The sequence below is a fragment of the Sphingobacterium sp. xlx-130 genome, from assembly GCF_011007405.1.
Lineage (GTDB): Bacteria > Bacteroidota > Bacteroidia > Sphingobacteriales > Sphingobacteriaceae > Sphingobacterium > Sphingobacterium luzhongxinii.
Window position 1 is genome coordinate 1 of record NZ_WFKN01000013.1, and the last position, 57,671, is coordinate 57,671.

At 39.0% G+C, this 57,671-nt stretch carries 55 protein-coding genes and 1 rRNA gene (1 of these 56 running past the window's edge); 26 read left to right on the forward strand and 30 right to left on the reverse strand.

What is annotated here, in order from left to right:
* The 3 genes from rrf to putP all read left to right on the forward strand — a co-directional run.
* Positions 1 to 100 (forward strand): 5S ribosomal RNA (gene rrf, locus G7B18_RS17935); the annotation flags it as partial.
* A gap of 168 nt (positions 101 to 268) precedes the next feature.
* On the forward strand, positions 269 to 1,738 hold the full coding sequence (locus G7B18_RS17940) for a S10 family peptidase (protein ID WP_205600282.1): 1,470 nt from the start codon (positions 269 to 271) through the stop codon (positions 1,736 to 1,738).
* A 98-nt stretch (positions 1,739 to 1,836) separates the two neighbouring features.
* Positions 1,837 to 3,333: a sodium/proline symporter PutP gene (gene putP, locus G7B18_RS17945; protein ID WP_164112879.1), complete on the forward strand. Its 1,497-nt coding sequence runs from the start codon at positions 1,837 to 1,839 to the stop codon at positions 3,331 to 3,333.
* A 37-nt stretch (positions 3,334 to 3,370) separates the two neighbouring features.
* Here the strand turns inward: putP and G7B18_RS17950 are convergent, their stop codons facing one another.
* On the reverse strand, positions 3,371 to 5,230 hold the full coding sequence (locus G7B18_RS17950; protein ID WP_164112880.1) for a CocE/NonD family hydrolase: 1,860 nt from the start codon (positions 5,228 to 5,230) through the stop codon (positions 3,371 to 3,373).
* An 84-nt stretch (positions 5,231 to 5,314) separates the two neighbouring features.
* Here G7B18_RS17950 and G7B18_RS17955 point away from each other — a divergent pair, with 84 nt between their 5' ends.
* Entirely contained in the window at positions 5,315 to 5,815 is a 501-nt protein-coding gene (locus G7B18_RS17955; RefSeq protein WP_164112881.1) for a DinB family protein, read from the forward strand.
* A gap of 57 nt (positions 5,816 to 5,872) precedes the next feature.
* On the opposite strand, the gene sucD is transcribed toward G7B18_RS17955, so the two are convergent.
* Entirely contained in the window at positions 5,873 to 6,745 is an 873-nt protein-coding gene (sucD, locus tag G7B18_RS17960) for a succinate--CoA ligase subunit alpha (RefSeq protein ID WP_079645253.1), read from the reverse strand.
* A 63-nt stretch (positions 6,746 to 6,808) separates the two neighbouring features.
* Entirely contained in the window at positions 6,809 to 7,357 is a 549-nt protein-coding gene (locus G7B18_RS17965) for an RNA methyltransferase (protein ID WP_164112882.1), read from the reverse strand.
* A 174-nt stretch (positions 7,358 to 7,531) separates the two neighbouring features.
* Here G7B18_RS17965 and rpsT point away from each other — a divergent pair, with 174 nt between their 5' ends.
* Positions 7,532 to 7,786 carry a 30S ribosomal protein S20 gene (gene rpsT / locus G7B18_RS17970; protein ID WP_079645251.1) on the forward strand — a complete coding sequence of 85 codons (255 nt, stop codon included), beginning with the start codon at positions 7,532 to 7,534 and terminating at the stop codon, positions 7,784 to 7,786.
* Between the two features lie 5 nt (positions 7,787 to 7,791).
* Here the strand turns inward: rpsT and G7B18_RS17975 are convergent, their stop codons facing one another.
* Together G7B18_RS17975 and G7B18_RS17980 are read right to left on the reverse strand one after the other, a co-directional pair.
* On the reverse strand, positions 7,792 to 8,709 hold the full coding sequence (locus G7B18_RS17975) for a DUF1080 domain-containing protein (protein WP_164123679.1): 918 nt from the start codon (positions 8,707 to 8,709) through the stop codon (positions 7,792 to 7,794).
* 39 nt (positions 8,710 to 8,748) lie between these two features.
* On the reverse strand, positions 8,749 to 9,633 hold the full coding sequence (locus G7B18_RS17980) for a helix-turn-helix transcriptional regulator (protein WP_240452902.1): 885 nt from the start codon (positions 9,631 to 9,633) through the stop codon (positions 8,749 to 8,751).
* 267 nt (positions 9,634 to 9,900) lie between these two features.
* On the opposite strand from G7B18_RS17980, the gene G7B18_RS17985 reads away from it, so the two are divergent.
* Positions 9,901 to 11,391 (forward strand): succinate CoA transferase, encoded by a 1,491-nt coding sequence (locus G7B18_RS17985; protein WP_164112884.1) that lies wholly within the window; start codon positions 9,901 to 9,903, stop codon positions 11,389 to 11,391.
* A 21-nt stretch (positions 11,392 to 11,412) separates the two neighbouring features.
* Here the strand turns inward: G7B18_RS17985 and gldG are convergent, their stop codons facing one another.
* The 7 genes from gldG to G7B18_RS18020 all read right to left on the reverse strand — a co-directional run bounded on the left by gldG (position 11,413) and on the right by G7B18_RS18020 (position 18,547).
* A complete protein-coding gene (gldG, locus tag G7B18_RS17990; RefSeq protein ID WP_164112885.1) occupies positions 11,413 to 13,836 on the reverse strand; it encodes a gliding motility-associated ABC transporter substrate-binding protein GldG in 2,424 nt (807 codons plus the stop codon).
* A 98-nt stretch (positions 13,837 to 13,934) separates the two neighbouring features.
* Positions 13,935 to 14,516, reverse strand: a complete 582-nt coding sequence (locus G7B18_RS17995) for a hypothetical protein (protein WP_164112886.1) — start codon at positions 14,514 to 14,516, stop codon at positions 13,935 to 13,937.
* A gap of 66 nt (positions 14,517 to 14,582) precedes the next feature.
* Positions 14,583 to 15,293, reverse strand: coding sequence for an ATP-binding cassette domain-containing protein (locus G7B18_RS18000; RefSeq protein ID WP_164112887.1), 711 nt, complete (start codon positions 15,291 to 15,293; stop codon positions 14,583 to 14,585).
* Between the two features lie 3 nt (positions 15,294 to 15,296).
* A complete protein-coding gene (locus G7B18_RS18005) occupies positions 15,297 to 16,265 on the reverse strand; it encodes a glycerophosphodiester phosphodiesterase family protein (protein WP_164112888.1) in 969 nt (322 codons plus the stop codon).
* On the reverse strand, positions 16,262 to 16,789 hold the full coding sequence (locus G7B18_RS18010) for a shikimate kinase (RefSeq protein WP_164112889.1): 528 nt from the start codon (positions 16,787 to 16,789) through the stop codon (positions 16,262 to 16,264). The genes G7B18_RS18005 and G7B18_RS18010 overlap by 4 nt, the downstream gene beginning before the upstream one ends.
* The gene (locus G7B18_RS18015; protein ID WP_164112890.1) at positions 16,789 to 17,997 is read right to left on the reverse strand and encodes a BT_3928 family protein; all 1,209 of its coding nucleotides are present in this window, start codon (positions 17,995 to 17,997) and stop codon (positions 16,789 to 16,791) included. The genes G7B18_RS18010 and G7B18_RS18015 overlap by 1 nt, the downstream gene beginning before the upstream one ends.
* A 1-nt stretch (position 17,998) precedes the next feature.
* On the reverse strand, positions 17,999 to 18,547 hold the full coding sequence (locus G7B18_RS18020; protein ID WP_164112891.1) for a DUF1599 domain-containing protein: 549 nt from the start codon (positions 18,545 to 18,547) through the stop codon (positions 17,999 to 18,001).
* 168 nt (positions 18,548 to 18,715) lie between these two features.
* Here G7B18_RS18020 and G7B18_RS18025 point away from each other — a divergent pair, with 168 nt between their 5' ends.
* The 4 genes from G7B18_RS18025 to cysM are packed head-to-tail and all read left to right on the forward strand — an operon-like array spanning position 18,716 to position 21,602.
* Positions 18,716 to 19,513, forward strand: a complete 798-nt coding sequence (locus G7B18_RS18025; protein WP_164112892.1) for a HipA family kinase — start codon at positions 18,716 to 18,718, stop codon at positions 19,511 to 19,513.
* A complete protein-coding gene (locus G7B18_RS18030; protein ID WP_164112893.1) occupies positions 19,491 to 19,874 on the forward strand; it encodes a DUF3037 domain-containing protein in 384 nt (127 codons plus the stop codon). Before G7B18_RS18025 ends, G7B18_RS18030 begins: the two co-directional genes overlap by 23 nt.
* 31 nt (positions 19,875 to 19,905) lie before the next feature.
* Complete coding sequence (locus G7B18_RS18035) at positions 19,906 to 20,730, forward strand: serine O-acetyltransferase (RefSeq protein ID WP_164112894.1); 825 nt, start codon at positions 19,906 to 19,908, stop codon at positions 20,728 to 20,730.
* Positions 20,730 to 21,602 carry a cysteine synthase CysM gene (cysM, locus tag G7B18_RS18040; protein ID WP_164112895.1) on the forward strand — a complete coding sequence of 291 codons (873 nt, stop codon included), beginning with the start codon at positions 20,730 to 20,732 and terminating at the stop codon, positions 21,600 to 21,602. The genes G7B18_RS18035 and cysM overlap by 1 nt, the downstream gene beginning before the upstream one ends.
* A gap of 70 nt (positions 21,603 to 21,672) precedes the next feature.
* Here the strand turns inward: cysM and G7B18_RS18045 are convergent, their stop codons facing one another.
* The 8 genes from G7B18_RS18045 to G7B18_RS18080 form a co-directional block, all read right to left on the reverse strand.
* Positions 21,673 to 22,482 carry an META domain-containing protein gene (locus tag G7B18_RS18045; RefSeq protein WP_164112896.1) on the reverse strand — a complete coding sequence of 270 codons (810 nt, stop codon included), beginning with the start codon at positions 22,480 to 22,482 and terminating at the stop codon, positions 21,673 to 21,675.
* A 185-nt stretch (positions 22,483 to 22,667) separates the two neighbouring features.
* Complete coding sequence (locus G7B18_RS18050) at positions 22,668 to 23,849, reverse strand: aminopeptidase C (RefSeq protein WP_164112897.1); 1,182 nt, start codon at positions 23,847 to 23,849, stop codon at positions 22,668 to 22,670.
* An 81-nt stretch (positions 23,850 to 23,930) separates the two neighbouring features.
* On the reverse strand, positions 23,931 to 27,674 hold the full coding sequence (locus G7B18_RS18055; protein WP_164112898.1) for an ATP-binding protein: 3,744 nt from the start codon (positions 27,672 to 27,674) through the stop codon (positions 23,931 to 23,933).
* A 141-nt stretch (positions 27,675 to 27,815) separates the two neighbouring features.
* The gene (rpsA, locus tag G7B18_RS18060) at positions 27,816 to 29,750 is read right to left on the reverse strand and encodes a 30S ribosomal protein S1 (protein WP_164112899.1); all 1,935 of its coding nucleotides are present in this window, start codon (positions 29,748 to 29,750) and stop codon (positions 27,816 to 27,818) included.
* A 128-nt stretch (positions 29,751 to 29,878) separates the two neighbouring features.
* On the reverse strand, positions 29,879 to 30,850 hold the full coding sequence (locus G7B18_RS18065) for a YihY/virulence factor BrkB family protein (RefSeq protein WP_164112900.1): 972 nt from the start codon (positions 30,848 to 30,850) through the stop codon (positions 29,879 to 29,881).
* Between the two features lie 175 nt (positions 30,851 to 31,025).
* Positions 31,026 to 31,433: an acyl-CoA thioesterase gene (locus G7B18_RS18070; protein ID WP_164112901.1), complete on the reverse strand. Its 408-nt coding sequence runs from the start codon at positions 31,431 to 31,433 to the stop codon at positions 31,026 to 31,028.
* An 86-nt stretch (positions 31,434 to 31,519) separates the two neighbouring features.
* Entirely contained in the window at positions 31,520 to 32,560 is a 1,041-nt protein-coding gene (gene mltG, locus G7B18_RS18075) for an endolytic transglycosylase MltG (protein WP_164112902.1), read from the reverse strand.
* A 2-nt stretch (positions 32,561 to 32,562) separates the two neighbouring features.
* Complete coding sequence (locus tag G7B18_RS18080) at positions 32,563 to 33,315, reverse strand: PASTA domain-containing protein (RefSeq protein ID WP_164112903.1); 753 nt, start codon at positions 33,313 to 33,315, stop codon at positions 32,563 to 32,565.
* 206 nt (positions 33,316 to 33,521) lie between these two features.
* Here G7B18_RS18080 and G7B18_RS18085 point away from each other — a divergent pair, with 206 nt between their 5' ends.
* A complete protein-coding gene (locus tag G7B18_RS18085; RefSeq protein WP_164123681.1) occupies positions 33,522 to 34,523 on the forward strand; it encodes a D-alanine--D-alanine ligase family protein in 1,002 nt (333 codons plus the stop codon).
* A 56-nt stretch (positions 34,524 to 34,579) separates the two neighbouring features.
* Here the strand turns inward: G7B18_RS18085 and G7B18_RS18090 are convergent, their stop codons facing one another.
* From G7B18_RS18090 to G7B18_RS18115, 6 genes are all read right to left on the reverse strand, one after another.
* Positions 34,580 to 35,800, reverse strand: coding sequence for a serine hydrolase (locus G7B18_RS18090; RefSeq protein ID WP_164123683.1), 1,221 nt, complete (start codon positions 35,798 to 35,800; stop codon positions 34,580 to 34,582).
* A gap of 82 nt (positions 35,801 to 35,882) precedes the next feature.
* Positions 35,883 to 36,482: an alpha-ketoglutarate-dependent dioxygenase AlkB family protein gene (locus G7B18_RS18095; protein ID WP_164112906.1), complete on the reverse strand. Its 600-nt coding sequence runs from the start codon at positions 36,480 to 36,482 to the stop codon at positions 35,883 to 35,885.
* A 13-nt stretch (positions 36,483 to 36,495) separates the two neighbouring features.
* The gene (locus G7B18_RS18100) at positions 36,496 to 37,338 is read right to left on the reverse strand and encodes a bifunctional transcriptional activator/DNA repair enzyme AdaA (protein WP_205600283.1); all 843 of its coding nucleotides are present in this window, start codon (positions 37,336 to 37,338) and stop codon (positions 36,496 to 36,498) included.
* Positions 37,339 to 37,390: 52 nt separating this feature from the next.
* Positions 37,391 to 38,092, reverse strand: a complete 702-nt coding sequence (locus G7B18_RS18105; protein WP_164112908.1) for a class I SAM-dependent methyltransferase — start codon at positions 38,090 to 38,092, stop codon at positions 37,391 to 37,393.
* Positions 38,085 to 39,263: a nicotinate phosphoribosyltransferase gene (gene pncB, locus G7B18_RS18110; RefSeq protein ID WP_164123684.1), complete on the reverse strand. Its 1,179-nt coding sequence runs from the start codon at positions 39,261 to 39,263 to the stop codon at positions 38,085 to 38,087. The genes G7B18_RS18105 and pncB overlap by 8 nt, the downstream gene beginning before the upstream one ends.
* Before the next feature lie 294 nt (positions 39,264 to 39,557).
* Positions 39,558 to 40,922, reverse strand: coding sequence for a DUF6600 domain-containing protein (locus G7B18_RS18115; protein ID WP_164112910.1), 1,365 nt, complete (start codon positions 40,920 to 40,922; stop codon positions 39,558 to 39,560).
* Positions 40,923 to 41,161: 239 nt separating this feature from the next.
* On the opposite strand from G7B18_RS18115, the gene G7B18_RS18120 reads away from it, so the two are divergent.
* The 5 genes from G7B18_RS18120 (at position 41,162) to G7B18_RS18140 (ending at position 44,792) form a co-directional block, all read left to right on the forward strand.
* The gene (locus tag G7B18_RS18120) at positions 41,162 to 41,920 is read left to right on the forward strand and encodes an MlaE family ABC transporter permease (RefSeq protein ID WP_164112911.1); all 759 of its coding nucleotides are present in this window, start codon (positions 41,162 to 41,164) and stop codon (positions 41,918 to 41,920) included.
* A gap of 3 nt (positions 41,921 to 41,923) precedes the next feature.
* Positions 41,924 to 42,697, forward strand: a complete 774-nt coding sequence (locus tag G7B18_RS18125) for an ABC transporter ATP-binding protein (RefSeq protein ID WP_164112912.1) — start codon at positions 41,924 to 41,926, stop codon at positions 42,695 to 42,697.
* Positions 42,698 to 42,707: 10 nt separating this feature from the next.
* A complete protein-coding gene (locus G7B18_RS18130; RefSeq protein WP_164112913.1) occupies positions 42,708 to 43,703 on the forward strand; it encodes an MlaD family protein in 996 nt (331 codons plus the stop codon).
* 26 nt (positions 43,704 to 43,729) lie between these two features.
* Positions 43,730 to 44,428 carry an RluA family pseudouridine synthase gene (locus G7B18_RS18135; RefSeq protein ID WP_164112914.1) on the forward strand — a complete coding sequence of 233 codons (699 nt, stop codon included), beginning with the start codon at positions 43,730 to 43,732 and terminating at the stop codon, positions 44,426 to 44,428.
* Positions 44,429 to 44,516: 88 nt separating this feature from the next.
* Positions 44,517 to 44,792 (forward strand): DUF4366 domain-containing protein, encoded by a 276-nt coding sequence (locus tag G7B18_RS18140; protein ID WP_164112915.1) that lies wholly within the window; start codon positions 44,517 to 44,519, stop codon positions 44,790 to 44,792.
* 29 nt (positions 44,793 to 44,821) lie between these two features.
* On the opposite strand, the gene G7B18_RS18145 is transcribed toward G7B18_RS18140, so the two are convergent.
* Positions 44,822 to 45,106: a DUF4286 family protein gene (locus G7B18_RS18145; RefSeq protein ID WP_164112916.1), complete on the reverse strand. Its 285-nt coding sequence runs from the start codon at positions 45,104 to 45,106 to the stop codon at positions 44,822 to 44,824.
* A gap of 104 nt (positions 45,107 to 45,210) precedes the next feature.
* Between G7B18_RS18145 and G7B18_RS18150 the strand changes: the two genes are divergently transcribed.
* From G7B18_RS18150 to G7B18_RS18190, 9 genes are all read left to right on the forward strand, one after another.
* Entirely contained in the window at positions 45,211 to 47,091 is a 1,881-nt protein-coding gene (locus tag G7B18_RS18150) for a S9 family peptidase (RefSeq protein WP_164112917.1), read from the forward strand.
* A 3-nt stretch (positions 47,092 to 47,094) separates the two neighbouring features.
* A complete protein-coding gene (locus tag G7B18_RS18155; RefSeq protein ID WP_164112918.1) occupies positions 47,095 to 48,768 on the forward strand; it encodes a sensor histidine kinase in 1,674 nt (557 codons plus the stop codon).
* A gap of 3 nt (positions 48,769 to 48,771) precedes the next feature.
* Positions 48,772 to 49,467, forward strand: a complete 696-nt coding sequence (locus G7B18_RS18160; protein ID WP_164112919.1) for a response regulator transcription factor — start codon at positions 48,772 to 48,774, stop codon at positions 49,465 to 49,467.
* Between the two features lie 141 nt (positions 49,468 to 49,608).
* Entirely contained in the window at positions 49,609 to 50,082 is a 474-nt protein-coding gene (greA, locus tag G7B18_RS18165; protein ID WP_164112920.1) for a transcription elongation factor GreA, read from the forward strand.
* A 196-nt stretch (positions 50,083 to 50,278) separates the two neighbouring features.
* A complete protein-coding gene (locus G7B18_RS18170) occupies positions 50,279 to 50,692 on the forward strand; it encodes an HIT family protein (protein ID WP_164123686.1) in 414 nt (137 codons plus the stop codon).
* A gap of 33 nt (positions 50,693 to 50,725) precedes the next feature.
* Positions 50,726 to 51,376 (forward strand): DedA family protein, encoded by a 651-nt coding sequence (locus G7B18_RS18175; protein WP_164112922.1) that lies wholly within the window; start codon positions 50,726 to 50,728, stop codon positions 51,374 to 51,376.
* Positions 51,377 to 51,391: 15 nt separating this feature from the next.
* Positions 51,392 to 51,934: an inorganic diphosphatase gene (locus tag G7B18_RS18180; protein WP_079645170.1), complete on the forward strand. Its 543-nt coding sequence runs from the start codon at positions 51,392 to 51,394 to the stop codon at positions 51,932 to 51,934.
* Between the two features lie 6 nt (positions 51,935 to 51,940).
* The gene (locus tag G7B18_RS18185) at positions 51,941 to 53,254 is read left to right on the forward strand and encodes a hemolysin family protein (RefSeq protein WP_164112923.1); all 1,314 of its coding nucleotides are present in this window, start codon (positions 51,941 to 51,943) and stop codon (positions 53,252 to 53,254) included.
* Positions 53,254 to 53,967, forward strand: a complete 714-nt coding sequence (locus tag G7B18_RS18190) for a 16S rRNA (uracil(1498)-N(3))-methyltransferase (RefSeq protein ID WP_164112924.1) — start codon at positions 53,254 to 53,256, stop codon at positions 53,965 to 53,967. The genes G7B18_RS18185 and G7B18_RS18190 overlap by 1 nt, the downstream gene beginning before the upstream one ends.
* On the opposite strand, the gene G7B18_RS18195 is transcribed toward G7B18_RS18190, so the two are convergent.
* Genes G7B18_RS18195 through G7B18_RS18205 form a run of 3 tightly spaced genes read right to left on the reverse strand, consistent with a single transcriptional unit; the run spans position 53,964 to position 56,594 of the window.
* The gene (locus tag G7B18_RS18195; protein ID WP_164112925.1) at positions 53,964 to 54,446 is read right to left on the reverse strand and encodes a hypothetical protein; all 483 of its coding nucleotides are present in this window, start codon (positions 54,444 to 54,446) and stop codon (positions 53,964 to 53,966) included. The genes G7B18_RS18190 and G7B18_RS18195 overlap by 4 nt on opposite strands.
* 29 nt (positions 54,447 to 54,475) lie before the next feature.
* Positions 54,476 to 55,966, reverse strand: a complete 1,491-nt coding sequence (locus G7B18_RS18200) for an ABC transporter permease (RefSeq protein ID WP_164112926.1) — start codon at positions 55,964 to 55,966, stop codon at positions 54,476 to 54,478.
* Between the two features lies 1 nt (position 55,967).
* Complete coding sequence (locus G7B18_RS18205; protein ID WP_164112927.1) at positions 55,968 to 56,594, reverse strand: ABC transporter ATP-binding protein; 627 nt, start codon at positions 56,592 to 56,594, stop codon at positions 55,968 to 55,970.
* A gap of 289 nt (positions 56,595 to 56,883) precedes the next feature.
* Between G7B18_RS18205 and G7B18_RS18210 the strand changes: the two genes are divergently transcribed.
* Positions 56,884 to 57,671, forward strand: the beginning of a protein-coding gene (locus tag G7B18_RS18210) for a TonB-dependent receptor (protein WP_205600365.1). Its footprint extends 2,062 nt past the window's final position; only the first 788 of its 2,850 coding nucleotides appear in the window; its start codon is at positions 56,884 to 56,886; its stop codon lies beyond the right edge, outside the window.

Genomic DNA, 57,671 nt, shown 5'->3' on the forward strand with positions numbered 1-57,671 from the left:
ATCGGCGGTGTCTACCTCTTCCCATTCCGAACAGAGAAGTCAAGCCCGCCAGAGCCGATGGTATTGCCGTAACAGGTGGGAGAGTAGGTCGGTGCCTTTTTTTACACGAAGCCCCTTCAGGAAACTGATGGGGCTTTTTTGTTGTTGTAAAGTTGTTACTATCTAGAAGTATAAAGTACACGTATTTCTCTATCATAATTTGTATTTTCATATAAATTTGTGTGAATAACACGACATCAATTTTATGAATACATTAATAACCAAAAGTATGAGAGTAAGTTTATGTTTAGTTTTTTTTCTCTTTTCTAATTATTTAAAGGCACAGCGAGTCCCCCTAGCGGACAGTGTGATTACCACAAAGCATCAAATAACTGCAAATGGACAGAAGTTTGCTTATACAGCAAAGACCGGGACTCAACCAGTCTGGGATGGAAATGGAAAAGTATTAGCAACTGTTCATTTTACGTATTACACGAGGGATGATGTCTCTAATCGCAACAAAAGGCCTTTAATAATTTCTTTTAACGGTGGGCCTGGATCTGGCTCGGTTTGGATGCATTTGGCTTATACGGGACCTAGGTTATTAAATATTGATGATGAAGGCTATCCCTTGCAGCCTTATGGTGTTAAGGAAAATCCCTATACAATATTAGATGTCGCTGACATTGTGTATGTAGATCCTATTAACACGGGGTATTCACGAATTTTGGATGAAAAAGCAGATCGCACATTGTTTTTTGGCGTTAATGCAGATATTAAGTATTTAGCGGAATGGATAAATACGTTTGTGACAAGGAACAATCGGTGGAGCTCACCAAAGTATCTTATAGGGGAAAGCTATGGTACGACACGCGTATCTGGACTGGCGTTGGAATTGCAAAATGCACAATGGATGTATCTTAACGGTGTTATTTTGGTTTCTCCAACAGACCTAGGCATTAAACGTGAAGGTGCTGTGGATAAAGCCAATCGTCTACCTTATTTTTTAGCAACGTCATGGTATCACAAACGATTGTCCCCGGAATTACAAAGTAGAGATTTAGAGGAGTTACTTCCTGAAGTGGAAGCATTTACATTGAATGAGCTGCTTCCCGCTATAGCGCGAGGAAGTAGTTTGCCTGTCACAGAGAAGGCTACTATCGTGAAAAAGATGGCTAGATATTCGGGACTTACGGAGCTTTTGATAGAACAGAACAATTTAGACGTTTCTACTTCCCTCTATTGGAAAGAATTATTGCGGGATAAAGGAATGACTATAGGACGGTTAGATTCTAGATATCTGGGAATAGATCTTAGGGACGGTGGAGAACGACCGGATTACAATGCGGAGTTAACTTCTTGGTTGCACTCATTCACACCTGCCATAAATTATTATTATTTAAATGAGCTCAACTATAAAACTGACGTGAAGTATAATATGTTTGGACAGGTACATCCTTGGGATCGATCAAATGATAATACTGGTCTTAGTCTGAGACAGGCTATGGCTGCGAATCCGTTCTTACACGTTATGGTTCAGTCTGGGTATTACGATGGAGCCACAGATTATTTTAATGCGAAATATAACCTATGGCAGATGGATCCTTCGGGCAAACTTTCTGGAAGAATGAATTTCTTTGGTTATCGAAGTGGACATATGATGTATTTGAGGAAGGAAGACTTGATAAAGGCTAATAATGATATTCGAGAATTTATCAAAAGGTCTATTCCGGCAGTCGATCAAGCAGCTAAGTATTAAGGTTGTTGACCGAATTCCTAGACAATGCATTTTTATTGGATGAAATTTTGGACGTTAAGCCATTTTAATAGCATCTTTATACTTTATAAATTTTACATATGAATGTATATGAACTAATCTCAATCGGATTATACATGTTGCTGATGATTGGAATAGGTGTTTATTCGTGGAAGAAGTCTACGAGCAACTCTGAAGAATTTTTAATCGGAGGTCGAAAAATGGGAGCTGCAGTGACAGCACTTTCTGCCGGTGCGGCAGATATGAGCGGTTGGTTATTGATGGGCTTGCCGGGAGCCATGTATCTTTCTGGATTGTCAAGTGCCTGGATAGCCATTGGATTAACAATTGGTGCCTTTTTGAACTATGTGATTGTAGCTCCACGTCTACGAGTTTATACCGAGGTTGTTAATAATGCGATCACACTGCCAGTTTTTTTTGAAAACCGTTTTCGGGATAAAACACAGTTGTTGAAGATCTGTTCTTCCGTATTGATTTTGGTTTTTTTTACCTTGTATACGTCGGCAGGTATGGTTTCTGGCGGAAGGCTATTTGAATCGGCTTTTGGAATAGATTATTATACAGGACTTTTTTTGACAACCTTTGTCGTCGTACTTTACACCTTTTTAGGAGGCTTTTTAGCCGTGAGTTTAACGGATTTTGTCCAAGGAACTATTATGGTCACTGCCTTAGTAATTATTCCTATCGTCATTGTTATGCAAATTGGTGGTTTAGGTACGACGTTGGATATTATTAAACAAAAGAATATCAGTTATTTAGATCTTCTAAAGGGTACAACAGCAGTTTCTGTGGTGTCTTTATTAGCCTGGGGCCTAGGTTATTTCGGGCAACCACATATCCTTGTTCGTTTCATGGCTATCGCTAGTATTAAAGATATGACTAAAGCGAGGCGTATAGGTATTAGTTGGATGATTTTTACCGTTGGAGGAGCAATGTTGGTTGGACTTTTTGGGATAGCCTATTTGTATAAATTTGATCAGCTCAAAATGGCTAGTTTCGATGGATCGAAAGAAATGGCGGAGACAATTTTTATACACTTGTCTAGGGTACTGTTTCACCCCTTGATTGGAGGTTTTTTGCTTTCGGCAATATTGGCTGCAGTAATGAGTACAATATCTTCTCAGCTACTGGTTACCTCGAGTTCCATGACAGAAGATATCTACAAGGCATTTTTTAATAGAAAGGCTTCTCCTAAGAATATGTTGGTGATGAGCCGTCTTTCCGTGCTTATAGTCGCAGTTATTGCATTATTATTGTCGTTAAATCCGAAAGATAGTATCCTGAATCTTGTGGGCAACGCATGGGCGGGATTTGGTGCTGCTTTTGGCCCCTTGATCATTCTGTCTCTCCTGTGGAAGCGAACTACGGCGATGGGAGGCTTATTGGGGATGTTAGTTGGTGGAATAGTCGTCTTACTATGGGTATATGTGCCACACAATTTTAAAACAGTGTATGAAATTATACCAGGGTTTATCTTGAGTTTTTTAACAATAGTAGTGGTTTCTTTAGCTAGCAAACCCGTTAATAAGGAAATTCAGGATGAGTTTGACGAAGTTAATAAAATTGTTAATTCATAATGAATAGAAAGGGAGTATGTGCATGCTCCCTTTCTATTTATAGCACAGCGAAGTTTATTCTGCTGGGTGCTGATTTATCAAAGTATATGCGGTGTGAGTTTTTGATGTAGTCTTCAGCCTTTGCTTTGTATATATCCATAAATTGATTCGGATTTCTGTCTGTTAAAGGGAACCAACTGTGTTGTACTTGAACCATTATTTTATGACCTTTTTTAAAAGTATGAGCTACGTCAGGTAGATTTACTTTTACATTGGTGATTTCATTGGGTTTGAATGGTTCTGGTAAACTGAAACTATTTCGAAATTTACCACGCAATATTTCACCTCGAACCAACATTTGATAATTCTGCATAACTGTTTCTGTATTCAATGGAGAAATATCACTTGAGCTATCTGGATATACATCGATCACTTTTACAATAAAATCAGCATCTGTACCAGTCATGGATACATACAGATCCGCTTGTATAGGACCTACTACAGTCAAATCGTTTGCTAGAACTGCCGTCTCAAATACCATCACATCAGGTCTGTTCGCAGCGAAACGCTGATCTGCAATCATATATTCGCGCGTTCGGTTTGTAAATATTCCATCTTGAGAAGGGATGGGCTTTTTTGGATCACTCGTATATTCAACATATTTATTTTGCGTGTCGTTCGCCTTTTCTGTCAGTTGATTATCTTCATTGAGGTAGAGTGAAGTCATTTTAGCTTCTTTAGGTGGCCATTGTGAAAATTGATGCCATTTATTTGAACCTGTTACAAATATATTAGCTTCTGCAGGATCAAAGTTACCCTTTCCTTTAAGATAGTATTCAAAGAAAGGAAGTTCAAAGTTCTCTTGATAATACGTGCTAGTTTCTTGATTAAACTTAATGTCACCAAAGGAATCTCCCTTTGTACGTACCCATCCGCCATGGAACCAAGGCCCCATCACTAAAATGTTGTTGTTCTTGTTATTTTTCTTTTCAATCTGTTTATAAGTTTCAAAGGCACCATAAGTGTCTTCTGCATCAAAGAGTCCTCCAACTACCATGACGGCGGGTTTTACTGCATGAAGATGGTGTGTAATGGTACGATTGTTCCAGAAAGTATCTAGCGTGCTGTGCTTGGCAAGGTTATCCCAGAATTTCACAGTATGATTTAAATACTTCGTTTTTAATTCGCTTAGTGTGGGATTGTCTAAAAAGAATTTATACCAATCTTTTGAAGGTAGATTAAATCCTTTCGGACCTTGCTCGTTAGTGATAGGTGCAGGTCTGGGAGCGTCAAAGGTATACATGAACCGAAAGGCATCAATAAGAAATAACGCACCTCCATGATGAAAATCATCACCGATAAACCAATCGGTAACTGGTGCTTGCGGGGAGACTGCTTTTAGAGCCGGGTGTGAGCCAATAAGTGATACTGTAGAATAGAATCCTGGGTAAGAGATGCCATACATTCCTACTTTTCCGTTGTTATTCTTAACATTTTTTACGAGCCAATCTATGGTGTCATAGGTGTCTGTACTTTCGTCTATTTTATGCTTGTTTTCTTTTGTTCGTGTGGGTCTGATGTCTTCAAATGTACCTTCGCTCATCCATTTGCCCCGTACATCTTGATATACAAAAATATAAGAAGATACCGCCATTTTGTCGAAATTACCCAAGCTCTTTTTGTACTTATCAATTCCATAAGGAGCTACCGTGTACGGAGTCCTATTTAGTAATATAGGGTATTTTGTACTCTTGTTTTTAGGGACATAAATAGATGTGAATAGTTTGGTTCCATCTCGCATAGGGATATATTCTTCTATTTTGTCATAATGTGCCTTAATGTAAGTTTCATTAACCTCCTGCGCCCGAAGAAAGTTAATGAGTAAAAGGAGCAGGGGTAGGGTAAATAATTTTTTCATAAATAAAATGGTAATCAAATTACAATTGAATATAGCGAATTATACTAATTTTTCTAAATTAGGCTACACAAATTTTAAAAGGTCATGGGGTTAAAGCAAGGATTTTTAGTCGAGTTAGAACGAGAAACAGAGAATACAAGACGTATTATAGGTAGATTGAAAGATGAGCATTTGGATTGGAGGCCGCATACCAAATCAATGACAGTTGGAGAATTAGCAGCTCACGTTGTCGAATTGCATAACTGGGTATATGCCGCCTTAGGGATGGCCGAGTTTGATTTTAAAAAGCATTATATTCCACTTAAAGCGACAAGTATAAACGCAATAAAGGAAGTGCTTGATCAAGGGTATGATAAGAATGTTGCAATGATCACTTCGTTAACAGAGGAGGACTGGTCTTCAATGTGGCGTTTACGCGCAGGAGATTATGTTATAGCGGAGATGTCCAAAGAGGGGGCAATGCGCTTTATAATCCAAAATCATCTCATTCATCACAGAGGACAGCTATCTGTGTATTTACGGTTACTAGATATTCCTGTGCCAGGAATATATGGACCATCTGCCGACGATATGAATAAAGGCTAGCAAATAAAAAAGGCTTCATTTCCCATGAAGCCTTTTTATTATATAAATTGAGACGGCTTATTTAGCTAATTCTTCCGCAATAGCTTTACCGATTTCAGCTGGTGATTCTACAACGCGGATACCGCACTCACGCATGATTTTCATCTTAGCTTCTGCTGTATCATCTGCTCCACCAACAATCGCTCCTGCGTGTCCCATACGACGTCCTGGAGGCGCTGTTTGTCCAGCGATAAAGCCAACAACAGGTTTAGTTCCGTTTTCTTTGATCCAATGAGCTGCTTCAGCTTCCATTCCTCCACCGATTTCACCAATCATGATGATTGCTTCAGTTTCTGGATCGTTCATTAATAATTCAACAGCTTCTTTAGTAGTTGTTCCAATGATAGGGTCTCCACCGATCCCGATTGCTGTAGTAATTCCTAAGCCAGCTTTAACGGTTTGATCTACTGCTTCATATGTTAATGTTCCTGATTTAGAAACAACACCTACTTTACCTTTTTTGAAGATAAAGCCTGGCATGATACCTATTTTAGCCTCTTCAGCAGTGATGATTCCAGGACAGTTAGGGCCGATTAAACGAGAGTTTTTGTCACTCAGGTAAGATTTTACTTGAATCATATCTTTAGTAGGAATACCTTCCGTAATACACACGATTAAAGCGATTCCTGCCGCTGCCGCTTCCATAATAGCATCTGCTGCAAATGCTGGGGGTACAAAAATGATGGAAACATTAGCTCCGGTATTATCTACTGCATCTTGTACAGTGTTGAATACTGGACGATCCAAGTGGGACTGACCACCTTTACCTGGTGTTACACCACCTACAACCTGAGTACCATACTCAATCATTTGAGAAGCATGGTAAGTGCCTTCTGTTCCAGTAAAACCCTGAACGATAACTTTTGAATCTTTATTTACTAATACACTCATTGTTCTATTTTTTTGCAGAGCAAATCTACTATTTTGTAATGACTTCTGGAAATTATGCCGCCGCTAATCGGATTTTTTGTTAGAAAACTTCATCTTGGATAGCAAATCCCAAGATACGACTCCCACGGTAACGGAGACATTGAAAGAATGTTTAGTGCCAAATTGTGGTACTTCGATGCAGCCATCTACTAAGGGTAAAAGTTTTTCATCAACTCCGTTTACTTCGTTTCCAAATATTAATGCGTATTTGTCTTCAAGAGATGGGACAAAGTCCGGCAGAGATATCGAATTAGATACTTGCTCTATTGCATAAATTTTATAGCCTTCGTTTTTTAGTTCTTGGATGGCTTCTATATTATTGTCGTAATGTTTCCATTCTACAGATTGTGTAGCACCGAGAGCTGTTTTTTCTATTTCGCGATGTGGTGGTTGCGCTGTAATACCACAAAGTATAATTTTTGTTAGACCGAAACCGTCGGCCGTTCTAAATGTTGAACCCACATTGTGCATACTGCGAACATTGTCTAATACCAATACGATAGGGGTCTTTTCCTGTGCTTTAAATGAGGTTATATCAGTACGATTCAACTGATCCATTGAAAGTTTTTGCATGCACAAAATTAGCTAGTAAAAATGTAAAAAGGAAGATATGTGACAATTTGTATTTGTGCCGCTCGGGAAACACAAAATAAAACTTTAAAATAGATTTTGAATATTGGATAATACTGGTTATTTTTGCAATCCGAATTTAGTATAAAAAAGTATAATAAAATATAGCTAAGAGAAATGGCAAATCATAAATCAGCGATTAAAAGAATTAGAGCTAACGCTGCGAAGCGTCTAAGAAACCGTTACCAAGCAAAAACTACACGTAACGCGATTAAAAAATTACGTACTACAACTTCTGCTGAAGAGGCTAAAGCGTTATTACCACGCGTAGTTTCTATGTTAGATCGTTTGGCTAAGAAAAATGTTATCCACAAGAAAAAGGCTTCAAATAACAAATCTAAGTTGACAAAATTTGTTAACAAATTAGCATAGTCTTTTTATGAAAGAATATAAAAAAGGATGCCTGTGCATCCTTTTTTTTTATATGTAATAAAGGCAGTCAATAAACTGCCTTTATTATTGACGATAGCTTCCGTGATGTTTTTTAGTTGCTCTGGATTATTTTTGTAAGCTTCTAAGTCATAGAGTTCGACTTTTCTAAAGTCAATTGGATGACTTTCTGATTGCAAGTAAATAAACCCCGATTTAAGTAACTGTCCATCTTTCTTTTGTGTCTTGTCGTAGTTATTTACATTTCCTCCGCCTATTTGAGGCTTATAATATTCGAGGACAGTTTCCCCCTCAAGTACATGTCGTATCACGGAGTCGCCTAATACTATAAAGTCGGCTTTGACCCATTCATCTCCATGGTATGTTTTAGAACTGGAATTAACACAATGTGGTGTGAATAATTCGTTACGATATACGACATTTGTCCCAGGGGTACATAGATTAGAAGTGGTACGTACAGAGCTAGGGGTATTATCTCCACCCAATAATTGGGCCTCGATAGATATAGGGAAATCTTGGTCTTTTAACATTGTATTCGGAGATTGACTATGTAACATTGCTCCGCTATTGCGCCAAGCCCATCCTTCACCACCACTTGCCTGTTCATCCACAAATCGATATTCAAGACGGAGTACATAATAACCGTAGGGTTTATTGTAGCCTAAATGTCCGTACTGTTGGTTAAAACTTTCATACCCATCATAACGTACTTTTAATAAGCCGTCCTCTACTCGAAATGTATTTTTGTAGTTTTCGCCAACCTCATGCGATCGAATTTTAACGGTCCAGTCTTTTATGTCTTTGCCATTAAATAGCTGTATAGGCTTTGGAACTTTTGAGACTGTGTTGGATGTGCTCTTGACCGTGTTGCAGGACAACAGTGTCGCGGTAGTTACTACCGCCATAAAAAAAGGTTTTAGGTTCATTTGATTATTGTATCTTGATTAGAGTAACGTGTTTTGATGCTTGACATAGTCGCTTGGACGTATACCTATTACTTTGTTAAAAGTATTGCTGAATGTCGGTAGACTACTGTATCCCACTCGTAAAGCGGCTTCATTGACGCTTATTCTTTCGTCTAATAAGAGACGAAGAGCTGTAAGCATTCTGAGTATGGTATAGTACTGGATGAATGACATGTTTAGCTCTTTTTGAAAAAGACGGGCCAACGTACGCTCACTAACATCAAATTTCTGTGAGAGGTCTTTAAAGCTAATATTTTCAGATATATTCTTTTCTAAGAATGATACGATATCTTTTAGTTTGTCATGTTGAGGATAAGGTAGAGCTAACGGCAGCTCGCATTGGGACAATTCAGGTAAAATTAATTTGAATGCTTTTGCAATAGAATACTTCGGCTCTTCGACAGGGAAGATATTGCCGTTCCAACGATTTGTAAACATGATTAACTCGATAAGTAAATCATTAACAGGATAGATGTTTATTTTATCAAAGAAATCAGTATCTGTTTCATATTTTGGAAAATATAAGTTTCTCATAACGACATGAGAAGAGCTAGGATGAATGCTGTGTTTAATACCTGCTGGGATCCAGATGTAATGGCGAGCGGGTAAAAAATAAGACTTATCTGAAGTTTTCAGGAATACCACGCCACCTTCAGTATACAAAAATTGTCCCTTTTTATGTAAATGCTCTTCGATATGATTATTGCCCATCAATGCATGGTGACAATAAATACTATCTTCAAATGCGTCTACATCGGTCATGTAATACTTATTAACATACTCCTTTTCCATAGCTTGTTGTTTGAGCCCTAAATTTCTTGATTTTTGCTTACAATACCAAAAAGTAAGTGTTAGCTTACTCAAAAAATAAACGATGCCATGTAAAACAGTGTCTTAACCTTTGTCTGAATAAATTTTTAGCTATTTGATATTTAAGGGATTAAAGTGTTTCGTACTTCTCTTGTCTTTGTTTTTTATCCTTTTTATTGTTTGACTATCAGAACGTTGTGTTTTTTTTGATTAGAATCAATAATTTACTGGCAGAATATAATAATTTAGCTATATTATTAATTTATAATATTGTAAATTGTTTGATTAATAGAAAGATACAAATAGCCAGATTTTAAAATAATGAGCATTGAAAGAATACGTTTAAAAACTTTGCAAGATAAAGTTATGACTGCAGAACAGGCTGCCGCATTTATCCAAGATGGTATGGTAGTCGGCTCTAGTGGTTTTACAAAGGCAGGAGACAGTAAAGTTGTCTTACCTGCATTTGCAGAAAGGGCTAAGAGAGAGCATATAAAAATTACATTGATGACAGGGGCTTCTCTGGGACATGATACGGACGGCAAGTTGGCCGAAGCTGGTGCACTTAGTAAGCGTATGCCATTTCAGGTAGATCGCACGTTGCGGAATAAAATTAATGCAGGAGAGGTTTTATTTATTGATCAGCATTTGAGCGAAAGTGCTGAATTATTGCACAATAAAAATCTTCCTCCAGTAGATATTGCGATACTGGAAGTAGCATATATTGATCGAGACGGTAGCATCGTGCCGACTACCTCGGTAGGGAATTCTGTCACTTTTGCGGCTTTGGCCAAACAGGTAATTCTCGAGATCAATACCGCAGTTCCGGAAGAGGTATACGGCATACATGATATCTATCAGGCGGAGGATTATCCACATCGTAACGTTATTCCCATTGTGGCTCCTTGGAACAAAATAGGCAGAAAGACGATTCCGTTAAATCCAGAAAAGGTGATAGGTGTCGTATTTACAAATATTACGGATAGCCCCGCAGATATTGCAGCACCCGATCAGAAAACCACTTCTATAGCGAAGCATATCTTAGCATTTTTTGAAAATGAGGTTAAACTGGGACATTTGACAGATCGCTTACTTCCTATCCAAGCAGGAATAGGCAAAGTAGCTAATGCCGTGCTGATGGGCTTTAAAGACAGTAACTTTTATGACTTGACAATGTTCTCAGAAGTCTTGCAGGATAGTACTTTTGATCTTATTGATTCCGGAAAGCTTAGTTTTGCTTCTGCTTCTTCAATAACAGTGTCGGAGGATTGCTATCACCGTGTTTTTGATAATTTGCAGCGTTATAGAGATAAATTTGTCCTACGGCCTCAAAATATATCCAATACACCAGGTTTAATAAGACGTCTCGGTGTAATTGCGATTAATACGGCAATAGAGTTTGATATTTATGGAAATGTCAATTCGACACACATTTCCGGAACAAAGATCATGAATGGTATAGGTGGTTCCGGAGATTTTGCCCGGAATGCTTACCTAAGTATTTTTGTGACGCAAGCCGCTTCCAAAGAGAACGCGATCTCCCACGTATTGCCTATGGTCTCTCATGTAGATCATACAGAACATGATGTTGATATCTTGGTTACCGATATTGGATTAGCTGATCTAAGAGGGTTAGCGCCACGGGAAAGAGCTCAACAGATAATAAACAACTGTGTACATCCAGATTATAGGTCAGAGTTACAGTCGTATTTTGACCGAGCTTGTGAAAGAGGTGGACATACTCCACATTTGCTAGAAGAAGCCTTTAGCTGGCATTTAAGATTAGCTGAAAGTGGTACAATGAAAAAATAATACCAAAAGACTACAGGGGAATTAGCCTCTTGTAGTCTTTGTTGTTTTTGTAAAACGGCGTTTGCGTAAGTAACTTTGGCTCCAAGCAGCTATTACTAGTATTAGGATCGGCAGTACAACATTAATTAGTTGCCATTTCAACTTCTCATTTTTCACAGCCGACTGGTCCAATAGACGTAGTTTTACCTCTCGGTTTCGGAGAGAAATCAACCGTTCATCATTCATGAAGTAATCGACAATATTTTCCAGAAATACCCTGTTTGCATATTGTTGTTCTGTAAAACGGTCCCAACCTAGCGGATATGGGGATTGATCTTTGTAATTAACTTGATTAATAAGCCAATCTCCGTCAGCTATTACCAACATTTTTGCCTCTTCAGAGATATTTGTCAAATCTATTTTTTCGGTAATTCCTATTGGGATCGGTCTGTTTTGAAATAGGTAAGGGAATTTACCCCTTAGCAGAGCAGCTACTGCTTTAGGTTCTGTTCTAAAATTTTGAGGATCAGGTTGCTCTTCGACCATTTGTAAAGAGATAGGTCCTGGAGTATTAATTATACGGCTGAAAGGGGATGAGTATAACAGAATCTCTTTCCTAATGCCTTTTACGGCTATTGTATCCACAGTTCCGATGAATTCAGTACGTATACCATCTAGATTTTTTAGAATGGGGTTTTGACTGGTAGGCATAAGAATTGGAAACAAATACCAAGGAACAAGTTCAATCTGCGCTTGCGTACCTATATTTCCTACTGACAATGGGATTTGGGAGCAGTTTAAATCAGCGATTAGATTGTAGTTCAATCGTGCTCCATAAAGGAATAATTGATCGTCTAGGTTTAGTTCTTTTCCAATCAATGGTTGACTACCCGTTTTTTTTAGGTAATCCAAGCTTGCGTCTATTTGATCTATCGCCCAAATGATGGAACCACCATTTCTTACATAATAGTCCAATTTATATTTTTCTTGCTCAGAAAATGCCTTTTGGGGTTTAGCAATAAAGAGAATAGCAATTTCTTTAAGGTCATGTAGTGATATGGAGTCGAGGTTTAATCGACCGACCTGATTAGAAACCCCTAAGGATCGCATGGCGTCATATAGTTCGAGATCAGATGGTTCGCCATGGCCCTCTGTAAAAGCAATGTATGGAAGCTTGTCCGTGTTTATTTTTGTGATAGCGGAAACAAAAGCATACTCTAAATTCTGAATAGAGTTGTTGAGCACCTGCTCCGGCGATTGCCCTATTTTGTTTTGCAGTAGGTTCACGTTGATTTCTTGTTCATCATGGCTAATAATAGCCGCAGGAAAAATCAATGTCTGATTGAAGCCACTCTCTGATTTGATACTTAAGTTGGTCGGATATAGACCGCGGCTGATAAGTGCTTCCGTGTATTGTTTTTGTTCTTCTTGACTTCCTGCGTTAGGATCGATAATATTGACTTTCACTTTACCTTTAGAATAGGATTTTAAATCATGAGCCATATCTATCGCTGCTTGTCTCAATCTTTTAAACCCCGCTGGCAATTTTCCATCCAAAAAGATCGTAATATAAGTGTCTTTTTTAAGGTCAGAAACTATCGCCTTAGATGTTTCGTTTAAAGTGAATCGTTGATCGGATGTGAAATCCAACCTTCCGTATAATTGTTGAAAAATAGAATGATTTAAAGTGAAAGCAATTAAGAGGCAGATGGCGTATACGACTAAGGTTTTTTTTCTAGGTCTGAATTGACGACCTAAGTGGCCTATGGAAAATACTATAAAAAGGGATTGTACACTCAAAAAATAAATCAGGTCACCGAAATTCAATACACCTCTACTTACAGCGTCGTAGTGTTCAATGATCCCAATTTTTTTAATGAGCTCTTCGTTGTAAGATACAACGCTGATTTGGCTAATGGCGTCAAATCCGTAAAAAAATAAGAAACAAACGAAGACCGCTAGCAAGAAGGCTATAATGGGATTATTGGTCAATGATGAACAGAACAATGTTATAGAAGTAAAGGTCGCACCTAGTAATAGGAGACCTAAATAGCAACCGATAGTGGCTCCGATATCGATATTTCCTATAGGGAATGCTAAAAGATAAGTCGTTATTGCATATACTATCGTAGGGATGATAGCGAGCAAGACAATCGTCAGAATTCCTAGAAACTTGCCCAGTATGATTTGTGCCAAGCTGATCGGACGACTTAATAGCAACTCCCATGTACCATCAGATTTTTCTCCCGAGATACTGCGCATACCGATCGCCGGGACTAAAAATAGTAATAAATATGGTGCTAGGTTAAAGAAGCTATCTAAAGATGCATACCCCGTTTCTAATATGGAAGTGTCGGGAAAAACCCATAGTAGTAGACCGGTTATTAGGAGGAAAATTCCGATTGCCAGATAGCCGATTAAGGAATTAAAGTAACCTGCTATTTCTTTTTTGTAAATGCTAAACAACTTGCTTTCGATTAATTTGTTCCGAAATTAGGAAAATGTATGTTAGAAAGCAAGACAGCATGAGTCTATGATTCATGCTGTTTATGCTATAATAAAGTTTATCTGCTTTTTCCTGGAAGATAGATTTGAAAACCAAGACTGACTCCTAATCCGGTAGCTTTTTCTCCGACGTTGACGTTAGCTTTGGAGTAGTTATAGCCCGTCATCACTTCAAGTGCTACAGTCTGCGTGATGAAGTGTGCATATCCCGCATTAACACCGAATGCAAAAGAGGTTCCTTTACCGGCGTTACTACCTGTTATACCAACATCACCATGACCAAAGAAGCGACCTGTAGCACTGGCTCCGCGAGGGATATAGTAGCGTACAAAAGGAGCGATACCATAGTTCCATTGGTTGTCATCACCTTTTACAGTTCGAAGTCCCAATGAGGCTTGAGCGCCTAATGCAAGACCATTAGCGATAAAATAACCGGCACGTGGACTTACACCAATATTAAATGCTTCCGATTCAAAGCTGTATCCTAAGCCTCCGATAGATCCTCCGACCATCCAGTTCCCCGTTTTGATAGGGGTAAGACCCACATTTGCCGAATGCTGAGGTACAGTTTTAATTTCCTGTGCATTCGCAGACGCAAAAGTAGCTAGAAGTAAAGCTGCTGAAAGTAATGTTTTCTTCATATTTTTTCATTTTGTAACGCGTAAGTAATTTCATTGTATAAACAACAAATTAAATACAAACTTGTTTTAGGAATTTGTCAATTTTACGAAAATTTCCTCCATATTCAGATTAGGGTATTTCGCCGCTCTGTCCTTAGATAGAAAGTGATCTTTTATTTGTCCTTTATGAATTACAATTACTTCCTCGCAGATAGCTTCAACTTCTTGCATAAGATGGGTAGAAATAAAAACTGTTTTGTTTTTTGCTAGGTGCTTTATAAGTGTTCGGATTTCAATTATCTGGTTGGGGTCTAGCCCTGTTGTAGGCTCATCTAGAATCAATACTTCTGGGTCATGGATGATCGCGAGCGCTAACCCGACGCGTTGTTTGAATCCTTTGGATAGTTGCGCTATTTTTTTATGTTGTTCCTGCTGGAGTCCAGTTTGTGCTATTACCTCCTTAATTCGTTTACTAGGATTTGGTAGTTTATGAATTTGCGCTTCAAAATAGAGTATTTCTTGCACATACATATCGAGATAAAGAGGGTTGTTTTCAGGTAGATAGCCAATCATCTTTTTGGTTGATAGTGGGTTTATTTTTATATCGATACCATTGATCATGCAGAGCCCCTGTTCAAAAGGGTATATACCTGTTAGAATCTTCATTGTCGTAGATTTACCTGCCCCATTAGGGCCAAGGAAACCTATAATGTGATTGCTTCCTGTCGCAAACGAAATATCGTCTAAAGCTTTTTGCTGCTTATAGCTTTTTGTAAGATTTTGGACTTCAATAGACATAGCTTAATGGCGGATATAAGGAGAGCTGATGTTTCGCTTTCGAATGTAGTAATCTAACGCTTTATGGGCTTCTAACGGACGATCAGTGCTTAAAATATCAGCCCCATTTTCAACGTATTCAGCATAGGTTTGGTAGCCCTTGCTGTCAGCTTGTCGATCCAGGTTACCGATAGTACCTAATATGATTTTTATACCATGTTGGTGTAAAAGCTGTACCAATTCCGGTTCCGGCTGACGTGTCCCAACAAAAGCGACAATCCTATTGTCAGGAATACCTTGACTCGCTAGCCTACCTAGATCTTCGATAGACTTTATACTAGTTGAAATCATCAGATCCGGATTAATCCGATATAGTGCCTTAGCTTGTTTAGTGTTGTAAGTGATTACAACGGTATAGGACTGCGCATTAGTTTTAGCAATGACACGCGATAATAATTTATAAGGAATATCATTTTTCGCATCCAAAGTGAAGATTACTCTTCCTTTTCCCCAAGTGAGGGTTTCTTCTAACGTAGGGATTTGGTAGGAGGTGACTTTTCCTTCCGTGTCTTTTAATTTAAGTTTTTTTAACTCAGAAAGCGTAAAATCGCCAACTTTTCCATTTCCATCGGTGGTTCTATCTAATGTCTCATCATGCATCAGCACCAAGATAGAATCTTTAGAAATCCTTACATCGCATTCGATAATAACTGGCATCTTATTGGCAATACGGGCAAAGGTTTCAATAGCATTTTCCGGATAGCCTTTAGCTGGGCCACCGCGATGTGCACTGATTAGTGGATAGCTGTTCTCGCTATAGGTCAATAGTTGATAAAGATCCTCTACTGTATTGAGCTCAAAAGTCTGATTTTTGAATAATTGTGTACTGCTTTCCCTTAGCGAGTTTTTTTGTGTACTATCCGTTGAGCGAAAGCAACTGCTAGCTAATATTAGCAGCAATATTCCGAAGATATATTGGGTGTTTTTTTTCATAGTTGAGCCTTTTTTTGATAATCGCTTATCAATCGGACAATATCTTCAACAGAAGTGTGGAGCTGATCAACTATTAATTGTGACTGTTCATAAAAAGGGGAACGCTCTTTAAGTTTACTTTCAATGAATGCTAAAAGTTCGTCTCCATTTAGTCCTTTCAGTACAGGTCTTTTATTTATGTCCGATTTGCTTAGTCTAGACCATAGAGACTTGGAGGTATGTTGGAGGTAGAGTGCTATACCGTTTTCAGTAATCCATTGCATGTTGTCATAAAAACAAGGGGTACCTCCTCCTGTAGAAATTATAGCATGAACCCCTTGCTGACGTTTCAGAAAAGTGCGCTCCAAATCACGGAATTTATCTTCGCCATACCTGTTGAAATATTCTGGAATACTCATGCCGATATACGTTACTATTTCGTGATCCAAATCAACGAATTGTCTTCCTGTTGCAGCAGCTAGTTTCTTTCCTATTGTTGTCTTCCCACTGCCCATAAATCCAACAATGAAGATCGGTGTTTTCATTATTGCGCTTTTAAATACATATTTATTAATGCCTCTTTGTTAGGGAAAGCATTCTTAGACCATTTTTTTATGACAACTCCATTTTGTAAAAGCATCACACCAGGATTTGAGCGGACCATACTCTTGAGCGGAACAGCATCCGTATAAAATGTTTCCAGTACTAGATCTAGTTGATCATTAAGATAATTAACGTCATCCGATGAACTTGCTGTTAATAACACAGCCCGAAGATTATATTCGCCGGATAAATCACGTATAGTCTTGTTGATCTTATCTAAAGCTACTAAATCTGTGGCGGAAAGTTTTGTGACATCCACACTGGTCACTATAAAGTTATAATACGGATTTCTGACAATTTCTTGGGTGAGTTCATTACCTTCAGCATCGGAGATGATCAAGTCCGGGATTGGTACTTGGTACCCTTTCTTTACGAGTTTTGACTCAGGTTCACCTATAACTTCCCAATTTTCATCTTCCCAGATTTTCTGATCCATATATTCCTTATCGGACATTTTCTTTTCCTCTCCTGTAGATTTGTTTTTCAGCGAATAGATGTGTTCATACTCATCCTGCGCAGCGCCTTCCGGTATTTCCATCAATTTAGGAATATTATTCCCTTCTTTGTAAGGTAAAAAGTCAACAAATGGTAGGAAGCTGATAGTGTATATACCTATTCCAAAGGATAGAATAATGACAAAAAAACTCAATAGATTATTCGTAAATGAACTCGCTACAAGTGGAGCTATTTTTCTTCTCTTTATGAATATAACCAATATAAACGCAAGTAATATCAGGTCTTTTATAAAGGATTGCCAAGGTGTCAATGGAATAGCATCTCCGAAGCATCCACAGGAACTTACAACTTCAAAAAATGCGGAATAGAACGTCAAGAAAGTAAAGAATATAATCAGCAATAGCAACCCCCAAGCTACTTTGCGGCCAGCTATACCAAGTACCAATAAAGCACCTAAGATAATCTCAAAAGCACAGATGCCGACAGCAATCCATGTGCTATAATCATTCAGAAGATTGAGGTTAAAGACATGAAAGTATTCTTGCAATTTATACCCAAATCCCATCGGGTCATTAGCCTTGATAAGTCCCGAAAATATAAATAGGAATCCAACGAACAATCTTGATATCCACAATAGGATATCCACTGAAGATTTGTCGTTATTTAATGGTGCATAGTAAGAAGTAGTAGACATTTTATTTGTTTTTATCAGCAAAACCTAATTTTATTAACGCGAAGACGGCGTAGTTTAGCATATCTTGATAATTAGCTTTTAAACCTTCGGAGACAAGCGTTTGTCCATTGTTGTCTTCAATTTGTTTGACACGATGTAATTTCATAAGTATGAGGTCTGTCATCGAAGAAATGCGCATTTCTCGCCAAGCCTCACCATAATCATGATTTTTTGCAAACATCAAGTCGCGTGTTTCGTCCACCTTTTCGCTGTATTTTTGATCAACAAAAGCAACGGGTAGGTTTTCTTCCCCATCCTGTCCCAGTTCCAATTGCAGAAGAGCCATTACACAGTAGTTGACAATACCGATATATTCACCTGAAATGTCTTCGCCTACCAGTGATACCTGTTTTATTTCTAGGGTGCGTATACGTTTTGCTTTAATATAGAGCTGATCTGTAATGGATTGTAGACGCATTATTCGCCAAGCAGTCCCATAATCTTTTGTTTTCTTGATAAAGAGGTCTTTGCAATATTGTATTACAGCATTGTACTCTGCGGTTGTATTCATATAATGTAATTCGTATTCCTATTCGATGAATGACAAATATAGCTAGAAATCTGATTGTTTGATAGTCACAAAACTGTATGATTTGCTTTTTTCTATCAATAGCTAAGGATTTTTAAACTAGATTAGAGTTGTGAATTTTATTTTTATAGAAGATATGTAATAGAATAAATGGAGGAAAAAAAAATAGAAATAAGGGATGTGAATATCATCCGTTATATACAGCCCTTTCGAGAAGGAGGTTCTTTACCAGGGTTGGTTGACGCAGATGATGGTTTTAGTTATGTGATCAAGTTCAGGGGGGCAGGCCAAGGGAAAAAGGCTCTTGTTGCGGAGTTGATCGGAGGAGAGTTGGCCCGGTTAATAGGTCTTCGTATGCCGGAGATGGTTTTTGCTGAGCTTGATGAAGCGTTTGCCCGTATGGAACCGGATGAAGAGATCCAGGATCTTTTACGTTTCTCCGTAGGTAAGAATCTTGGTGTACATTTTTTAAATGGGGCTATTACTTTTGATGCGAATGTGGATGCTGTATCCGAAGAAGAGGCTTCTAAAATAGTTTGGTTGGACGCTTTGTTAATGAATGTGGATCGTACGGCGCGCAATACCAACATGTTGATCTGGCATAAGCAATTGTGGTTGATAGACCATGGAGCGTCACTGTATTTCCACCATTCTTGGGACAATTGGGAGGAGCTTATGGCAAAACCTTTTGTACAGATCAAAGATCACGTGTTGCTGAGTAAAGCCAGTCAGGTCAGAGCTATCGATAGACAGTATCGAACCGTCTTTAATGAAGATAATATATCCAACATCTTACAGGCTATCCCCGATGAGTGGTTGCAGGAGGAAGGTAGATATTTATCAGCAGATGAGGTACGTAAGGTATACCTGAGGTTTTTGATGGGTAGATTGAGTCAGTCCGATATATTTCTAAATCAAATAGATCATGAGCGAAAGAACGGTATATGAGTATGCGGTAGTGCGGGTCGTACCTCGTGTGGAACGTGATGAATTTATAAATGTTGGAGTTGCGTTGTATTGTAGACGCCAGCGCTACGCAGATGTTAAATTACATATTGATGAGATAAAGCTGAAAGCGCTGTATGCTGATGTAGATATTGTAGTGGTCAAACAACACCTAGAATCTTTCCGTCAGATTTGTAGAGGGGATAAGGGAGCAGGACGTATCGCCGGATTGGAACAAGCGGAGCGTTTTCGATGGCTCACGGCTAATAGAAGTACACTAATTCAATGTTCGGTGACTCATCCAGGTATGTGTATTTCTGCCGAAGAAACACATCAAGAATTGTTTGAGAAATTAATTCTATAATGTTGGTAGTATTAATAGTATATTTGGATTGATGAAACATAATCATTTAACCGATTTTTATCAACAGTTGTTCTTAAAGCAATTGGAGGTTCAGGACATGCCTTCTAATGGACGTATTTCCAATTGGGCTAGACATGTATTGGATTTGTTGTATCCCGAACGTAATTCGAAAGGCTTCGGTAGTGTAGAGGAGTTACAGCTTGCTTTCGGGCAGGCAGAAATAGAGCTATTTGAACTTTTACTTAAAACCAAGGCTTGTGCTCATTGTGATAACAGAATAATAGCTAAGCATTTTTTTGAAGACTTACCGGATATTTATGAGCTGATGAATACAGATGCTCAAGCAATATTGAATGGAGACCCCGCAGCGCAGAGCCTAAGGGAGGTAATTCGTACTTATCCCGGTTTCATGGCTATCAGTATGTATCGTATAGCGCATCAGCTTTTAAAGTATGGGGTACCTTTGATTCCTAGAATTCTTACTGAGTATGCGCATTCCAAGACAGGGATTGATATTCATCCTGGTGCTCAGATCGGTCCTTATCTTTACATTGATCATGGAACAGGTTTGGTAATTGGTGAAACCTGTATAATAGGAAGCCATGTTAAGCTTTATCAAGGCGTTACTTTAGGAGCTCTTAGTGTAGAAAAATCGTTGGCAAATGTACAACGACATCCAATTATCGAAGATCATGTTATTATTTATGCAGGTGCTACAATATTAGGAGGAGAGACTCGGGTAGGGCACCACTCGATAATTGGTGGAAATGTGTGGTTAACAAATAGTGTAGAGCCTTATACTACTGTGTATCATCAATCTAATTCAAAATTTATAGACACGAAACCAGCTTTATAATGGGAAATATAATTGATACTATTGGTAACACTCCTTTAGTTGAAATCACACGATTTCACAATAATCCAGACGTTAAGATTTTTGTAAAATTGGAAGGAAATAATCCAGCAGGATCTGTCAAGGATAGACCGGCCTTAAATATGATTCGCTCTGCTATGGAACGTGGAGAAATCAAGTACGGAGACCGATTGATTGAAGCGACAAGTGGTAATACGGGGATAGCATTAGCGATGATCGCAAGCATGTATGGTTTGGACTTAGAATTGGTAATGCCTTCTACATCCACTAGAGAACGTACACTCACAATGGAAGCGTTTGGAGCTCGCGTTACGTTGTTAGAGTCCATGGAGATTTGTCGTGATTATGCAGAAGAAAAGGCGGCTAATGAAGGTGTCTTTATTTTAAATCAGTTTGCTAATCCAGATAATTATTTGGCTCATGTTAAGACCACTGGTCCTGAGATTTGGCGTGATACAAAGGGACAGATCACACATTTTGTGAGTGCTATGGGAACTACAGGTACTATTATGGGCACTTCCATGTACTTAAAGGGTATGAATCCTGAGATACAGATTATAGGATGTCAACCGACAGAAAACTCTTCCATTCCAGGTATAAGACGCTGGCCCGCCGCCTATCTTCCCAAAATTTTCGATCCTACTCGTGTCGATCAGGTAATTGACATAGATGAAAAAGATGCAATAAAGCGATCTAGGGAACTCGCCCGATTGGAAGGTGTCTTTGCAGGTATGAGTAGCGGAGGAGCGTTGGAGGCTGCTTTGCAGGTTGCAAATGGATTACAGCGAGGCGTAGTTGTCTTTGTGGCCTGTGACCGAGGCGATCGTTACCTAAGTTCGAGCTTATTTGGATAGACTGTTAATTATAAAAAGGCTGTATCAGGAGTGAAATGAACCTGATATAGCCTTTTTAATTTATAGCTTTTTACTTTTTCTGAAAGCGCATAATTGCCATGTCATCACTTATTAAGGTAAGGGTGTTTTCTGATATTGAATAACGGCTTACTCTTTCCATACTTTTCATAAAGACAGACTCTCCGTTTCCAGGACAGAACTTTCTTGTGCTTCCCAAAGACTCAAATCTGATACGGTTGGCTTCTCCAGTTGTGTAGGAGCCAAAGAAGTTATTGCAGCTGTTGTTACCATTTACTTTATGCTCTGCTGGCTCAAATGTTATTGTAGGTTTTGCTCCTGGATATAAAACCTGAAAAGTCTCGTTGGGATTTAAAACATAGTCCAATTCCCAAGTTCCTTTCAGTGAAGATTTTTTATCAGCCGTTTGGCTAACTGTCATTTTGGCCAACGATGATTTTCCCTGATTTAGAAAGAGCATACTGTCTTTTAGCGTGAAATTGTCTACTTTACTTAGCATTTGGCCTATGCCTTGCTCTACACTCATATCCGGACAAGCCATCATGGTAGACATACCCTGCGAAAATTTAATTTTATTCGATTTCAGCTCGAAAGTACCACCTATTCCATTGCAGCCTCCACTTGCAGTGTATCTATTTTCTTTCTGATCAAAACACATAAAGGGTTCTTTTCCATTTACCTGATCAGGAACAGGCTTCCCATTTAATTCTATTAATTTCCATGTGGTATTGTAAAATCCTGTGGCCATATCTGGTTTTTCTTTTGAGCCCGGCTTGGATACCCCACAGCTAGTTAGGGCCAAAGAAATGATAGCAATAGAAACAAAAAAAATGTTGTTTAGAGTAATAAATGATAATCTCATATGTATGTTTGTATTTATTTGTATACTTTAATATCACAACGAGTAGTGCGTATGAAGCGCTACAGGTAGACATCCTTTATACAGAGAAAACATAATTTGTCGCGAATTGTTTCAGTAATTCTAGGCAATAAACAAAGCCTACTAATTTAAATCAGTAGGCTTTGTAAACAAAGGTATAGGATGCTTTATATTCCTAGTTTTGATTTAATTTCTTTTTGGATTCCGTTTTTGTGTAATAGGATAGAAATGGTTTTAAATCGAACATACTCTTTTGTAACATAAAGATACCCTTTATAGTCATTAGATTCTCCCCAAGAGTTTTTTACGATATAATACTCTTTGCCATTTTGATCTTTTACCAAACCTACAATATGCATTCCGTGATCATCTGTCGTTGAATAATCATCAAAAGCCTCTTGACGTACAATTTCAGTAGTTTTTGCTTCTGTTTTAGGCCCATTGAACAAGTCTGCTAGCTCTTCTTTGTTCATTTTGTCCATGTCTTTTTCTGGAACAAAAGCGACTCCGTTTTTCCAACTGAAATATTTTTCTGAAACATCACTTGCCCAAGCTACCGTATAGCCATTTTGAAGCGCATTGTCTATGATACTTGTTAAGTCGTTCATCTGTACATTATAGAAGCTTTCAAATGACCAGTTGTCTTGAATCAAAAGTACAAATGGCTTGTAGTAAGTATGCTCTTTGAAAGAACTGATACCGACATAGTCATCTGGATTAATACCTATCACTTGATCAGCCCATGTACGAGGGGTGTATGTTTTACCATTGTATTGGAAAGATTGAGGTGGCATGCCTAGGTATGAATCCATCACACCTGTGATCGCTTTTTGCCAAGCCGGTGTTGGTTTTTTACTTTTGACAATATTTTCGTTCATGCCTTGGATAAGCGTAGACATTTCCGAAAAATTATTGCGCGTCTGTCCGTCTCTTAGTCCAGTATAGACTTCACGAGGTACCGCGCCATATTTACGGAAGATCGTCAATACATCGTGCAATTGTCCTCCTTCACCTTGAGCTTGGTCACCATGTAGTTTTACATATGTCTTTGCTTTCTCCAGATAGGTATAATAGGCAGTGTATATTTGAGAGATTTCAACAGGTTTTTTTCCCATACGAATCATTTCAGACTCTAAAAAAGAGTTTCCGGAGTAAGACCAACATGTACCCGAAGAACCTTGATCTTTGATTGACGTATTCCCTAAATTAATCACTTGTGTAAAGACAAAGCCGTCTTTACTTTTGTCACTTACATTGTTTTTAAGGGCATTGATTAGATTATCTTGTGCGAAGGTTTGCGTAGTAGCAAACATCGCAGCGGCGATAAATAGAGATTTTCTCCAATTCATATTATTTGTATATTAATTTGTTGCTAATATAAAGGTTTATTAGGTCTGTTAAGAAACATACCTTGTAAAAATATTATGATGCTACTGGGGTTGTTTGTATCGGGGGATTTCCATGATGAAGGAGGTCCCCACATTGAGTTCGGTCTGAAAAGTTATTTTTCCCCCCATACCATCAATCGTTTGCTTTACAAATGCTAAACCTAATCCTGTACCGGAGCTTTTGGTGGTGAAGTTTGGTCTGAATATGTTTGGAATTACTTCTTTTGCAATTCCATCGCCATTATCTTTTACGATGATTTGTACCCAATCTTCATTTAATAGATTAGCATGTATATTTATTTTGTGTTTTCTACGTCGTGAAGTTGCTTCGATAGCATTTTTTAATAAGTTGTTGAAAGAACGCAAAAGCTGATCCTTATCACCCAGTACAATTATGTGTTGCATATTTGTATGATTTTCGAATACAATAGCGGTGTTTTGATTGTTATTGTAAACGTCTATCGATTTGTTTATTTTGGCAATCAAGTCAATTGGAGCTAGGTTTGTATCGGGGAGCTTAGCAAAGGCTGAAAATTCAGACGCAATGTGCGACAGGGCATCGATCTGCTGTATGAATGAAGTTGATACTTTCTGAAATCGCTCTTTTAATTTGGGATCGTTTTCGTAAAAGGAACGACTGAGTTGCTGTATACCTAATTTCATAGGAGTCAATGGATTTTTAATCTCATGGGCTACCTGTTTGGCCATTTCCCTCCAAGCACTTTCTCTTTCTGCATTACGAAGTTGCTTCGCATTTTCTTCCAGTTTTACCAACATGAAATTATACTCTTTGACCAGTACACCTATTTCGTCGTTTTTCTCCCAATATAGTGGCTCATTCTGTTTTCCTCCTAAATTGGTCTGTGACAATTTCTTACGGATAATCTGTAGTGGTTCTGTAATCTTATTCGAAATATAGACTGATAAGAAAACAAATACAATCAGGATAACGGTGTATACATTCAATATTGTATTGAGTAGGATTCCTCTACTTTCAGAAGCATTAGCATTTGAATCAAAGTATGGAACTCCTAGATACGCTATGGTATGGTAGTTGGAGTTCCGGATTGTTGCATAAGAGGATACGTATTTGAAATCTGCGATAGATTCATTATTTTGTGTCTCTGTCTTTTTCAATACATTGAGTGTAATGAATGCATCAGGATCTATGTATTCTGATAATAGTTTCTGATCGTAGATTTTAGGTTGAGTGGTGAAGAATAATTTTCCGTTTTTGTCATACAGATTGAAATCAGAAATCAGTATATCAGATAGCGAAGTCATTAGCGACTTTAGATCTGTAGTAGCATCACCAGCAGAGTCTATCAAGGCGCGTGTCTCTAACTTAGTTACCAACTCCGAAATATAATTAAGACGTTGTTCTTCCGTGCTTTTTTTTGATTGATAACTGATACTGAAGAAGGTGATAAGTCCCGAAATTACAATTGCAATCAGTACTGAAGATATTACCAATGTCTGTATTCGGGTACTGTATCGTATGCGGGATAATAGGATCCGTATTTGGTAACTGATATTCCGTAGCTTGAAGTCATTTCTTGCGTATTTAGGGAGAATAACGAGGGCAAATTTCGACATTAGTAATGCTAAATAAAGCGTTAAAAAGGCCAATGATGCCACGGCTATATATTGCCAATACGATTGATGCTGCTTACTGACAATTATAGTTGTCTCTTTATTCGGTTTATAGATGATGTGGTAAAAACCGTTATTGTCATCTAGGTATACGAATTCTTGTGTCGTCTTCGGATAATTGTTGTCGGAATTAGGGTAGGTATATTTTCCGTTTTGAGTAACTAAATTTCCGTGTTTGTACAAGGCAAAACTGTCTTTTATTACTCTTTGCGGGCTGTTCCCCTCAACTGATTGGGATTCTATTAGAACTGGGAAAGGGAAGTTTGGATTGAAAGCTTTGCTTTTGAGATCCAGTATGAGCGATATACTCTGTTCGTTTGCGAGTGGGATAGCAACAATACAGAAATATTCATAGGTGCCAATTTCAGTCTGCACTTTATAAAATAAGTTCGTTTCGTTGACTTTGATTGATTTATTAATAACCTTTTCCCTATACTCTTCTATTTTATTACTGGTGTATTTACCGAGCGGAGTGTCGTTGTAGTAATAGTAACCTCTAAACTCATATTTAGATAAGTAACCGTCTAAATATTTCCGTTTTATGTATTCGTTGATTACCCTGGTGTCCGTATTCGGCAAGGATATCTCGATTAGATGTTTGAGTTGTTGATCGTTTAATAAGCTATTTTCTATTTCTGAAAATCGAGATATAGCTTCGATGTCATCGTCAGATTCCAAAGTCATCAGCGTTATTTTCATCTGTTCCTGTTGCGTCTTTTTAACTGCCTCGGCATATTTGATAGTAGAGATTAGAGCAAGCGTGACGAGAGATACAACATGTGTAGATAAATTATTGTCTTTAAACATAGCATAGTCAAAAGAACGAATCATAATGAGCAGGCCTACAAGAACATTGAAAAGACTGAAATCTTGCGTAACAGCGCCCAAAATCAGAAACTGAACGATAGTAACTAATTGTATGTTTAGATTTAAAGTTACTTTTTTGCAAACGGCTTTTCCAAATGCAAGGATTAGATCTGTTAGATAAATAAGGGAAAGTATACTCAAACAATAGATCAGGACATGGAATATCGTTTGGGGATTAAGATAGAATACCTGCACAAAATCCTTGTTCATTATTGGAGAATGTGTAATCAACGTGTTCACTTGGTCGAAGCCCCAAAAAAAGGATAGATAAAGTGCAGCTAGTAGAATATAATAAACGAATGCCCCCCAATTGGTGCGGACTAATCGTGGCGGGATCTGACATTGCTTTTTAATGTTTTTGATAAAGCAAATGATCCAGAATATAGCAATATTGTTAATTAAAAATGACCATAGGTTTGGCGAAAGGTAGCTATAAGCATAATATCTTGGGTCGAAAATGTCTAAGCTGGAATATTGGGTAAACCAGTTGGTTTCAATATCTATGATCCGTACCATGAAGAAGGTTAGGGATAGAATAATGACAGATAGTAAAGGATGTCCTCTACGTGCTAGATCCAAGCATGCACCATTTACCCATAGCACAAAACATAAGGTTCCTAAAATCCAACATATCAGCTGTATTTTAAGAAAAATACTGTTATGTTTTCCTTCTTTAAGTTTGACGGAGAAAAGGAAGGTGTTGTCTTTGGCATAGATGTTTCTTATGTTTTCCGAATCGCCAAAGTTGGCTAGTCGAAGGTTGTCCGTGTTTAGGAAACTAAAAAACTGCGCTGTCTTTAAATACCCACTGGAGGCATTGAAGCTTCTTTCTATCGGAATTAGGGCAAGGATACTGATTTCATCGGTTATTTTTTTGCGTTTGACGACAAAAGAAAAATTGTCCGGTTTGATGAAACTGACATTGTTTTTCAGCCCAGCTTCCGTTTCTGGAACATACATATTAGAACTCCAGAAGATAGGCTTCTTGTTTTTGTAGAGGTAGAGGTATATAAATTCCTTTTCATAGCGTTGGGATATTTCTTTTATCTGTAGGGGATATCTATCACTGTTAATAAATGTTTTTAGGTATAGCGAGTCCGTAAAAATATCATCAATTAATACCTCTCTCTTTCGAAGGTTTTCGGTAAGGTGTTTCGTGTCTAGATCCAGAATGTCTGTTTCTGATATGGATTTTCGGATAGAAAAAGCTGTTGCTATAAATAATAGCGTCAATACCAATAACAGAATTCGAAGGTTATTCTTCATTACAAGAGTAAATTTACAGACATCATACCGTGGGCCACTTCGCTTTAGGTTACGGTGTTTAAAATTAATGTATTAATGGCTAGTATACAAATAAAAAAGGCCCCATCGTATGATGGGGCCTTGATATAAATCTAATAGAGATTATTTAGATTTTTTTTCGTCACCTTCCATTTGCTCTTTTAATTGAGCTAATACATCTAGGTCACCTAAAGTAGATTTTTCAACAGAATCTTTTACTTTTTTAACAGCTGTTGACGCAGCTTTAGCATCTTTTTTACGGCTGTTAGATTCTTCTTTGCGAACTTCTTCTTTAGCATCTTCCCAGATACGAGAGTGAGAAATTACTAAACGCTTGTTCTCTTTATTGAATTCAATAATTTTGAACTCAGTAACGTCATCAACTTTCAATGAAGCACCGTCTTCTTTTACAGAGTGTTTAGATGGACAGAATCCTTCAACACCGTATTGTAAAGCTACGATATCTCCTTTTTCACCTACTTTGATAACAGTTCCTTCGTGAATTGAGCCTTCCGTAAAGATTGTTTCAAAAGTATCCCAAGGATTTTCTTCTAATTGTTTGTGACCTAAAGATAACTTACGGTTTTCTTCATCTAATTCTAATACAACTACGTCTAATGTCTCACCAACTTTAGTGAACTCGTTAGGGTGGTTGATTTTTTTCGACCAAGAAAGATCAGAGATATGGATTAAACCATCGATACCATCTTCTAATTCAACAAATACACCGAAGTTAGTCATGTTTTTAACAACAGCTTTTTGTTTAGAACCTACTGGGTAACGCTCTGTGATGTTTTGCCAAGGATCTGGAGTCAATTGTTTGATGCCAAGGCTCATTTTGCGATCTTCACGATCTAACGTTAAGATTTGAGCTTCGATTTCATCACCTACTTTTAAGAACTCTTGTGGAGAACGTAAGTTTTGAGACCATGACATTTCAGATACGTGGATCAAACCTTCTACTCCTGGGATGATTTCTAAGAAAGCACCGTAATCAGCAACAGTAACGATTTTACCTTTTACTTTAGAACCAATTTCTAGCGCTGTATCTAAAGATTCCCAAGGGTGTTGAGAAAGTTGTTTTAAACCTAATGCGATACGTTTTTTCTCGTCATCAAAGTCTAATACAACAACGTTGATAGTTTGGTCTAATGCCAACACTTCTCTTGGGTGCTCGATACGACCCCAAGAAATGTCTGTAATGTGAAGTAAACCATCTACACCACCTAAGTCGATGAATACACCGAAATCAGTGATGTTTTTAACGGTACCTTCCAATACTTGACCTTTTTCTAATTTCGCTACGATTTCAGATTTTTGGTTTTCTAAATCGTCTTCGATCAATACTTTGTGAGAAACTACTACGTTTTTGAACTCGTGGTTGATTTTTACAACTTTGAATTCCATAGTTTTTCCTACGTAAACATCGTAATCACGGATAGGTTTGATGTCAATTTGAGATCCAGGTAAGAATGCTTCTACACCTTTGATGTCAACGATCAAACCACCTTTTGTGCGGGATTTAACGAAACCATCGATGATAGCATCGTTCTCTAAAGCTTCATTGATAGCTTCCCACGATTTTTGAGTTTTTGCACGCTTACGTGACAATACTAACTGACCATTTGCATCTTCTTGCGATTCAACAAATACATCAACAGTATCCCCGATTTTTAACTCAGGTAGATCACGAAACTCAGTTTTTGCTACAAGACCATCTGATTTGAAACCAACATTTAAAACGACGTCTTTGTTGTTGATAGATACCACGACGCCTTCAATGATTTCGCCTTGGTTGATTTGGTTGAAAGTTCCAGCATATTGCTCTTCCAATTTTGTACGTTCAGCTTCGCTGTAATTACCGAAAGCTTTCTCGTCAGCATCCCAATCAAAATCTCCAGCTGGAGTGATCCACGTGTTGGATTTGATTTCGTCAATTAAGTTTGAATCAGCTTCAGACTCAATTTGTTCAGTGTCTTTCACTACTTTAGTGTCAGCACCTTGTAGCTCTGCGTTTTTCGCCGCTAACTCTTTTTCTGCTTCTTGTTTTTTTGCCATTAATTAATTATCTCCTTTTTCCTACATTGTAGGAAGTGCAAAGATACGAAAAACTTTTATTTTCAATATTTTAAGTGAAAAAAAAAGTATGTCACTTCTTATTCTCTTGAAATGAGGCAATCCAGAAATTAATTTGAAGAAGATTTGAATGAATTGTAAACCTTTGGTTTGACTATTTTAATACTCTGCTTGGACAAGGTGATACTTGCATTGAGTTCAAAACCTATTAGAAGGATCAAGGAATTTAGATACATCCAGACCATAATCACAATAATGGTTCCAATGGAGCCATATAGTTTATTGTAAGCATTGAAGTTGTCAATGTAGAAAACAAAGCCTGAAAATGTAAGAATAGCCAGTATCGTGGCCAATGTGGCTCCTGGGCTGAAAAGTTTCCATCTTTTGGATACGGATGGGCCAAATTTGTAAAGTAGACTTACTGTGATAAAATAAATAGCAAAAAGGATCAGCCAGCGTGCAGCCTTGATAATGAATGTCCAAAGCCAAGAAATGTCGTAAGCGATATGGTTTTTTAAGTAACTAATAACCATCCCTGCTCCTGTAAAGACAGCGATTCCTACGGTCAGTGCGAGCACGATCGCAATAGACAGGCCTAATGCAATTAGTCTACGGTGGGCCCAGCTTCTATTTTCTCGGGTCAAGGATGATTTGTTAAATGCCATCATGAGATTTGTAACACCGTTGGTGGAAAAAAATGTAGCAAGAAGAAAGCCAAATGACAGTAATCCACCATTTTGATTTTTAATAATATCCTCCAGAGTAGATTCAATAGCCACGAATGCTTCTAGTGGAATCACGATCGCCAGAAAATCCATAAGTCCTTGTTGAAAATTATCAATGGGAATGTATGGTATTAGCGTAAATAGGAAGATAATTCCCGGAAACATAGCGAGCATAAAATTATATGCCAGTGATGATGCCTTATTTAGGATAGCTTCTCGCTTGATTTCTTGAAAGAAGAATGTCGCTACTGTAAAAAGAGGGAGATTACTGAATCCCGGTAGTACAGCTGTCTTAGACCATTCGATAAAATTATCGTAAGGTTTGAAAAGGAGCAAACTGTTGTGTAGCTTTTTCATCTGTAAATATTATCTTCGATGAGCTTGCAAGCTCGGTTTGACTTTCAATGGTCACATGGAATATCCAAAGTGTTTTATACACGTTTTGTTGCGAAATAGTGTGTATGCTGCTTCGCTGTCAATTGTGTTTGTGAAATTCTGCTACGTGGATATTTCATTTGGACAATATCTTTCTTTACGAAAAGTAAGCGTCAATTTTCTCCATAAATACTTCAGGCGCACGACATGGCCTATTTTTTTTCATGTCTACAAACACGAGCTGGGTCATACCTGTGTTTAGTAATGTCCCGGCTTCATTGAAAATCTCATATTCAAATGTGATACGGATACTTGGTCGCTCTCGTATGATTGTTCGTATTGTGATCAGCTCGTCATACTTGACAGGCTGAAGGTACTTAGTGTACATCTCTAGGACTGGCATCATCACGCCCATTTCTTCCAGTTCTTTGTAGGACATCCCTGTCTGACGTAACATTTCGGTACGGGCTACTTCATAAAAAGCAGCATAGTTGCCGTAGTAAACATAACCCATCTGATCTGTTTCTGCGTATCTTACCCGTAATTGGTGTTCGTATGTAAACATTTAATTCGTATTGCGTACTCCGATTCTTTATAATTTCACAGTTTCACGACTTTACATTTAATCGCTAACTTCCTCATTCTTTCGCGCTATTTTTTAATATTCCTTTCGTCAAGTGCTTTTTGAAACTTACGCGCATTGACAAGGTGCTCGACTTCATTTGATGCAAATGCATGGTATCCCGAAAAATCCTCTTTGGCACACATGTATATGTAGTCGTGTTCTGCAGGATTTAGCACTGCATCAATTGCTACGACAGGAGCCATAGTGATTGGGCCGGGAGGCAGTCCTTTATAGCGGTAGGTGTTGTAAGGATTGTCTATGGTAAGATGTTTATTCAAGACCCTTCGGATCGTAAAATCATTGTTCGCAAAAATAACAGTGGGATCGGCCTGTAGCAGCATACCTCTTTTTAGCCTATTGAGGTATAGCTCCGCGATTTGTGGCATTTCGTCATTATGTAAGGCTTCACCTCGGACAATTGACGCTAAAATAGACACTTCTATAGGTGTAAGATTTTGTTTTTTTGCTTTTTCTTTTCTTTCATCTGTCCAGAACTTTTTATATTCTTCGTTAAGACGTTCAATCACCTTGTCCGGTGATGTATTCCAATATATGTTATAGGTATTTGGGATGAACATGCTGAAAAAATTGTCTGCAGTGAATCCGTATTTTTCAGCTACAGCTTCATTGTTTAGAAGTGCGCTAAACTGAGCCGAGTCTGCTTCAAAGTTTTTGCCCAATAACCCTGCTAGGTTTTCTTTGAGTCTTATATTCGCAAAACGTAGTTTGACAGCATCCTGAAATCCACCTCTCAGGTTGCCGATTAATTCGCGATTGCCCATGCCTGGGGTTAGTTTGTACCGTCCTGCTTTTACACTTTCTGGGTATTTCATTGCTTGGGCCGCATAATCGAAAGACTCGGGATTGTCCACAATTTTTTCCTGTTTGATGCGATGTAACACGTTTTCATAGGTGTCATTCGTATGTACATAAAGGTATTTTTGAGCGTCTGTCACCGAAGGCCCCCAAAAAACCTGATACGCTTTCCAGCCGATAAAAGCGCCGACAACTAATATTACAATAATAGCTCCTTTTAACCAATTCGGGAAAATTCTTGTTGCTGCCATATTTATTCGTTAGATAATGTCAAATTGATAGGTGTGCCAATACTGATAAATCGGGATGTAGAATCTGGTGTTTGTGCGATAACTCTTGCAGAGGTAGAGTCCGTAATGTTTCCAGATATGACGCCGAGGTGTAGACCAAGTCCTTGCAGCGCGAATTTTGCCTCCGATAATGTGAGGTTGATAAGTCGAGGTACCTCGACTTCGTTTGCTCCTTTGCCATTTCCGAGTACGAGTGTTATCGAAGATCCTTTAGATATCATTCGGCCTGCTTTTACTTTTTGACCGCCGAATTGAACATCCAATACAACATCCCGGGCTATATCGTTGACGTAGATAGTGTCTGCGATTTTAAGATTGTGGTTTTTTAATATTGCGGATGCTTCAATATAATTTCTTTCGATAATATCGGGCAGGGCAATTTCTGGAGCGACCTGTGTGATGATCGTTAGGTAGATTGTTCGTCCTCCTTTTACCAATGCAGTGGCCTCTGGGTCTTGCTCAATCACCAAGCCAGGTTTGGCATCCATTTGGTACACGGAGTCTATTTTGTATTCTAATCCAGCTTTATCCAAAATCTGTTTGGCTTCGGATATGGTTAGTCCTTTTAAAACAGGAACTTCTTGAGAATCCCCATGTTTAGTGTAGAATTTTAAGCCGAAGTATACGAATAGGAATAAAACGAAAAGCGTGATCAAAGCATAAATCAGATTTTTTCTGAACACGTCAGTTCGTAGATAGAGCAATAGTTTGGACATGAAATGAAATTTTTATTAATCCTATATGGTTCTACTTAAAACGCAGAATCCTTTTTTATATTCTAGTTTTTACCGAGCAAAAATATTTGTATTTTCTGGGTATCACAAATTATATTTCTTGTAAAACCAAAGCCAAAATATTTTTCCACGATGTATTCGTGAATGCTGAGCATTTTAATTAGGTTTGTGATGGACAAACTAAATATATGAAGACAAAAGTAGCATTAATTACTGGTGGATTCACAGGAGAGGCCGAAGTATCTTACAAAAGTTCGGCTTTCGTGTATGGTCAACTGGATAAAAGTAAGTATGACGTATATATCATAGACATCACCAAAGACGGTTGGTATGCTACAGTGGGGGAGGGGTGTAAAGTTGAAGTCGATAAAAGCGACTTTTCTATACCGTTACATCAAAATAAACTATATTTTGATGTTGCACTGATTATTTTGCATGGTACCCCAGGAGAGGATGGCCGTCTGCAAGGCTACTTTGATATGATCGGCCTATCTTATACATCCTGCGGAGCACTCACCTCAGCTCTGACGATGAATAAAGGCTATACCAAGTCGATTTTGGCCGATATTCCCGAACTCAATGTTGCTAAGTCAGTACTTCTATTTGATAGCCACCGGGAGGATGCCGTTCGTCTTGTTGAAGAAAAACTGTTGTTGCCTTATTTTGTTAAACCTAATGCCGGCGGTTCGAGTATCGGTATGACAAAGGTAAAAGAAGCGTCACAGTTGCAAGAGGCGCTGGATAAAGCCTATGATGCCGAAAATACGGGAAAGCAGGTGCTCGTGGAAGAATTTGTACAAGGACGTGAATTTTCGCAAGGTATCTTTAGGAATGCTAAAGGGGAGCTAATTGTATTGCCAGCCACCGAAGTGCGGACTACACGTGAATTTTTCGATTTTGAGGCCAAATATGTCCCCGGATTGACGGAGGAAATCACCCCAGCAGACCTAACCCTAGAGCAACAGGAACGTGCAGCCCGGATCATTAAAGAGATCTATGTGCGACTCGATTGCAAGGGGATGGTTCGTGTGGATTTCTTCCTAGAAAACACTACGGATAAGTTTTATTTTATTGAAATTAATACGATACCTGGTCAGACTGCCCAGAGTTTTATCCCACAGCAAGTGAGAGCCTATGGTATGAAAGAGGCTGATTTTTATGGCGAACTAATAGAAGCAGCTATGAAATAGGCTGAATGATTTATATTTTCACCCCTGCTTTTAGAACACCCTGAATGCAGGGGTGTTTATTTTTGTGCGGACATAAACCGTTTCAGATTCGGTCGGAATAGCCTCGGCCGCTTTAATTCTTCTTGATAGAGTACTTCTCCCAGGTTCTTTAAAAAAGGGTAGGTAATGGTCTCATATTCGTAGATGCCATCATTATAGATGCCATCTTCATTGGATTGAATAACAACAGCAACCAAAAACTCAATTCCTTTTTCAAAATCGACAATATATGCATTGTCTATATTATAGCCGTAGGAATCCCCATATTTGTTAAAGCTACGGATATTTTGAAATGATTTTACCGACTTGTCACGACCGAAATAGACAAACTTGCTGTAGGTTGGCCAAAACTCCCTGCTATTGTATTTTGGAGAAGTGACTTCCTGAGGCCCTCGTGACATATAGTGATAAAGAAAACGGTAATCATCGTCTGTCAGGTTGAAGCGCTGTTTCACGGGAAATGCCTCAGGAAAGAGTAGTTTTCTTAATAATAGTTGCTGGTCTTCCAATGCATATACATTCAGACCTTCAAAGGACCAGGGCTCATTTACCAACTCCTCATTTGCATTCATATAGCCCTTGCCCTGAACGGTGTTCTTTAACCAAGGCATCGCGTACTCCTCGGGATCATATTGTGCAGCTTGATGGTAAATGATTTTGCCTTCTTTATAAAAAGTGAACGGATTGGTGTGCTTTGCCCAAATTCCTTTGTCACCGATTGCCAACCGGTTTACAATGCGGCTGTACTTGCTACCGTGTTTCTTGAGTTTTTGATTGATCTCGGCGCGTCCTACAAATTCGAAAAGACGGTTATGAGCATCATTATCCGAGGTGAGAAGAACCTTTTTGATGTAATGAGCAATGCTAGGCAAGTTGTTGTGCGAAGAGCTGTCCGTTTGTACAGAGGTTTGCCGTTCATAGGCTGAATCAATCCTAAGAGGAGTGTCTTTGTTTAGTCCTTTGATTTTTAGTTCATTTATTTTTTCGAGAGCGAATATGGCTGTAGGAAGCTTCACTGTACTCGCCGGGTAAAAATACCAGGTTGGGTCTATTTGAAAGCTATACGATTTAAAATGAGGTAAATTGTTTTTGTCGCGATCGATCTGTGTATATAGTATCTGCACTTCGTTATGTGTGGGGTGATCCAGCACCTGTCTGAATAAATCAGCGTGCTTTTTAAGGAGATCTCCCAGATAGGTGCTGTCGACTTGTTGACCTAAAGCTATAAAAGTGCTCATTGTGGCGAAAATAAAGGAAAGTACTGCACGCATACCTAGTTTACATCTTTTGGAAATGAAAGTTACGAAAAATATTAAAGGTTTATAGTTCTATTGTTCTAAATGTGAGGTTTATTCGTGCTAGCTTTGTGTTTTTTGTTGGAGGTAGTCGATGCTGCCAATAGGTTTGTGTAGTATCCTTCATTATAAGTAAGGAACCGTGTTCCAGCAGTAAGTCTATTTTTTCCTTGCTTTCTTTATGTTTGAAAGAAAATTTTCTTTCTGCGCCAAAGGTGAGTGAAGCAATAGCACCATTCTTTTTTAAGTCTTTCTCTCCGTCACTATGCCAGGCCATTCCTTCGCTGCCGTCATTATAAAGATTGAGAAGACACGAGTTGAACGTTTCGTTGACCTGTTTTTCTACAGTATTTTTCAACTCTAAAAGACTATCGATCCAAGGGAGAGCGACTTTCTGTATGCCAGAATACGTATACGCAAAAGGTTTGTCACCATACCATGCTACCATGCGTTTGGTATACATATGTTTTCCAAATATGACGGCTTCATCGTGACGCCAGGCAACAGTTTCGCGCAGAACTTTGAAGTAGTGATCGGGATTTGAAAGTATGACACCGTGATAGTTGACTACTCCATCGTAGGGAAGCCAGTTTTTATTGGGGTCATCGAAAGAGAATAGTTTCATCTAATTTAGGAGTTTAGCGATTTATCTGAGCATTTTCCCATCCTATAATGGCAGTTTTACGGATGGGGTTCCACATATATCCACCGATTATTCCTGAAGATTGGATCACACGGTGACAGGGAATTAGAAAGGCGATAGGGTTGCTTCCTATAGCCGTGCCTACCGCTCGGTATGCTTTTGGATTACCGATATGTTCGGCAATTTTACCATAAGTCTCTAGATTTCCCAGAGGAATTCTCAATAGAGCCTCCCATACTTTTATCTGAAAGGCGGTTCCTTTTACATGAAGTTTTATAGGAGCAGAAAGATTAGTATCTCCACGCATGAAGTCTGCAACTCGATGGTGTAAAGGTGTAAAATCTGATTTGAAGGAAGCATTGGGGAAATCTTGGATCAGATCTTTTAATCCAGCGTCCCGATCTGTAATAAATGAGATATGACAGATGCCTTTTATTGTCGCAGCTACAATCATTTCTCCAAACGGTGTGTTAATATAACTGTAAGTTATAGCTAGGTCCTGGCCTCCGTTTCTATATTCATTAGGCGTCATCCCTTCTAATTTTACAAATAACTCATGGAGCCTGCTCGTACTACTAAGTCCGGTTTTGTATGTTGTCGTAGCGATGGAGTCTGCTTTTTGAAGCAATGATTTTGCATGACTTAAACTGATATATTGCAGGAACTTCTTAGGTGTAGTACCTGCCCATTCATGAAATAGACGTTGACAATGGTAAGGGCTTAAATGGATATGCCTAGCAATATCATCCAGGCTAGGTTGTTTTTCAAAGTTGTCCTTAATGTAAACTATAGCTTTTGCTATGCGTTCGTAGTTCCAGTGTTGTTCTTTTTCAGTCATACACAAAATTCGTGTTAAAGGCGACGTACTGCAATCCGAAAATTGCGCAATTCTATTTCAGGGGTTCCATTCGCACTAAATACTGATCGTTATCATCTTCATAAAGTACCTGGACTACCCATTTTTCCTCATGTGCTATATTGATGAGTGTTTTTTGGTCTAAGTAGAGCCATTTAAAGGGTGCCCCTTTGAAGCCTTCGAACTCGTATTGATAGCCGATTTCGCCAAAATAGTAATCCGGTCTAGGGATTCGATATTCGTTATAAAGATAGGAGATGTCCGAGCTATCAAATAGCAATTGACCCGTTTCTGTCAATAAATTTTTGGCATGAGAAAGTAGGCGCCGGAATCCCTGAAGATCTTCGGCCAGACCTATACCATTCATTAAGAAGAGTAAGGTGTCGTACCTCTCTTGGTCATAGGCCCAGAAGTTATCTTGTATGATATGATGCACACCACGCTCCCGCATAATGTTACAGGCAGGTGTAGATACTTCTAGCGCGGCGACATCAAAACCTTTGTCCTGCAGGTAGAGTGCATGAGATCCCACTCCAGCACCGACATCCAACACCTTGCCATCGCAAAGGGATAATGCTATGAATTCGAGTTCAGGAAAATCTTCTTCTGTTCGGAAAAAGACCTCAATAGGCATTTCTTCGATGTCTCCATATGTACTGTGCAATAGTAATGGAGTGCTAAGTGTGCCAGTTTGGTGGAATCGGCTTAATGCTTCGCCGTAAATGTCTCTATGCATGTTCATCAAGTTGGAGGTATCGTCTTGCCATTTCTATTTCACTGCGATCACCTGTATGTTTAAGAGGTTCGTCCGAAAGTTTTATCACAGGAGTCCACTCGCCATCCTCAGGGAGCGTCTCGGTCATTTTGAGTACAATATTCATTCGTTCTAATCCAACATCATTGGTGAAGTCCGTTCCTATCCCGAAAGAGAAACCTATTTTCCCGTTGCAGTAGTCCGAGATTTTCTTTACTTTCTCATAGTCTAGACCATCCGAGAAAATAATTGTCTTGGAGAGCGGATCTATTCCTTTACCCAGGTAATGTTTGATTGTCTTATCCGCAAACTCTATCGCATCGCCACTATCATGCCGCACTCCATCAAACAATTTGGTGAGTTTTTTGTCAAACTGTCTGAAAAAAGCTTCGGTCGTATAAGTGTCGGACAAGGCGATGCCTAAATCTCCCCTATAGACATTAGACCAATTTTCTAAGCCCAATAGATTCGCCATTTTATAACCATATTTTGCTGCATGAAACATAAACCATTCATGCGCGTGCGTGCCTATCGGTTTGGTCTCATATTTCATTGCTAGGTGTACATTGCTTGTGCCGATGAACGTATTGGAAGGATGTTCCTTTAGTGTTTTGATGACAAGATCGTGTACTGCGTAAGAATGTCTGCGGCGCGTACCAAAGTCGGCAATTGTAATTTTTAGCTTATCGTACTTATTCATTTTTTTCGTTACGATATCCGTTACTTCTGCGTTATCTACACGTTTCTCATTCCGCATTTCATAATATAGTTCACATATCAAAGACATGATGGGTACTTCCCAGAGTATCGTCCGGTACCACAGGCCCTCAATTTTAACCGATAGTTCTCCTTCAGTCTGAGTGATGCTCACTTCTTCGGGGTCATAGCGGTATCCTTGGAGGAAATCAAAATAAGTAGGGTCTATATAGGGGCAGGTCTCTGAAAAAAAAGTCTTCTCAGATTTGCTGAGTTTTAAGGCTGCCATATGGTTTATTGCTACTTTCAGCCGCTCAGCAAAGCCTGGAGGAAAAGAATGCTGCCCTCTGTTAATAAACTGATATTTCGACCTTGCTTTAGGAAAGAGTTTTACGACTGCATATTGCATCGTAAACTTATAGAAGTCATTATCTAGTATAGAATCGAGTCTTGCCATTTCGAAATCTGTTTTTTGTACTATTCCAAAGACGATCCTGATCATAAAGGCTGCTTTGGGGTAAAGTGAACGAAAATACCAAAAAAAAATGACGCACCCTTGTTACATCGAGGGTTAATTGTACATTGAATTTCTTGTACTAAAAAAGCGGGCAGCAAAATATTGCTGCCCACTGCATTTATGTTTCAATTAAAATTATAAGGAAATGCTCATCGGCGGATCATGATAGTTCTTGATGGCCTCTGAGAATATATCCTTTCAGAAAAAAAAAGAACTAGGTTCGATGTTGAAAGTTTATCGTCTACTACTCCGACCACTTGATTCTCCTCCTCTAGTTGACGCACGTTCCTCACGTGCATTACCAGAACGAGAAGACGATCCTGAGGAGCTTTCTCTACTGGATGCCTGAAAGACCGGTTGTGTATTTGTTCGCTGTGGCGAACGACTTTCTCTTGATTGTCCCCGTTGTGGAGCCGTTTGTGTTGGCTCTCTACGGGTCTCTTGATTCCTTTGAGTAGGAGAGGACTCTCGTCCACCCACAGACCGTCTTTCTTGACGTTGCGCGATGCCTCCATTGTTTTGAGGACGTGCTGTGGCTTCCGACTCTCTTGATCTTCGGGATTGATTGCTTGGCTCACGTTGATTTTGACGTTGAGCGGTACTTTCAGTTCTTCTCTCCGTATTCCTTTCTGTAGGTTGATTTTGTGTAGTTGTTCCTTCATTCCGCATAGAGACGTTACCGTTCCTGTCGATATGCATTTCGCGGTTGCTGGTATTTGCATTTCTTGACCCCACGCTGGAGCGGTCACGGTTTGAAACATCCCCCGCTCTAGATCCATTGCGTTCGTTTCGGTTTGCTTCGGCTCCTCTACGGCTAGCATTGCTTGAGCTGCCACGATCCGTGCGGCTGGATATTGTCTCTCTACGACTATTATCTTTGTCTGGACGATAAATGGAAACAGATCTACGGTCAATTTGTGAAGCTCCCGGTCTGCTCGATTGTCTGAGTTCTCGTACTTCAATCCTTCTTCCGGTGGTACGTTCCATATCTCTTCGAGATGGCCCTCCGTAGTAGTGGTGGTTGTTAACGATATACGTATTGTTTATCACCGTAGTGTTGCTGTATATATTTCTACTTCTGTGATCATAGTAGCTGTGTCTGTGTATATCCCGGGCATATATGTGTCTTGTAGGAGCAAACACCCACACGTCTATAGGCAAGCCGATCGATACATGCACACCGATACGAGGAGCCATAGGAGCCCATCCGTAGTAACCATTGCCAGAGCGCCATTCTACCCAAGCTGGTCCCCATTCATAACCAGGTATCCAGCCCCACCCCCTGTAGTTGGTGTGTACCCAACGACCATAGTGAAAGGGCGCCCAGCCCCAAGGATAGCCCGATACCCAAGTGTTGCCATATTCTGTCATGGTCCAATAACCATTGGTATTGTAGGGGCGAAAATTTCGACCTTCATTAGGATACCATATTTCTCCATAAGATGGATCGTTATCCCAGTACCCATACGGTGATAGTTCATCGTAGAACAGATCCAAGGAAACGTTTCCATAGACTTGTGCATATGTTTTGGAAATCTGTAGAGCACCTACAAAAATGAAAACCAATGTTGCGACTAATGTTGATATACCCCTTTTCATACTCTTCTTTTCTTTAAACGTAATTATTTTGTTTCCTTGTTGTTGGTAGGACGTAATAATACAGCGAAAGGTTTAATTGCTTTGTGGTGAACTTATATTTAATGGAAAATTTTGGTAGTTTTATTACTACATTTCGTGTTTTACATGTTTTGTACCGATGATAAAAATTAAAAAGTTGTACCTTTGGCCAGTTTTTTGATAAACATGTTGTTGTTTTTTATTCACTTCTAAAAAGATAAATGGGAAGGAAATTTAATAATCTACTCCTTGAATTTGCCCGCTTACATCGCTTTTTGATACGGTTTTTCCGTGAAGTTGTAAGTCCACCATTTGAATTCAAAGAGATAATAAGACAATGTTACGAAATCGGTTGGAAGTCGTTTCCTCTGATCTCGTTAACCGGCTTTATTGTCGGCTTTGTCTTTACGAAGCAGTCCAGGCCTTCGCTTGAAGATTTCGGAGCTACTTCTATGCTCCCTAATTTGATTTCGATCGCTATCGTTAGGGCATTGGCTCCTTTGGTCACGGCGTTGATTGCTTCCGGAAAAGTAGGTTCGCAGATTGGTGCAGAGTTGAGTTCCATGAATGTTACGGAGCAAATTGATGCGATGGAGGTGTCGGGTACTAACCCTTTCAAATTTTTGGTCGTGAGCCGCATAATCGCTACTACCATAATGATTCCTATTCTGTGTTTTTATGTCGCCGGTATAGGTTTATTAGGTGGCTATCTCAGTTTAGCAGCAAAGGATGATCTTAGTCTATTAAGCTTCTTTACTCAAGTTTTTGAGTCCATAAAGTTAATCGATATTTTTGCAATGGTCCTTCGGGCTGTTGTATTCGGCTTCACCATTGGTTTTGTAAGTACCTATGTCGGTTACTTCTCATCTAAAGGTACAGAAGGAGTAGGAAAGGCAGCAAATAGTGCTGTTGTAGCCTCTATGTTTATTGTATTTATTGAGGAACTGCTTATAGTTCAGGTGTTATCTTTAATTTCTTAAGACATGGCAAAGATAGGATGTGCAATTAACTACGAGGACTGTGTGATTCATGTAGACAACGTCAGTAAGTCTTTTGGAGATCTACATGTGTTGCGTAACGTCGATCTGAAACTTTATAACGGTGAAAACTTAGTGGTGTTGGGTCGATCTGGGACCGGTAAATCCGTGCTTATTAAGTTAATATCCGGTTTATTAAAGCCAGACAGTGGAAATATTAATGTTTTAGGACACAAGGTTAACGATTTGACAGAAAAGGAGCTCATGAAATTACGTTTACGTATAGGCTTTTCCTTTCAGAATTCAGCTTTGTATGATAGTATGACGGTAAAGGAAAATCTGGAGTTTCCATTGATTCGGAATAAGCGAAATCTCACTAGGGCCGAGATCAATCGAGAGATCGAAGATGTACTGGATGGTGTAGGGTTGCTACAGACCTTGAATCAGATGCCCTCGGAGCTTTCGGGAGGTCAAAAGAAACGTGTTGGTATAGCACGTACTTTGATCTTACGTCCCGATATTATGTTGTATGATGAGCCTACTGCAGGATTGGATCCGATCACTTGTTTGGATATCAATGGTTTAATTAATGAGGTGCAGGAGAGATATAAAACTTCATCTATTATCATTACGCATGACCTTGCTTGTGCTAAAATGGTTGGAGACAGGATGGTGATGTTACTAGATGGTAGATTTGAACGTGAAGGTGTTTTTGAAGAGATTTTCAATACAGAAGATCCCAGAGTAAAGCCTTTTTATGATTATAATTTTATAGTATAATAGTTTAAGAATGAACGCAACAGAAAATAAGAGATCATTAATCGTTGGACTTTTTGCATTAATAGGTCTTGTGATTTTGGTGGCAGGTATTTTAGTATTGGGTACCCAACAGAATAAATTTAGTAAAAACCTTATCGTGAAGAGCTATTTTCATGATGTAAAAGGCCTTAAAGTCGGTAACAACGTGTGGTTTTCTGGTGTCAAGGTAGGGATTGTTAAGGAAATTGCATTCGAGAGCGTTGAGAATGTTCGTGTTGTGATGAGCATACAGGAAAAAGATAGTAAGTTTCTTCGTAAGGATGTTGTCGCTACATTAGGTTCGGATGGACTGATTGGTAATTCGATTATTAGTCTTGTTGGTGGTAGTGCTACGACTCCCCAAATCGAAGAAGGTGATGTCTTAAAATCAGGGCCTAGTGGTGGTATGGAGCAGATGATGGGGCTTCTACAAGAGAACGGCGCCAATCTGACCGTAATTACCCAAAACTTTGCGAAGCTATCACAGCAGATGGTCGATGGAAAGGGAACAATTGGGGCATTGATGACAGATGATGCGATAGCTACGAATTTGAAGTCGTCGGTCGTCTCCTTGAACAATGTAATGACCGATGCTAATAAGGCTGTTGATAATTTGGTTACTTTGACGGAGAAGCTGAATAGCAATCAGGGACTTATCCATGACTTGACGACTGACACAGAAGTTTTCTCCAGCTTGAGAGAATCTGCTGCTCAGTTGCAGGGGGTAACGCAGACCGCAAATGCGCTAATGCAAAATCTGAATAAGACGTCAGCGCGCTTGAATGATAAGGATAACGCATTGGGTGTGCTTACAAATGATGCTGAAGCTGCAAACGAGATTCGCCAAATATTAAAGAACTTAAATGCAAGTACCGAAAAGTTGGATGTCAATATGGAAGCTTTGCAGAGTAATTTTTTGTTGAGGGGATATTTTAAGAAAAAAGCTAAGGAAGCTGAGAAAGAAACTACAGATTTCACTTCCAAGTAAAGATATAGTTGAAGGGATAATATAATATGGGAGAAGTTACAGATAAGGATGTTATCTACGAAGACAATCACCTGATAGCAATAAATAAAAGAGGCGGAGATATCGTGCAGATTGACCCTTCAGGAGATAAGTCTCTCGAAGAAATGTTGGCCGATTATCTCGCACAGAAATATAATAAGCCAAATCGGGCTTTTGTGGGGGTGATTCATCGTTTGGATAGGCCTGTTAGTGGAATGATCCTTATGGCCAAAACAAGTAAGGGGCTTGATCGTATGAATAGGTTGTTCCACGATAGAGCGGTAGAAAAAACTTACTTAGCTGTAGTGAAGGAACGTCCAGAAAAAATGAAAGGAAAACTTACCAACTGGTTGTTGAGAGATCGAAAAAAAATGATCACCAAAGCCTATGATAGGGAAGTGAAAAACGGTACTTATGCGGAATTGGACTATGAAGTATTAGGCCAGTTAGATGGGTTCTATTTATTAAAGGTGTCACCATTGACAGGGCGTACGCATCAGATTCGTTGTCAATTAGCCTATATGGGATGCCCAATAGTTGGAGATAATAAGTATGGCTATCCCAGAGGATCCACACGCCGCACGATCTGTTTACACTCTCGGTCTTTAGCCTTTGTACATCCAGTCAAAGAGGAGTATATGTGTATTGAAGCTCCGCTACCAGAAGATGGTTTCTGGGAGAAATTTAATCGTATTTTGTTCCAATAGGAGTATTAAATCGCTGTCTTGTTCTGTTGGTCTTCTCTGGGGTGTTTTATTACCTTAATATGTGTATTAAATTCTTTAACTTTGTAGAATGAAAGTAGTTAGCCGCATACTTAAAATCGGATTATTGTTTCTTGGGTTAACAATAGTATCCTCAACAGTTGCTTCTAGCCAGTGTGCCATGTGTTCTTTGAATGCTGAAAACAGCACACAAAATGGCAATACCCAGGGCAAGGGATTAAATAACGGGATATTATTTTTATTAGGTGCGCCTTTCTTAATAGGAGCGGGCATAGGAATTCTCTGGTATAAAAAATATAGACCAAAATCCCCTAAACCCGCAGTCTTGTCTCGTCACTCGTCGTGATAATCTGGCCGTATAGCTTAATCTCTATTTTATAGGTATTGCATTACACTGTCGAAAATAAAAGCTTTTTCGTTATGGTGCTGTGCTATATGGGTTTGTAGAGAAGAGATGTACTCCGATTGAAAATGTTGAATCTGTTGTTCGTCATTAACAATCAGCTGTACACAGTAAGTGTAACCTTCGTGCGGCGAATTAAGCATTTTGAGCAGTTTGATGTCTGCGGGTAAAGTCGGTATCCAAGACTGTTGGACCCATGAAAGAAGCGCATGATGCTGACTTTCTTCGATGATGATAGAAATGTTGTATAGATACATGTCACAAAGGTACGAAATGTAGTTTTTGAACCTGTAAAAAAAAAGTTGCAATATAGGTTTAGTCTAGGAAAATTATAATATTTGGTAGAACGAGAAATAGTTGGATGAGATTTTTAATAACAGTCTTTTGTTTGCTATTCGTTACATCCCTTATTATAGGTTGTAATGGACCCCGGAGTGTTGAACGTATTCCGGTGCAGGATTTTTTTGGAAAACCAGAACGATTGAATTTTCGCGTATCTCCAGATGGACGGTACATAGCTTACTTGGGACTGGAAGATCACTGTCGTAATATATTTGTGTTGGATATTGAGGAACCGGATTCTTCTAAACAATTGACCTATCAGAACAATATCAATGTGCAATATTTTTTCTGGAGTGCTTCAGATAGTATTGTTTTTTCCAATAGCCAGTCTCCTGAAGATAGTTTGCGTCTTTTTACGATTGATATCCATCACGAAGTAGCGAAGCCGTTACTGCCGCCGACCAAGCATGCTTTAGCATGGTTAAGTCCTATGAAATCTAAGAATGGAAACCTTCTTGCGGAGATGAATAGTCGAGATTCGTCAGTTTTTGATTTATACCGTATTCCGCTTGATGGGTCAGGTCCTAAACTTGTAGAGCTTAACTCAGGAAAAATCAGTTCATGGTATGCCTCTTCGGATGGAAAAGTAAGACTTGCACTGTCCAGTGATAGTGTGGAAGATCAGCTGTTGTATCGCGAGGAAGAAGTGGAACCCTATAAAAAGGTGGTAGAGACAGATTTTGCAACCACGGTTTTGCCAATGGGACCAGTTAAAGGAGAACATGCCAAAGTGTATGCAATGTCTAATATAGGACGTGATAAACTAGCCGTTGTGAAGTTAGATCTGCGAACTGGCAACGAAGAGGTAGTTGCAGAAAATAAACAGGTGGATATGAACAGGGAAGGCTATTCGTTTTCTCGAGAAGAGGTGATCTATACCGCTGGATTATCGAATAAAAAGGAAACACGTATCCTCAATAAAGAGTTTAAAACAATATATTCCAAAATTACCAATAAGTTTGACGGTTATAATATAGATATCCTTGATATGGATAGCTCGTTTAATGCTGTATTATTCAAAACCTACACAGATGTAAATCCCGGAGGTATTTACTATTATTCGAAGAAGAAAGATAAAATAGTTGAGCTTTCTGTTATTAATCCTGCTTTGACCGGAAAGAGCTTGGCCCCTATGCAAGAGGTCAGCTTTAACTCTAGAGATGGGAAGACTATTAAAGGATATTTAACGTACCCCTTGGTCAAGCAAAAATCTTATCCGGTAGTGGTGTTGATTCACGATGGGCCAAATAGGAGAGATGTGTGGGGTTTTAACCCGGAAGTTCAGTTTTTAGCAAATCGGGGATATGCCGTATTTCAGATCAATTACAGAGGATCTGTGGGATACGGAAAGCAATTTTATACTGCAGGGTTTAAGCAATGGGGAGGAGAGATTCAGAATGATATCAGTGATGGTGTGGCCTGGCTTATCCACCAAGGGATAGCAGATAAAAGTAGAATTGCTATTATGGGCACGGGCTTTGGAGGGTATTCAGCATTGTATGCTGCATGTTTCAATCCTACCTTATATAAATGTGCTATTTCCTCGTCCGGATATACCAATTTGTTTACTTATTTAAAGGAGATACCTCCGTATTACCAGCCTTATTTGCAATTATATTACAAGATAATTGGAGATCCGACCAAGGAGTACGAGCTGTTTAGGGCAATATCACCTCTATTCAATGCGGAGAAAGTCAGGATGCCTATTCTCATGTTTCACGGAGGAAGGGATAGATTTAATAGTCTTACAGATGTTAATCAATTTGTACAGAAGGTAAAGAATAATAATGTTGCCGTTCGTTATGTGTTTAAAGAGGATGAGGGCCGTCGGTTTAAGAAAGATGAGAATGTCATTGAGTATTATCAGATGATAGAACAGTTTCTTAAAGAACAAATGTAGCGAATGGGAAACTTTGATTTAAGATATCGAAAGAATTTTGGTCTACTAATAACATTCTTGGTCTTGGTAACTGTCTTGTTTGTCACTTCGGCTTTCTTTGCGCGCAAGATGACAACAAATTTTGTCGAGACAGAATTCAATAACAAGAAAGTTGAGGTTTTCGACGAATTCATCAAACCATTTAATGATTTTTTTACCCAAAAAGTTCCGGAGATATCCTATTATCAAGGGTATATTGACTCTGCACAGGCCGCTGAGTTTTCAAATACCGTATTACGACGTTATCCCTTCGTAAGTAACGTTAATTTTTTTGATGTCGTATTCACCAATAGAGACACCTTAGGCAAAGGTCTTCGCTTTAATAATTTAGGGATTTCCTTGCGCAATTCGTATAGTTTCAAATTGAATTCGGAAAATCGCTTTATGGGCCTACATCAAAGCTCGGATGATTATAAAAATCACGCAGAGGATTTTAACAATATGATGCTCAAGCTAGCTGGATTTTTGGACCGGGTTTCCGATTCCACCAGATTGACAGACAATGATATTTATAAAGTATTCTACACACTTCAACCAGGCAAGATCTCCTATTTGAATATTCCACGTATGTCGGATATTATGGCCTATAAGACAATGATGCGTTTTAATGATCTCCCCAAGAGTGACTATGAGCAGGATTTGTTCGTTTTTTCGATAGAGCCTCGGAAAATGGCTATTACCAACAAACATCCAAATCTATACGAAGAGATCGTTATAAAGCCGGTGGTGGATCCGTATGTGGACGAGCATGTAGCATATCTCCGGACAGAATTAGCTCTGCCTGGAGCTTTGTCGGATTATAAACTTCAATTTGATACATCCCGTGAGTTTATTCAACGCGATATCAATCGACGTTTTTTTCCTGTTATGATCGGACTGTCATTAGTTTACTTAATCCTCTTGACGGTAGGTTATCTGATCTATAGAAATGTAATGATCAATAGCCGGTTGTACCAGCTACAATATGATTTTATCAATAACCTGACCCACGAATTTAAGACCCCTGTTAGTGTTATCAAGATTGCCGGAAATAATATCAAGAGTGCCGAAAAACTGTCGGATGTAGAGCGAAATATGTACGGGCGTATCTTGGACCAGGAAGCTGATAAGCTTAATGCGCTGATGAATAAGCTGCTTTCCTTTGCGCAGATTGAAAATAAATCCATTAAGTTTAACGGTGAGTATATTGAGCTGAATGAGTTTTGTCAGCATATGTTTGATGCTACGCATTTAAAATATCCTGATTTGACATTAAATTACGAAATTGACGTCAAGACGGAGATGTATGCAGACCCTGTTCTATTAACCAGTGTTTTTCAGAATCTGATAGATAATGCTTACAAGTATTCTGCACCTGATCGGAAGATTTTGGATATCCGTGTTCAACAAAACAAAAAAAATTTTGTTATTTTATTCAAAGATCACGGAATCGGTATAGATAAGAAAGAATTTAATAGTATTTTTAAAAAGTTTTACCGAGTCAAGAATCAATTTAACCAACAAGGGAGTATTGGTTTGGGGCTTGCATTTTGTAAAGAGATTACTGAGTTTATGAACGGGGAAATAAAAGTGGATAGCCAATTGAATGTTGGTACGGTTTTTACACTTAGTTTCCCAATAGAAGTTAAAAAAACATAAATTATGGAAAAAGATATTACGGTTGCAGTTGTTGAAGATGACGAAAACTTGCGTTTTTTAGTGAGTCATCGTTTGCAAACTGAAAATTATAAGGTTGTACAAATAGGCAACGGGTTGGAAGCGGAAAAGTTGATTTTGGAACTTCAACCTGATATCGTATTGTTGGATTGGATGCTGCCAGGTAAAGAAGGTATTGAAGTGTGTGAAGCGGTACGTAAAGAAGGTTTTGAAAACATCATTATCATGATGACAGCCAAATCACAGGATGTAGACAAAATAGACGCTTATAGTTACGGGATCACCGATTATATTACAAAGCCTTTTAATATGGATGTTCTTGTCGCTATGATCGAGAACAAAGTACGCTTCTTTGTTCCTAAAAGCAGCAATAAGGATATACATGTCTTTGGCAGTACGGAGCATCATCCGCAGATTCATTCCTTAGTTCGGGACGGTCGTAAAATTGAGTTGACGATTTTAGAGAACAGGATTTTATTACATTTTCTGCAGAATATGGGGAGGGAGATTACACGTGAGGAACTTATGGAAGTCGTGTGGGGGTATAGTTCCAATGTAAATACCCGTACATTGGATATGCATGTGGTTCGTTTGCGTAAAAAAATAGAAAATAATCCCGATAAGCCTACTTATCTCCAAACGGTCAGGGGCTTAGGTTATAAATTTGTTGACGAAGAATAATGTGCTTTATTTGGATAATTAAATCGTTTTAATTATCTTCGTCATTATCGAGCAAGACCACTCTTTCAAATACCGAAAGAGTGGTCTTGTTTCTTTTTTGTTAAGAGTTTAGTGTTTACTATTTAAGTTAATTGAATAATTATGGCGGAAGTAACTTATTACACAGAGGAAGGGTTAGCGAAATTAAAAGAAGAGCTACAGTACCTAAAAACTGAGGGAAGGGCTAAAATGGCCAATGCGATTGCTGAAGCGCGCGACAAAGGAGATTTGTCTGAAAATGCCGAGTATGACGCAGCAAAGGAAGCGCAAGGCTTACATGAAGCAAAAATTGCTAAATTAGAAGAGGTGTTGGCCAGTGCTCGATTGATTGATGAATCAAAATTGGATCTTTCCAAAGTATTGGCTCTTTCTATTGTCAAGATCAAGAATAAGAAAAACGGAGCTGAGATGACTTATCAGTTGGTGTCGGAGACTGAAGCTGATTTGAAAGCAGGTAAAATATCTGTTAAATCTCCAATCGCCCAAGGCTTGCTAGGCAAGTCTGTAGGTGATGTAGCAAAGGTTAACGTACCAGCAGGAGAGATCGAGTTTGAGATAATGGATATTTCTAGATAATATTTATATAGGTTATGTGCGGTTCGCCATAACCGCTCTCATAACTTTATTATTTTGAAAAGAGGACAATTGATCTATTGTCCTCTTTTTGATTTTAAGCATGTACAAAGGGATATTGGTCAACTTTCATTACAGTTTATACCAATACTTCTTGTAGGTTTTGTTATATTTGCTCATTGATCAACTTGAAAGATAAATGTCTACAATATTTTCAAAGATTATTTCGGGAGAGATTCCTGCATATAAAGTTGCGGAAAGTAACGATTATTTGGCATTTTTAGATATTTCACCTCTTACAGCGGGCCATGTGTTAGTGGTACCAAAGAAGGAAACCGATTATATATTTGATATCAGCGACGACGAATATATGGGGATGTGGGTTTTTGCCAAGATTGTATCCCAAGGTATAAAGAAAGTGATACCTTGTCGTAAAGTCGGAGTTGCCGTAGTCGGTCTAGAAGTTGCACATGCACATATACATCTTATTCCCTTGAATCAGGTTAGTGATATGAATTTTGAAAAGACAAAATTGTCCCTACCTACCGAGGAAATGACTCGAATTGCAGAAGAGATCCGTCACGCTGTGGTCTCCATCACAAATGGTGATTAATTGTGATCTCTTCTGGTACCCTAACAAATTAATATGCAAGAATTTTTAGTGTCATTCCAACAGATAATGGACGCGGAGTACTTATTAAGTCATGGCGGGTTCTACATTGTTTGTTTAATAGTATTTGCAGAAACTGGACTTTTCTTTGGTTTTTTTCTGCCAGGAGATTATTTGTTGTTTTTAGCCGGGTTGTTCTGTGCTTTAGACAAAATTGATGTCGATATCACGACGATGTATCTCGGTATTTTGTTAGCTGGGATACTGGGTAATTTTGCTGGCTATTGGTTTGGGCATCGAACCGGGCCTATGCTCTTCAAACGAAAAGACTCGCTTATTTTCAAGCGTAAATATGTCGTGATGGCCGAAGAGTTTTATCAAAAATACGGTGGTACGGCATTAGTTATTGGACGGTTTGTTCCAATTATTCGTACATTTGCCCCAATATTTGCTGGGGTCGTTAAACTAGACTTTAAAAAATTTGTGCTTTATAATGTATTGGGCGCATTTATTTGGGTGTCTGTTTTGACGCTTTCGGGCTATTATTTAGGGGAGCTTTTCCCTTCTATTATCAATTATGTAGAGTATATTATCGTCGGTATGATTTTGATCGCATTCTTGCCGATTATTATTGCACTCATAAAACGTTGGTTAAAAAGAAAAAAAGAAAATAAAGAAACAAAATAAACAGTAATTATATTAATGAGTACACAACACCCTTGGCACCAAGTTTCTCCTGGAGAGGATCTGCCAAATTCCGTAAATGCTATTATTGAAATACCAAAAGGTTCTAAAGCGAAATATGAAATTGATAAAGACAGTGGCTTACTAAAATTGGATCGGGTTTTATTCTCGTCTGTGATGTACCCTGCCAATTATGGTTTCATTCCGCAAACTTACTGTGATGACAAAGATCCTTTAGATATTTTGGTTCTTTGTTCTGTAGATGTTATCCCAATGAGTCTTATTGAAGCTAAAGTAATCGGTGTCATGCATATGATCGACGGTGGCGAGCAAGATGATAAGATTATAGCTGTAGCGAAAAACGATATGTCGGTTAATCATATTAACGATCTTTCTGAGTTGCCTCCACATACGATGAAAGAAATCGTTCGTTTCTTTCAGGATTACAAAGCCCTTGAAGGGAAGAATGTTACGATAGAAAATCTGTACGGACGCACGTATGCTCAAAATGTTATTATGGAGAGTATCGAATTGTACAACAAAGAAATTAGAAACAAATAAAACCTAATGGCCCTCGATATTTTTTGGACAATTTTTTTAGTTTTTGCGAATGGATTTTTTGTTGCAGCAGAGTTTGCAATTGTAAAAGTCAGGGCATCCCAGATTGAGCTTCAGGCAAAGTCGGGTAGCAATGTGGCAAAAATTGCCAAAAGTATTACCGAGCATTTGGACAAATACCTAGCTGCGACACAGCTAGGTATTACTTTAGCTTCACTAGGTCTGGGATGGAAAGGAGAGGCTGTGATGACCCAGATTGTATCTCAGCTGTTTGGCTATCTACAGGTGGACGTATCACAGGGCTGGGCCAAGTGGCTCGGGTTTGCCATTGCATTTGGTACCATTACCTTCCTGCATGTAGTTTTAGGGGAGCTTGCTCCCAAGTCTATAGCGATACAAAAGCCTGTGGCTACGACAATGAAAGTAGCTGTTCCATTACGTGTTTTTTCTTGGGTGCTAATGCCTTTGATCTATGTGTTTAATGGATTTGCCAATTTCTTGTTGAGACTGGTCGGCATACATCCCCATCCCAATGATTCTACACACTCTTCCGAAGAACTTCAATACCTATTGGAGAAAGGAAAAGAGTCAGGAGCTCTCAATACGTCAGAGCACGAGCTTATTAAAAATGTCTTTGATTTTAACGAACGTATCGTAAAGAATATCATGGTACCCCGTACCAAGATTATCGCTGTGGAGGTTGATGATACAGCCGAGGAGTTCATAAATACCGTTACCGAAGAAGGGTACTCCCGTATTCCTATTTATGACGATAATATCGACCAGATCGTAGGAGTCGTACACACCAAAGATATCCTCCCATTACTTGTCAAAGGAAAAGAGGTGGTATTAAAAAATATCATGCGTAAGCCCTATTTTATTCCTGAAACCAAAAAAATCAATGATTTGATGACCGAGTTTCAACAAAAGCGCATTCAGATTGCTTTTGTACTGGATGAATTTGGCGGTACGGCCGGGATGGTTACGCTAGAAGACATCGTCGAAGAGTTGGTCGGAGAGATACAGGACGAGTACGATGAGGAAACACCCGTTGTAGAACGTATTTCTGAAACAGAGTATATGGTTGATGCCGGAGCCTCTGTACATGACTCGAATGGATATCTTCCGTTAGAGCTTCCTGAGAGCTCGGATTACGATACCATAGCTGGGTTGGTGAGTCATGTCTTTGAAAAAATACCTGACGTAGGTGAGTCAACAGAAGAGTTTGGTTATGTTTTCACGATTATGAAGAAAACACAACAGAATATCGAGTATGTAAAGCTGGATCTTGTAGAGACAGCCGAAGATGATGATAGTGAATAATGCATCTTTTTTATACCCCCCAGATAGAGCCCCATCATACTTCTTTTTTGCTGAGCGAAGAAGAAAGTAAGCATGCTGTACGTGTGCTCCGCTTGCAAGCAGGAGCGTGTATTTACCTTGTTGATGGCAAAGGAGGATTTTATAAAACTGAAATTATTGATGCGCATCCTAAACGTACAAGTTTAAACGTATTGGAGGTCCAGACGGCATACGGTGCTGTACCTTACCGATTGCATATGGTTGTAGCACCTACGAAGAATATGGATCGTTTGGAATGGTTTTTAGAGAAAGCTACCGAAATAGGGATTCAAGAGTTTACACCCATTATTTGCGAGCACTCCGAACGCAAAGAGGTAAAGGTAGAGCGATTAGAGAAAGTAGCTATTTCTGCTATGAAGCAATCGCTAAAGGCTTATTTACCCAAGATTAATCCGGCAATTTCATTTTCTAAATTTATGGCACAAGCGGAAGACTTTGACGGATTCAAAGGCGTTGCACATTGCGTAGATGCGGACAAGAAATATATATCGACAGCATTTACAAAGCAAAGTAATTACCTTTTGCTCATAGGGCCCGAAGGAGATTTCTCCGAAAAAGAAATAAGCCAGGCATTGGATGTTGGCTTTATCCCCATCTCTCTTGGAGAAGCTAGATTACGTACAGAAACGGCTGCTCTAGCTACGGTTCTCGAAATCTCGTTATTGAACCGTTAACGGATCAGTTCTGCATCCATTATCTGTATTTCTGCATTACCCTTTAAAGGTTCCGGATTGAATTTCATTTTACCTTTTATTTTGATAGGCTCTTCCGTGTATTTGATAGCTCCTTTTTTCATAAATACCTCCACCATTGGCGGGATACCGTTGGTGCCACAGAATTGACATTGTGCGATTGGGAGTACCGACAGCATAAATGTACTGTGATTACGTCCACTGGTCAAGGGAACGATATACCCCGGTAGATCCACAATTTTGTTTTCCAATTTTTTTAACTCAGGTGGATAGTGTGGCGTATATACTTTTTTGTTTCCTTCTGTGCTCACGCGATACATCATTTTGTCAATAGCTTCCCACGTATTATTCATCATAGGCGTATGATCGGGCACATTAAGGTTGGGATAGTCTTTAATTTGGGCATTACTAATCGCAGTGCCGAGTATCAGAAAATTTAATAGGAGAAGTATTCTGTTCATCTTTTTGTTTTTATTGTCGTTTCCGCTTCCTATTTAGAAGCTAAAGTTTTGGATATTGTCGTGTTATATGCTTTAAAAGCAGGGATCAAGGCTGCTATTACACCCAAAGCAATTGCAGCCAATAGGATCAGGAGTTCATTTGGATACAGCTTGAATGCCTCAATAAAATCGGCGCTCTGGCTGGTTTGGGTGCTTATATAATACAATATGCTATGTCCCAGTAAGAGTCCTATCAGACCACCGATTAAAGTAATCACTAAGCCCTCTGCAACCACCAAAGTAAATAACTTGGCTTTAGTAGCGCCCATTGTCCGCATGATAGCCATGTCGTAGCGACGATCCTTCAATGCGTTGTAGAGGCTAATAAAAACACTAAGTGCTGCAATCAACATGATCACATAGGCCAAAATTGCTAGTGAATCCAGGCCTACACCCAATAGGGAGAATATTCTAGAACTTTCTATTGCTGGCGATGCCGCCTGCATATGTGTACTCTGATTGACCAGCCGTGGCAAGACACCAATGGCAGCTGGAGAACTATATTTAACTAATAACGCAGTGATTTCTACACCGTGATCTTCGATCATATCCTGGCCTATACTTTTTACTAACCCCGGTTCTTCCAATTGCGGTTTTTCTTTGACAAGTGCTTCCTCTCTTTCTTCGTCATTCCGACTGGAGTGCAACGCAACGGAGGAATCTATAGACTTACCATTTGTATTATGACCGTGATGGTCATGATGCTCATGTTCTTCTGCGCTTTCGGTATTGGTTGCAGTAGCCTTGTTTTCTTCTATAGACTTTTCTTTTCCATCATGGCTATGGTTATGATCTCCATGGTCATGATGATTGTGGTCGTTATCATGATTACAATCCGGACCATGTATATGCTCTCCATCGTGAGCTATGCCATGAACCTCCCAGACACTTGCGAGGTTGGAGAGGATTAGATTGTCTACGACAGATCGAGCAGGCGATAAAATCCCCACCACCTTAAACGGATGATCATCATGCACATGAGCATCAGCCGATAGACCATGTGCACTATGTATCTCATCGCCGATTTTTAACTGGTGCTTACGTGCTACCTCAGCTCCGAGTACAATTTCGAAGCTTTTCGACCACAGCTTACCATCAGCCATCTTTAGTTCATACAATCCCATGAAGGAGGTATCTGTACCTATTATACGGTGCCCTTTATAGTTGTCACCCAACGAGATGGGTACGGCTAGTTGTACAAAGGGGTTCTCGGCTATTTTATTCGCTTCCGCGAGCGATATGTTGCCCGTTGGATTGTCGACATGATATAGACTGCTTAATATGAGTTGCATCGGACTGCCTTTGGCACCAATAACCAAGTCCACATTTTTACTGTTGTTTTCCAGCTGTTTCTCAAAGGTGTCTCCCGATATATAAATTACCAAAAGTATAGCAACACCAAATGCCGTTAATACTATACTTAATAGCGTAGCACCCCATTGCTGGGTTATATTCTTCCAGACTAATGCAAAATTGTTCATATTATAACTGATAGGTATTGGCGAAGTTGTCTTTTATTCTTTTGTCGTGTGTAGCTATGAGTAAGGTTGCTCCAAAAGATGTAGCCGTATCTAATAGTAGTTCGAGTACATGCTTAGTGTTGGTATCGTCCAACGCAGCCGTAGGTTCGTCGGCAACCAACAGTTTAGGCCCATTGACTACAGCTCGAGCTATGGCGGCACGTTGCAGTTGTCCCCTACTCAATTGAGATGGGTAGCTATTCGTCTTATCCTTCAGTTGTAATTTATCTAAGATTGTTGCTATGGCATTTTTGTCTACTGTTCTTTTTGCTAAATGTTGCGCCAGTTCGATATTTTCTCCGATGGTCAGATTTTTTAAAAGGTGTGCTTCCTGAAATATAAAGCCAATGTTATCGGCACGGAAACGGTCGAGTTGACTTTCACTCAATTGATAGATATCTTGTCCATCAATAAAGACTTTTCCGTTAAAGGGTTTCGATAGCCCGCTTAGTAAATGCAGTAGTGTGGTTTTTCCTGTACCCGAATCGCCCAACAAGAGCGTATGTTGATGTTTCTCTATTTTGAAGTCAGGAAACTGAAGTTCGTGCGAGGGTAGATATTTGAACGTAAGATTTTCTGAACGTATCATGAATTTAATTATTCCTGCGGTGTAAAATTTCAACCTTAAAGGTATCGGAAATTGCTTACAATAGAAAATCTTAATGAAATTATTACAGGATTAAGCGCTATTCTTCTTAAAGAAAAGTTAATGTATCGGAAATAAAAGCAGGTCTATTGTAGTGTAATAGGGAAGCTTTACGGTTTGTTTGGGGGTGCTTAATAATTAATTAACACTAGGTTGAGGTAAAGGTAATTTGTCGGTAACATTGAATTAATATGTCCATTATACTTTTGTGTTAAATTAAAATTAATTCAAGTTGAAACTAAATTTAAACATTAAAAAGGCAGGTTTGCTAGTATTAGGTGTAGTAGCAGGCTCTGTTGTTTTCGCACAAAAGACAGATACCAAAGGAAATGTCTTGGGAAAAGAGGCGAATAAAAAAGATACGGTCAATACGTTGAACGCACAGCAGAAAAATAGCGCCTCGATAGCAGATGGAGTTTCAGCAAGTTCATCTGTTTTTGGTATTCGCGGTAAGGTGATCGACGTAGAAACGATGAAACCTATCGCAGGGGTCAGTATTTCCCTGTCGGACAATAGTAAAGTGACCTCGACCAATGCTAACGGTGAATTTATTATCCCGGTCAACAAAAAAGGAGAATATAAAATAGTAAGTAGCTATTTAGGATATAATAAGGAAACCACGCCGGTAGTTCTAGAAGCTAAAAACTGGGAGATGGTGAGCGTTGTATTAGTCAATGAATCATCGACGCTAGATGAGGTGGTCGTAACTCGTAGACGTGTACAGGCTAGTGAGTTTGCTTTATTAGAAGAACGCAAAAACGCTAACCTATTTGTAGAAAAGATCGGTGCGCAGGAGCTATCACGTAAAGGGGTGTCTGATGCTGCGGGGGCTGTTACAAAAATGTCCGGAGTATCTAAACAGGAAGGGAATAGTCAAGTCTATGTAAGAGGGTTGGGAGACCGTTATAATAGTACCACCTTTAATGGTTTACCTTTACCATCGAGTGATCCCGAAAAAAAGAATACTCCATTGGAGATGTTCAGTACCGATATAGTCGATTTTATTGCAGTTGATAAGGT

Excerpts from the sequence above, each read along its gene's own strand:
- G7B18_RS18045 (WP_164112896.1), bottom strand. The coding sequence starts at position 22,482 with ATGAGATTATCATTTATTACTCTAAACAACATTTTTTTTGTTTCTATT.
- greA (WP_164112920.1), top strand. The coding sequence starts at position 49,609 with ATGGCGGAAGTAACTTATTACACAGAGGAAGGGTTAGCGAAATTAAAA.
- G7B18_RS18130 (WP_164112913.1), top strand. The coding sequence starts at position 42,708 with ATGAACGCAACAGAAAATAAGAGATCATTAATCGTTGGACTTTTTGCA.
- G7B18_RS18005 (WP_164112888.1), bottom strand. The coding sequence starts at position 16,265 with ATGAAAAAAAACACCCAATATATCTTCGGAATATTGCTGCTAATATTA.
- G7B18_RS18015 (WP_164112890.1), bottom strand. The coding sequence starts at position 17,997 with ATGTCTACTACTTCTTACTATGCACCATTAAATAACGACAAATCTTCA.
- G7B18_RS18200 (WP_164112926.1), bottom strand. The coding sequence starts at position 55,966 with ATGAACAATTTTGCATTAGTCTGGAAGAATATAACCCAGCAATGGGGT.
- G7B18_RS18000 (WP_164112887.1), bottom strand. The coding sequence starts at position 15,293 with ATGTCTATTGAAGTCCAAAATCTTACAAAAAGCTATAAGCAGCAAAAA.
- G7B18_RS18135 (WP_164112914.1), top strand. The coding sequence starts at position 43,730 with ATGGGAGAAGTTACAGATAAGGATGTTATCTACGAAGACAATCACCTG.
- G7B18_RS18050 (WP_164112897.1), bottom strand. The coding sequence starts at position 23,849 with ATGAATTGGAGAAAATCTCTATTTATCGCCGCTGCGATGTTTGCTACT.
- G7B18_RS18160 (WP_164112919.1), top strand. The coding sequence starts at position 48,772 with ATGGAAAAAGATATTACGGTTGCAGTTGTTGAAGATGACGAAAACTTG.
- G7B18_RS18125 (WP_164112912.1), top strand. The coding sequence starts at position 41,924 with ATGGCAAAGATAGGATGTGCAATTAACTACGAGGACTGTGTGATTCAT.
- rpsA (WP_164112899.1), bottom strand. The coding sequence starts at position 29,750 with ATGGCAAAAAAACAAGAAGCAGAAAAAGAGTTAGCGGCGAAAAACGCA.
- G7B18_RS18055 (WP_164112898.1), bottom strand. The coding sequence starts at position 27,674 with ATGAAGAATAACCTTCGAATTCTGTTATTGGTATTGACGCTATTATTT.
- G7B18_RS17955 (WP_164112881.1), top strand. The coding sequence starts at position 5,315 with ATGGGGTTAAAGCAAGGATTTTTAGTCGAGTTAGAACGAGAAACAGAG.
- mltG (WP_164112902.1), bottom strand. The coding sequence starts at position 32,560 with ATGGCAGCAACAAGAATTTTCCCGAATTGGTTAAAAGGAGCTATTATT.
- G7B18_RS18085 (WP_164123681.1), top strand. The coding sequence starts at position 33,522 with ATGAAGACAAAAGTAGCATTAATTACTGGTGGATTCACAGGAGAGGCC.
- G7B18_RS17995 (WP_164112886.1), bottom strand. The coding sequence starts at position 14,516 with ATGAAGAAAACATTACTTTCAGCAGCTTTACTTCTAGCTACTTTTGCG.
- putP (WP_164112879.1), top strand. The coding sequence starts at position 1,837 with ATGAATGTATATGAACTAATCTCAATCGGATTATACATGTTGCTGATG.
- G7B18_RS17950 (WP_164112880.1), bottom strand. The coding sequence starts at position 5,230 with ATGAAAAAATTATTTACCCTACCCCTGCTCCTTTTACTCATTAACTTT.
- pncB (WP_164123684.1), bottom strand. The coding sequence starts at position 39,263 with ATGGCAAGACTCGATTCTATACTAGATAATGACTTCTATAAGTTTACG.
- G7B18_RS17965 (WP_164112882.1), bottom strand. The coding sequence starts at position 7,357 with ATGCAAAAACTTTCAATGGATCAGTTGAATCGTACTGATATAACCTCA.
- G7B18_RS18070 (WP_164112901.1), bottom strand. The coding sequence starts at position 31,433 with ATGTTTACATACGAACACCAATTACGGGTAAGATACGCAGAAACAGAT.
- G7B18_RS18025 (WP_164112892.1), top strand. The coding sequence starts at position 18,716 with ATGGAGGAAAAAAAAATAGAAATAAGGGATGTGAATATCATCCGTTAT.
- G7B18_RS18030 (WP_164112893.1), top strand. The coding sequence starts at position 19,491 with ATGAGCGAAAGAACGGTATATGAGTATGCGGTAGTGCGGGTCGTACCT.
- G7B18_RS18190 (WP_164112924.1), top strand. The coding sequence starts at position 53,254 with ATGCATCTTTTTTATACCCCCCAGATAGAGCCCCATCATACTTCTTTT.
- G7B18_RS18175 (WP_164112922.1), top strand. The coding sequence starts at position 50,726 with ATGCAAGAATTTTTAGTGTCATTCCAACAGATAATGGACGCGGAGTAC.
- G7B18_RS17985 (WP_164112884.1), top strand. The coding sequence starts at position 9,901 with ATGAGCATTGAAAGAATACGTTTAAAAACTTTGCAAGATAAAGTTATG.
- G7B18_RS18150 (WP_164112917.1), top strand. The coding sequence starts at position 45,211 with ATGAGATTTTTAATAACAGTCTTTTGTTTGCTATTCGTTACATCCCTT.
- rpsT (WP_079645251.1), top strand. The coding sequence starts at position 7,532 with ATGGCAAATCATAAATCAGCGATTAAAAGAATTAGAGCTAACGCTGCG.
- G7B18_RS18115 (WP_164112910.1), bottom strand. The coding sequence starts at position 40,922 with ATGAAAAGGGGTATATCAACATTAGTCGCAACATTGGTTTTCATTTTT.
- G7B18_RS18010 (WP_164112889.1), bottom strand. The coding sequence starts at position 16,789 with ATGAAAACACCGATCTTCATTGTTGGATTTATGGGCAGTGGGAAGACA.
- G7B18_RS18095 (WP_164112906.1), bottom strand. The coding sequence starts at position 36,482 with ATGAAACTATTCTCTTTCGATGACCCCAATAAAAACTGGCTTCCCTAC.
- G7B18_RS18140 (WP_164112915.1), top strand. The coding sequence starts at position 44,517 with ATGAAAGTAGTTAGCCGCATACTTAAAATCGGATTATTGTTTCTTGGG.
- G7B18_RS18205 (WP_164112927.1), bottom strand. The coding sequence starts at position 56,594 with ATGATACGTTCAGAAAATCTTACGTTCAAATATCTACCCTCGCACGAA.
- G7B18_RS17940 (WP_205600282.1), top strand. The coding sequence starts at position 269 with ATGAGAGTAAGTTTATGTTTAGTTTTTTTTCTCTTTTCTAATTATTTA.
- G7B18_RS18020 (WP_164112891.1), bottom strand. The coding sequence starts at position 18,547 with ATGAATACAACCGCAGAGTACAATGCTGTAATACAATATTGCAAAGAC.
- G7B18_RS18155 (WP_164112918.1), top strand. The coding sequence starts at position 47,095 with ATGGGAAACTTTGATTTAAGATATCGAAAGAATTTTGGTCTACTAATA.
- cysM (WP_164112895.1), top strand. The coding sequence starts at position 20,730 with ATGGGAAATATAATTGATACTATTGGTAACACTCCTTTAGTTGAAATC.
- G7B18_RS18170 (WP_164123686.1), top strand. The coding sequence starts at position 50,279 with ATGTCTACAATATTTTCAAAGATTATTTCGGGAGAGATTCCTGCATAT.
- G7B18_RS18145 (WP_164112916.1), bottom strand. The coding sequence starts at position 45,106 with ATGTATCTATACAACATTTCTATCATCATCGAAGAAAGTCAGCATCAT.
- G7B18_RS18120 (WP_164112911.1), top strand. The coding sequence starts at position 41,162 with ATGGGAAGGAAATTTAATAATCTACTCCTTGAATTTGCCCGCTTACAT.
- G7B18_RS18180 (WP_079645170.1), top strand. The coding sequence starts at position 51,392 with ATGAGTACACAACACCCTTGGCACCAAGTTTCTCCTGGAGAGGATCTG.
- G7B18_RS18065 (WP_164112900.1), bottom strand. The coding sequence starts at position 30,850 with ATGAAAAAGCTACACAACAGTTTGCTCCTTTTCAAACCTTACGATAAT.
- G7B18_RS18035 (WP_164112894.1), top strand. The coding sequence starts at position 19,906 with ATGAAACATAATCATTTAACCGATTTTTATCAACAGTTGTTCTTAAAG.
- G7B18_RS18195 (WP_164112925.1), bottom strand. The coding sequence starts at position 54,446 with ATGAACAGAATACTTCTCCTATTAAATTTTCTGATACTCGGCACTGCG.
- G7B18_RS18090 (WP_164123683.1), bottom strand. The coding sequence starts at position 35,800 with ATGAGCACTTTTATAGCTTTAGGTCAACAAGTCGACAGCACCTATCTG.
- sucD (WP_079645253.1), bottom strand. The coding sequence starts at position 6,745 with ATGAGTGTATTAGTAAATAAAGATTCAAAAGTTATCGTTCAGGGTTTT.
- G7B18_RS18185 (WP_164112923.1), top strand. The coding sequence starts at position 51,941 with ATGGCCCTCGATATTTTTTGGACAATTTTTTTAGTTTTTGCGAATGGA.
- G7B18_RS18105 (WP_164112908.1), bottom strand. The coding sequence starts at position 38,092 with ATGCATAGAGACATTTACGGCGAAGCATTAAGCCGATTCCACCAAACT.
- G7B18_RS18100 (WP_205600283.1), bottom strand. The coding sequence starts at position 37,338 with ATGACTGAAAAAGAACAACACTGGAACTACGAACGCATAGCAAAAGCT.
- G7B18_RS18080 (WP_164112903.1), bottom strand. The coding sequence starts at position 33,315 with ATGTCCAAACTATTGCTCTATCTACGAACTGACGTGTTCAGAAAAAAT.
- G7B18_RS17975 (WP_164123679.1), bottom strand. The coding sequence starts at position 8,709 with ATGGCGGTAGTAACTACCGCGACACTGTTGTCCTGCAACACGGTCAAG.